The organism is Pseudomonas sp. 3A(2025) (genome assembly GCF_054589175.1).
Genome location: NZ_BAAILM010000012.1, coordinates 1 through 57103 on the forward strand (window position 1 = coordinate 1; position 57103 = coordinate 57103).

Annotated in this window: 53 protein-coding genes, 1 tRNA gene and 1 pseudogene (1 of these 55 cut by a window edge); 30 read left to right on the plus strand and 25 right to left on the minus strand. The window is 60.4% G+C overall.

Annotation, left to right across the window (positions count from 1 at the left end; translation table 11 throughout):
• Positions 1-431: 431 nt before the first annotated feature.
• Positions 432-1643 (minus strand): tyrosine--tRNA ligase, encoded by a 1212-nt coding sequence (tyrS, locus tag ACYP2A_RS04490; protein ID WP_459743134.1) that lies wholly within the window; start codon positions 1641-1643, stop codon positions 432-434.
• Between the two features lie 200 nt (positions 1644-1843).
• On the opposite strand from tyrS, the gene ACYP2A_RS04495 reads away from it, so the two are divergent.
• On the plus strand, positions 1844-3286 hold the full coding sequence (locus ACYP2A_RS04495; RefSeq protein ID WP_459743136.1) for a peptidoglycan DD-metalloendopeptidase family protein: 1443 nt from the start codon (positions 1844-1846) through the stop codon (positions 3284-3286).
• Between the two features lie 3 nt (positions 3287-3289).
• On the plus strand, positions 3290-4384 hold the full coding sequence (locus ACYP2A_RS04500; protein WP_459743138.1) for an anhydro-N-acetylmuramic acid kinase: 1095 nt from the start codon (positions 3290-3292) through the stop codon (positions 4382-4384).
• Positions 4385-4450: 66 nt separating this feature from the next.
• Here the strand turns inward: ACYP2A_RS04500 and erpA are convergent, their stop codons facing one another.
• Positions 4451-4801 carry an iron-sulfur cluster insertion protein ErpA gene (gene erpA / locus ACYP2A_RS04505; protein WP_045484197.1) on the minus strand — a complete coding sequence of 117 codons (351 nt, stop codon included), beginning with the start codon at positions 4799-4801 and terminating at the stop codon, positions 4451-4453.
• A gap of 126 nt (positions 4802-4927) precedes the next feature.
• Entirely contained in the window at positions 4928-5962 is a 1035-nt protein-coding gene (gene argC / locus ACYP2A_RS04510; protein ID WP_459743140.1) for an N-acetyl-gamma-glutamyl-phosphate reductase, read from the minus strand.
• 132 nt (positions 5963-6094) lie between these two features.
• On the opposite strand from argC, the gene hemJ reads away from it, so the two are divergent.
• The 5 genes from hemJ to coq7 all read left to right on the plus strand — a co-directional run bounded on the left by hemJ (position 6095) and on the right by coq7 (position 9423).
• A complete protein-coding gene (gene hemJ, locus ACYP2A_RS04515) occupies positions 6095-6520 on the plus strand; it encodes a protoporphyrinogen oxidase HemJ (protein ID WP_459743142.1) in 426 nt (141 codons plus the stop codon).
• A gap of 25 nt (positions 6521-6545) precedes the next feature.
• The gene (locus tag ACYP2A_RS04520; RefSeq protein WP_459743144.1) at positions 6546-7457 is read left to right on the plus strand and encodes a DUF805 domain-containing protein; all 912 of its coding nucleotides are present in this window, start codon (positions 6546-6548) and stop codon (positions 7455-7457) included.
• 11 nt (positions 7458-7468) lie between these two features.
• Positions 7469-8242 (plus strand): SDR family NAD(P)-dependent oxidoreductase, encoded by a 774-nt coding sequence (locus tag ACYP2A_RS04525; RefSeq protein WP_459743146.1) that lies wholly within the window; start codon positions 7469-7471, stop codon positions 8240-8242.
• 69 nt (positions 8243-8311) lie between these two features.
• Positions 8312-8650, plus strand: coding sequence for a histidine triad nucleotide-binding protein (locus ACYP2A_RS04530; RefSeq protein ID WP_459743148.1), 339 nt, complete (start codon positions 8312-8314; stop codon positions 8648-8650).
• 125 nt (positions 8651-8775) lie between these two features.
• The gene (gene coq7, locus ACYP2A_RS04535) at positions 8776-9423 is read left to right on the plus strand and encodes a 2-polyprenyl-3-methyl-6-methoxy-1,4-benzoquinone monooxygenase (RefSeq protein WP_459743150.1); all 648 of its coding nucleotides are present in this window, start codon (positions 8776-8778) and stop codon (positions 9421-9423) included.
• 56 nt (positions 9424-9479) lie between these two features.
• Here coq7 and ACYP2A_RS04540 read toward each other — a convergent pair whose 3' ends face one another.
• Complete coding sequence (locus ACYP2A_RS04540) at positions 9480-9905, minus strand: OsmC family protein (protein WP_459743152.1); 426 nt, start codon at positions 9903-9905, stop codon at positions 9480-9482.
• Between the two features lie 228 nt (positions 9906-10133).
• Between ACYP2A_RS04540 and crp the strand changes: the two genes are divergently transcribed.
• Positions 10134-10778: a cAMP-activated global transcriptional regulator CRP gene (crp, locus tag ACYP2A_RS04545; protein ID WP_459743153.1), complete on the plus strand. Its 645-nt coding sequence runs from the start codon at positions 10134-10136 to the stop codon at positions 10776-10778.
• 9 nt (positions 10779-10787) lie between these two features.
• Here crp and ACYP2A_RS04550 read toward each other — a convergent pair whose 3' ends face one another.
• From ACYP2A_RS04550 to ACYP2A_RS04565, 4 genes are read right to left on the minus strand one after another with little or no spacing between them, the layout of a single operon-like run.
• Positions 10788-11483 carry a lipoate--protein ligase family protein gene (locus ACYP2A_RS04550; protein ID WP_459743155.1) on the minus strand — a complete coding sequence of 232 codons (696 nt, stop codon included), beginning with the start codon at positions 11481-11483 and terminating at the stop codon, positions 10788-10790.
• Between the two features lie 8 nt (positions 11484-11491).
• Complete coding sequence (gene trpC, locus ACYP2A_RS04555; protein WP_459743156.1) at positions 11492-12331, minus strand: indole-3-glycerol phosphate synthase TrpC; 840 nt, start codon at positions 12329-12331, stop codon at positions 11492-11494.
• A complete protein-coding gene (trpD, locus tag ACYP2A_RS04560; RefSeq protein WP_459743238.1) occupies positions 12328-13377 on the minus strand; it encodes an anthranilate phosphoribosyltransferase in 1050 nt (349 codons plus the stop codon). The genes trpC and trpD overlap by 4 nt, the downstream gene beginning before the upstream one ends.
• A gap of 8 nt (positions 13378-13385) precedes the next feature.
• Positions 13386-14000: an aminodeoxychorismate/anthranilate synthase component II gene (locus ACYP2A_RS04565; RefSeq protein ID WP_459743158.1), complete on the minus strand. Its 615-nt coding sequence runs from the start codon at positions 13998-14000 to the stop codon at positions 13386-13388.
• Between the two features lie 465 nt (positions 14001-14465).
• Here ACYP2A_RS04565 and estP point away from each other — a divergent pair, with 465 nt between their 5' ends.
• A complete protein-coding gene (gene estP / locus ACYP2A_RS04570; RefSeq protein WP_459743160.1) occupies positions 14466-16412 on the plus strand; it encodes an esterase EstP in 1947 nt (648 codons plus the stop codon).
• A gap of 20 nt (positions 16413-16432) precedes the next feature.
• On the opposite strand, the gene trpE is transcribed toward estP, so the two are convergent.
• The 9 genes from trpE to ACYP2A_RS04615 form a co-directional block, all read right to left on the minus strand.
• Complete coding sequence (gene trpE / locus ACYP2A_RS04575; RefSeq protein WP_459743162.1) at positions 16433-17905, minus strand: anthranilate synthase component I; 1473 nt, start codon at positions 17903-17905, stop codon at positions 16433-16435.
• Between the two features lie 69 nt (positions 17906-17974).
• Positions 17975-18793 (minus strand): phosphoglycolate phosphatase, encoded by an 819-nt coding sequence (locus ACYP2A_RS04580; RefSeq protein WP_459743164.1) that lies wholly within the window; start codon positions 18791-18793, stop codon positions 17975-17977.
• On the minus strand, positions 18790-19464 hold the full coding sequence (rpe, locus tag ACYP2A_RS04585; RefSeq protein WP_459743166.1) for a ribulose-phosphate 3-epimerase: 675 nt from the start codon (positions 19462-19464) through the stop codon (positions 18790-18792). The genes ACYP2A_RS04580 and rpe overlap by 4 nt, the downstream gene beginning before the upstream one ends.
• Before the next feature lie 211 nt (positions 19465-19675).
• Positions 19676-20500 carry an ABC transporter permease gene (locus ACYP2A_RS04590; protein ID WP_459743168.1) on the minus strand — a complete coding sequence of 275 codons (825 nt, stop codon included), beginning with the start codon at positions 20498-20500 and terminating at the stop codon, positions 19676-19678.
• 11 nt (positions 20501-20511) lie between these two features.
• Positions 20512-21759, minus strand: coding sequence for an ABC transporter permease (locus tag ACYP2A_RS04595; RefSeq protein WP_459743170.1), 1248 nt, complete (start codon positions 21757-21759; stop codon positions 20512-20514).
• Between the two features lie 90 nt (positions 21760-21849).
• Complete coding sequence (locus ACYP2A_RS04600; RefSeq protein WP_459743172.1) at positions 21850-22884, minus strand: ABC transporter substrate-binding protein; 1035 nt, start codon at positions 22882-22884, stop codon at positions 21850-21852.
• Positions 22885-22962: 78 nt separating this feature from the next.
• Positions 22963-24087, minus strand: coding sequence for an ABC transporter ATP-binding protein (locus ACYP2A_RS04605; RefSeq protein WP_459743174.1), 1125 nt, complete (start codon positions 24085-24087; stop codon positions 22963-22965).
• A 249-nt stretch (positions 24088-24336) separates the two neighbouring features.
• Positions 24337-24966, minus strand: coding sequence for a response regulator (locus ACYP2A_RS04610; RefSeq protein ID WP_459743175.1), 630 nt, complete (start codon positions 24964-24966; stop codon positions 24337-24339).
• 5 nt (positions 24967-24971) lie between these two features.
• On the minus strand, positions 24972-26975 hold the full coding sequence (locus tag ACYP2A_RS04615) for a sensor histidine kinase (RefSeq protein WP_459743177.1): 2004 nt from the start codon (positions 26973-26975) through the stop codon (positions 24972-24974).
• Positions 26976-27057: 82 nt separating this feature from the next.
• On the opposite strand from ACYP2A_RS04615, the gene ACYP2A_RS04620 reads away from it, so the two are divergent.
• Complete coding sequence (locus tag ACYP2A_RS04620; RefSeq protein ID WP_459743179.1) at positions 27058-27999, plus strand: alpha/beta hydrolase family protein; 942 nt, start codon at positions 27058-27060, stop codon at positions 27997-27999.
• 13 nt (positions 28000-28012) lie between these two features.
• On the opposite strand, the gene ACYP2A_RS04625 is transcribed toward ACYP2A_RS04620, so the two are convergent.
• Genes ACYP2A_RS04625 through ACYP2A_RS04635 form a run of 3 tightly spaced genes read right to left on the minus strand, consistent with a single transcriptional unit; the run spans position 28013 to position 30452 of the window.
• Positions 28013-28780, minus strand: coding sequence for a TerB family tellurite resistance protein (locus tag ACYP2A_RS04625; RefSeq protein WP_459743181.1), 768 nt, complete (start codon positions 28778-28780; stop codon positions 28013-28015).
• Positions 28780-29451 (minus strand): N-acetylmuramate alpha-1-phosphate uridylyltransferase MurU, encoded by a 672-nt coding sequence (gene murU, locus ACYP2A_RS04630; protein ID WP_459743183.1) that lies wholly within the window; start codon positions 29449-29451, stop codon positions 28780-28782. The genes ACYP2A_RS04625 and murU overlap by 1 nt, the downstream gene beginning before the upstream one ends.
• Positions 29448-30452 (minus strand): aminoglycoside phosphotransferase family protein, encoded by a 1005-nt coding sequence (locus tag ACYP2A_RS04635; protein WP_459743185.1) that lies wholly within the window; start codon positions 30450-30452, stop codon positions 29448-29450. Before ACYP2A_RS04635 ends, murU begins: the two co-directional genes overlap by 4 nt.
• 129 nt (positions 30453-30581) lie before the next feature.
• Between ACYP2A_RS04635 and ACYP2A_RS04640 the strand changes: the two genes are divergently transcribed.
• From ACYP2A_RS04640 to ACYP2A_RS04690, 11 genes are all read left to right on the plus strand, one after another.
• A complete protein-coding gene (locus ACYP2A_RS04640; RefSeq protein WP_459743187.1) occupies positions 30582-33338 on the plus strand; it encodes an LPS-assembly protein LptD in 2757 nt (918 codons plus the stop codon).
• Positions 33319-34641, plus strand: coding sequence for a peptidylprolyl isomerase (locus ACYP2A_RS04645; protein ID WP_459743189.1), 1323 nt, complete (start codon positions 33319-33321; stop codon positions 34639-34641). Before ACYP2A_RS04640 ends, ACYP2A_RS04645 begins: the two co-directional genes overlap by 20 nt.
• Entirely contained in the window at positions 34638-35627 is a 990-nt protein-coding gene (pdxA, locus tag ACYP2A_RS04650) for a 4-hydroxythreonine-4-phosphate dehydrogenase PdxA (protein WP_459743191.1), read from the plus strand. Before ACYP2A_RS04645 ends, pdxA begins: the two co-directional genes overlap by 4 nt.
• Positions 35624-36430 carry a 16S rRNA (adenine(1518)-N(6)/adenine(1519)-N(6))-dimethyltransferase RsmA gene (gene rsmA, locus ACYP2A_RS04655; RefSeq protein ID WP_459743193.1) on the plus strand — a complete coding sequence of 269 codons (807 nt, stop codon included), beginning with the start codon at positions 35624-35626 and terminating at the stop codon, positions 36428-36430. The genes pdxA and rsmA overlap by 4 nt, the downstream gene beginning before the upstream one ends.
• A gap of 91 nt (positions 36431-36521) precedes the next feature.
• A complete protein-coding gene (gene apaG, locus ACYP2A_RS04660) occupies positions 36522-36902 on the plus strand; it encodes a Co2+/Mg2+ efflux protein ApaG (RefSeq protein WP_459743195.1) in 381 nt (126 codons plus the stop codon).
• Entirely contained in the window at positions 36902-37762 is an 861-nt protein-coding gene (locus ACYP2A_RS04665) for a symmetrical bis(5'-nucleosyl)-tetraphosphatase (RefSeq protein WP_459743197.1), read from the plus strand. Before apaG ends, ACYP2A_RS04665 begins: the two co-directional genes overlap by 1 nt.
• Before the next feature lie 26 nt (positions 37763-37788).
• Positions 37789-38109, plus strand: coding sequence for a thiosulfate sulfurtransferase GlpE (gene glpE / locus ACYP2A_RS04670; RefSeq protein WP_459743199.1), 321 nt, complete (start codon positions 37789-37791; stop codon positions 38107-38109).
• Between the two features lie 287 nt (positions 38110-38396).
• Positions 38397-40319 (plus strand): PrkA family serine protein kinase, encoded by a 1923-nt coding sequence (locus tag ACYP2A_RS04675; RefSeq protein ID WP_459743201.1) that lies wholly within the window; start codon positions 38397-38399, stop codon positions 40317-40319.
• Positions 40320-40475: 156 nt separating this feature from the next.
• On the plus strand, positions 40476-41744 hold the full coding sequence (locus ACYP2A_RS04680) for a YeaH/YhbH family protein (RefSeq protein WP_459743203.1): 1269 nt from the start codon (positions 40476-40478) through the stop codon (positions 41742-41744).
• A complete protein-coding gene (locus ACYP2A_RS04685) occupies positions 41744-43309 on the plus strand; it encodes a SpoVR family protein (protein WP_459743205.1) in 1566 nt (521 codons plus the stop codon). Before ACYP2A_RS04680 ends, ACYP2A_RS04685 begins: the two co-directional genes overlap by 1 nt.
• Positions 43310-43384: 75 nt before the next feature.
• Entirely contained in the window at positions 43385-44545 is a 1161-nt protein-coding gene (locus tag ACYP2A_RS04690) for a multifunctional CCA addition/repair protein (RefSeq protein ID WP_459743207.1), read from the plus strand.
• A gap of 7 nt (positions 44546-44552) precedes the next feature.
• On the opposite strand, the gene folK is transcribed toward ACYP2A_RS04690, so the two are convergent.
• Both folK and folB read right to left on the minus strand, forming a co-directional pair.
• Positions 44553-45071 carry a 2-amino-4-hydroxy-6-hydroxymethyldihydropteridine diphosphokinase gene (folK, locus tag ACYP2A_RS04695; protein WP_459743208.1) on the minus strand — a complete coding sequence of 173 codons (519 nt, stop codon included), beginning with the start codon at positions 45069-45071 and terminating at the stop codon, positions 44553-44555.
• A complete protein-coding gene (gene folB / locus ACYP2A_RS04700) occupies positions 45062-45415 on the minus strand; it encodes a dihydroneopterin aldolase (RefSeq protein ID WP_459743210.1) in 354 nt (117 codons plus the stop codon). The genes folK and folB overlap by 10 nt, the downstream gene beginning before the upstream one ends.
• A 74-nt stretch (positions 45416-45489) precedes the next feature.
• Here folB and plsY point away from each other — a divergent pair, with 74 nt between their 5' ends.
• On the plus strand, positions 45490-46059 hold the full coding sequence (gene plsY / locus ACYP2A_RS04705) for a glycerol-3-phosphate 1-O-acyltransferase PlsY (protein WP_459743212.1): 570 nt from the start codon (positions 45490-45492) through the stop codon (positions 46057-46059).
• A gap of 18 nt (positions 46060-46077) precedes the next feature.
• Here plsY and tsaD read toward each other — a convergent pair whose 3' ends face one another.
• Positions 46078-47103, minus strand: a complete 1026-nt coding sequence (tsaD, locus tag ACYP2A_RS04710) for a tRNA (adenosine(37)-N6)-threonylcarbamoyltransferase complex transferase subunit TsaD (protein ID WP_459743213.1) — start codon at positions 47101-47103, stop codon at positions 46078-46080.
• 197 nt (positions 47104-47300) lie between these two features.
• On the opposite strand from tsaD, the gene rpsU reads away from it, so the two are divergent.
• The 5 genes and pseudogenes from rpsU to ACYP2A_RS04735 all read left to right on the plus strand — a co-directional run bounded on the left by rpsU (position 47301) and on the right by ACYP2A_RS04735 (position 53748).
• Positions 47301-47516 (plus strand): 30S ribosomal protein S21, encoded by a 216-nt coding sequence (gene rpsU, locus ACYP2A_RS04715; protein ID WP_002551877.1) that lies wholly within the window; start codon positions 47301-47303, stop codon positions 47514-47516.
• A 327-nt stretch (positions 47517-47843) separates the two neighbouring features.
• Positions 47844-49817 carry a DNA primase gene (gene dnaG, locus ACYP2A_RS04720; RefSeq protein ID WP_459743215.1) on the plus strand — a complete coding sequence of 658 codons (1974 nt, stop codon included), beginning with the start codon at positions 47844-47846 and terminating at the stop codon, positions 49815-49817.
• 67 nt (positions 49818-49884) lie between these two features.
• Entirely contained in the window at positions 49885-51726 is a 1842-nt protein-coding gene (gene rpoD / locus ACYP2A_RS04725) for an RNA polymerase sigma factor RpoD (protein ID WP_459743217.1), read from the plus strand.
• 219 nt (positions 51727-51945) lie between these two features.
• Positions 51946-53655: pseudogene (locus tag ACYP2A_RS04730) on the plus strand (putative bifunctional diguanylate cyclase/phosphodiesterase); the annotation flags it as partial.
• A gap of 16 nt (positions 53656-53671) precedes the next feature.
• Positions 53672-53748, plus strand: a tRNA-Ile gene (locus ACYP2A_RS04735).
• Positions 53749-53879: 131 nt separating this feature from the next.
• Here the strand turns inward: ACYP2A_RS04735 and ACYP2A_RS04740 are convergent.
• Positions 53880-54458: a hypothetical protein gene (locus ACYP2A_RS04740; RefSeq protein WP_459743218.1), complete on the minus strand. Its 579-nt coding sequence runs from the start codon at positions 54456-54458 to the stop codon at positions 53880-53882.
• A 173-nt stretch (positions 54459-54631) separates the two neighbouring features.
• Here ACYP2A_RS04740 and ACYP2A_RS04745 point away from each other — a divergent pair, with 173 nt between their 5' ends.
• The 3 genes from ACYP2A_RS04745 to ACYP2A_RS04755 all read left to right on the plus strand — a co-directional run bounded on the left by ACYP2A_RS04745 (position 54632) and on the right by ACYP2A_RS04755 (position 57050).
• Entirely contained in the window at positions 54632-55657 is a 1026-nt protein-coding gene (locus tag ACYP2A_RS04745) for a hypothetical protein (protein ID WP_459743219.1), read from the plus strand.
• A 737-nt stretch (positions 55658-56394) separates the two neighbouring features.
• Positions 56395-56739 carry a toxin gene (locus ACYP2A_RS04750; RefSeq protein ID WP_459743221.1) on the plus strand — a complete coding sequence of 115 codons (345 nt, stop codon included), beginning with the start codon at positions 56395-56397 and terminating at the stop codon, positions 56737-56739.
• Positions 56736-57050 carry a helix-turn-helix domain-containing protein gene (locus ACYP2A_RS04755; RefSeq protein ID WP_459743223.1) on the plus strand — a complete coding sequence of 105 codons (315 nt, stop codon included), beginning with the start codon at positions 56736-56738 and terminating at the stop codon, positions 57048-57050. Before ACYP2A_RS04750 ends, ACYP2A_RS04755 begins: the two co-directional genes overlap by 4 nt.
• A gap of 52 nt (positions 57051-57102) precedes the next feature.
• Here ACYP2A_RS04755 and ACYP2A_RS04760 read toward each other — a convergent pair whose 3' ends face one another.
• Position 57103, minus strand: a 1-nt sliver of a protein-coding gene (locus ACYP2A_RS04760) for a helix-turn-helix domain-containing protein (protein WP_459743225.1). 248 nt of this gene lie beyond the right edge of the window; just 1 of its 249 coding nucleotides falls inside the window; the start codon falls outside the window, past its right edge; only part of the stop codon is in view: it crosses the right edge, with 1 base visible at position 57103.

The following is a 57103-nucleotide window of genomic DNA, read 5'->3' on the forward strand; positions in this document are numbered from 1 at the left end:
AAACCATGATTTCTCGTGGAGTAACTTGCGTTGCTGATAATCAGTTGACTCTCAGTCTGACACCGCAAGCACCCACACGAATTGCTTGATTCAATTGTTAAAGAGCGGTTGGTTGAGCCTTTCGCCTCAACCGAGGCGCGCATTCTACAGCGCCTCAGTAACTTGTCAAGTGATTATTTTCAGAAGTTTTCAACACATCCAAACTTCGATCACTTGCGTGCCGAGCGATCTTTCGATCAACTCGTCAGCGGGAGGCGAATAATACAGCAACCGAAGTTACTGTCAACTGCCTTTTTTCACCGCCGGGCCCGGAGGCCTGCGCCATTCCCTCGCCGTTTTCGCTTCTAACTCGTTGATCTTCAAGAAGTTTTCAGTTTCTTCCGCGGCGGGAATGGTGCGCATTATAGAGCGCTGAGACGGGGCGTCAACACTTAATTTGAACTTTCTTCTTTACGCAGGGTAATGCGCGCAAAAGCCTTCTTGCCGGCCTGGCAAACATGGGTCGCGCCCAGCTTGAATATAAAGCCGCGATCAACCACCTCACCATCTATACGCACACTGCCCGCCGCCAGAAGATCCCGTGCGCCAGCAGCATTCTTGACCAGGCCTGCCTTATTAAGGACAGCGCCCACTGGCAGATCCTCATCGGACGCCACTTCAATCTCTGGCAGATCTTCAGGCAGTTCGCCTTCCTTCATACGGTTACCCGCCGAACGATGCGCATTGGCTGCCGCTTCTTCACCATGGAAACGCGCCACGATCTCTTCAGCCAGCTTGATCTTGATATCGCGCGGATTGGCACCCGCCTCGCAATCCGCCCTCAGCGCATTGATCTCATCCATCGAGCGGAAGCTCAACAGCTCGAAGTAGCGCCACATCAGCGAATCGGGAATCGACACCAGCTTGTTATAGATGACGCCCGGCGCCTCTTGAATGCCGACGTAGTTGCCCAACGACTTGGACATCTTCTTCACGCCATCCAGACCTTCAAGCAGCGGCATGGTGAGAATGCACTGCGCTTCCTGGCCATAGGCACGTTGCAGCTCGCGCCCCATCAGCAGGTTGAACTTCTGATCGGTGCCGCCCAGCTCCACATCGGAACGCAACGCCACCGAGTCATAGCCCTGCACCAGCGGATACAGAAACTCATGAATGGCAATCGGCTGGTTGCTGGTGTAGCGCTTGTCGAAGTCGTCGCGCTCCAGCATCCGCGCCACAGTGTAGTTCGACGACAGACGAATGAAGTCAGCAGGACTGAGCTTGTCCATCCAGGTGGAGTTGAACGCCACCTCGGTCTTGGCCGGGTCCAGAATCTTGAACACCTGCTCTTTATAGGTCTCGGCATAAGCCAGCACCTGCTCACGAGTCAGCGGCGGACGCGTCGCGCTCTTGCCGCTCGGGTCACCGATCATGCCGGTGAAGTCACCAATCAGGAATATGACCTGATGCCCCAGATCCTGGAACTGGCGCAGCTTATTAATAAGCACCGTATGACCCAGGTGCAGATCGGGCGCCGTAGGGTCGAAACCGGCCTTGATTCGCAGCGGCTGACCGCGCTTGAGCTTTTCGACCAGCTCAGCCTCTACCAGAAGCTCATCCGCGCCGCGCTTGATCAGCGCCAACTGCTCTTCAACCGACTTCATATCACCCCCGATTCAAAGGGAACCAACCATACAAGATCAGCGCCCAATTACAAGTTTTTGCCCCGCGCGCAGCCATGACGCCTGACCGTCTCTCGGCCAGGGTTGCTTCGCGCTGGTTTTGGTTATATTTTATACAGTTATTTCATCTTCATCATGTCATTCATCTTTTCCTTTTCACCCTTTTCAAAGTCAAATTACCTATGATCGACACACCGCCTAAAGCGCCCCCGCTTTATCCGAAGAGCCACCTGCTGGCCGCCAGCGGCATTGCCGCCCTGCTCAGCCTGGCCCTTCTGGTCTTCCCTTCCAGTGAAGTGGAGGCCAAGCGCACCAATCTCAACCTTGATCTGGAAATGTCTGCCGAGCAGCACACTCATGATCAAGACGCTCAAAAGGCAGCCCAGGCCACACAGCAAGACGCGCCATCGCCTTTCGCCCAGATCGACGCACCTGAAGACAGCACTGAAGAAACTGCTGCCGTCGAACCCGAGCAAGAACCTGCCACGCCGGTTGCCGCAGCACCTGCCGCGAGCAAAAACCCGAATCACCGCGAAGTCGTCGTAGCCAAAGGCGACACCTTGTCGACCCTGTTCGAGAAAGTCGGCCTGCCTGCCACCGCCGTTCACGAAGTCATCGCCAGCGACAAACAGGCCAAGCAGTTCACCAAACTGCAAAATGGCCAGATCCTGCAGTTCGAACTGTCCCAGGACGGCCAGCTCAACAAACTGCACAGCAAGCTCAGCGAACTGGAATCCATCAGCCTGTCGAAAGGCAGCAACGGCTACACCTTCAACCGCGAAACAAGTACGCCAGACCTGCGCAATGCCTATGTGCATGGCGTGATCAACAGCTCGCTGTCGGTTTCGGCTCAACGTGCAGGCCTTGCTCACAGCATGACCATGGAAATGGCCGAGATCTTCGGCTACGACATCGACTTCGCCCAGGACCTGCGCAAGGGTGACGAATTCGATGTGGTCTATGAGCAGAAGGTCGCCAATGGCAAAACCATCGGCACCGGCAATATCCTCGCCGCCCGCTTCACCAACCGCGGCAAGACCTACACCGCCGTGCGTTACGTCAACAAGTCGGGTAATGCCAACTATTACACCGCCGAAGGCAACAGCATGCGCAAAGCCTTCATCCGTACGCCGGTCGACTTCGCGCGTATCAGCTCGGTGTTCTCGATGGGCCGCAAGCACCCGATCCTGAACAAGATCCGTGCGCACAAAGGTGTCGACTACGCGGCGCCACGTGGTACGCCAATCAAGGCCACCGGTGACGGCAAGGTGTTGCTGGCCGGGCGTCGCGGTGGTTACGGCAACACCGTGATCATCCAGCATGGCGACACCTACCGTACCCTTTACGGCCACATGCAAGGCTTCGCCAAAGGCGTACAAACCGGTGGCAGCGTCAAGCAAGGCCAGGTGATCGGCTATATTGGTACTACCGGGCTGTCGACCGGGCCGCACCTGCACTATGAATTCCAGGTCAACGGCGTGCACGTCGATCCACTCGGTCAGAAATTGCCGATGGCAGAACCCATCGCCAAAGCCGAAAAACAGCGATTCATGCAACAGAGCCAGCCATTGATGGCGCGTATGGATCAGGACAAGGCCACCAAGCTGGCCTCCAATAAAAGGTAATCCATGGCCTTCTTCTATATCGGCGTCATGTCCGGCAGCAGTCTCGACGGGATCGATATCGCCCTGCTGGAGCAGGATGAGCGTCCCAGACTGCTGGCGACGCACTACATCCCCATGCCGGAAGACCTCGGGGCCGAGCTGCTCGGCCTTTGCGCCAGCGGCGACGATGAGCTGGCACGCGCAGCGATTGCCGAGCAGAAGTGGGTCCGCCTGGTCGCGCAAGGCGTACTTGCCCTGCTGAAAGAGAAGAACATGGTTGCCGGTCAGATTCGCGCCATCGGCAGCCACGGCCAGACCATTCGCCATGAACCGGCCCGTGGTTTCAGCATCCAGATCGGTAACCCGGCACTGTTGGCCGAGCTGACTGAAATCACCGTGGTCACCGACTTCCGCCGCCGCGACATCGCTGCCGGCGGCCAGGGCGCGCCACTGGTGCCGGCATTCCACGAAGCATTGTTCGACGACAACAAGGACCGCCGTGCGGTGCTTAACGTCGGCGGCTTTACCAACCTGAGCCTGATCGAATCGGACCGCCCGGTTTCCGGCTTCGACTGCGGGCCCGGCAATGTCCTGCTCGATGCCTGGATTCAGTCACGGCGCAATCTGCCGTTCGACCGTGATGGTGAATGGGCTGCCAGTGGCCAGGTTCACGACGCACTGCTCAACGCCCTGCTCAGCGACCCGTTCTTTAATGCCCGCGGGCCGAAAAGCACCGGGCGCGAAGTCTTCAACCTGACCTGGCTGAATCAGCACCTGCAGCCGTTCCCGGAGCTGGCCGAGCAGAATGTTCAGGCTACCCTGCTGGAACTGACCGCGCTGAGCATCACCCAATCCCTGCAAGCCGCGCAGTCGAGCACGATCGAGCTACTGGTGTGTGGTGGTGGCGCCCACAACCTGACGCTGATGAATCGCCTGACCGCCCTGCTGCCGCAAACCCGAGTCAGCAGCACGGCAAAATTCGGCGTCGACCCGGACTGGGTAGAGGCCATGGCGTTTGCCTGGCTGGCGCATTGCTGCCTGGAAAGCGTACCGGCCAACCGGCCAACCGTGACCGGCGCACGTGGCTTGAGAGTACTGGGCGCGATCTACCCCGCCTGACCCGACGCTGCATACAATGCAAAACGCCGCGCATCAGCGCGGCGTTTTGCATTGAGGCAATGGCAATCAGATCGAGAACGACGAGCCGCAACCACAGGTGGTCGTCGCATTAGGGTTCTTGATCACGAAGCGCGAACCCTCCAGACCTTCCTGATAATCCACCTCGGCACCGGCCAGATACTGGAAGCTCATCGGGTCGACCACCAGGCTTACGCCTTCGCGCTCGACGATGGTGTCGTCGTCAGCCACATCTTCATCGAAAGTGAAGCCGTACTGGAAGCCCGAGCAACCGCCGCCGGTCACGAAGACGCGCAGCTTCAGACGATCATTGCCCTCTTCATCGACCAGGGTTTTCACCTTGTGCGCAGCACCAGGGGTGAATTCCAGAGCCACTGGAGTGAAGGATTCAACGCTCATGTCAGATATCTCCCGGCGTCAGCCGTCGTAATGCGTAATGACGGGCATTATCCGCTTGTCCGAGAAAACAGGTCAACTATAGGTACAGCCGTGACCGGGCTCATTCAGGCCCGGTCGTCGCAAGCATTACGGCATCATGCCGGCATGCGACAGGCCCAGACGCTCGTCCAGGCCAAACATGATGTTCAGGTTCTGGATAGCCTGGCCCGACGCGCCCTTGACCAGGTTGTCGATCACCGACAACACCACCACCAGATCGCCGCCCTGTGGACGGTGTACCGCGATGCGGCAGACGTTGGCGCCGCGCACGCTGCGGGTTTCAGGGTGGCTGCCGGCAGGCAATACATCGACGAACGGCTCGTCGGCATAACGCTTTTCGAACAGCGCCTGCAGGTCAATGGACTTATCCACAACCGTCGCATACAGGGTCGCGTGAATGCCACGGATCATCGGTGTCAGATGCGGTACGAACGTCAGGCCGACATCGCCACCGGCTGCGCGACGCAAGCCCTGGCTGATTTCCGGCAAATGCCGGTGGCCCTTGACGGCATAAGCCTTGAAGCTTTCAGTCGCCTCGGAGAACAACGAACCGACACTCAGGCCGCGACCGGCACCGCTGACGCCCGACTTACAGTCGGCAATCAGGCGGCTGTTGTCGGCAAGGCCGGCTTCCAGCAACGGCAGGAAACCCAACTGAGTGGCGGTCGGATAGCAACCTGGCACCGCGATCAGGCGGGCGGTCTTGATTTGCTCGCGATTGACTTCCGGCAAGCCGTAGACAGCATCCTTGAGCAGTTCCGGCGCGCCATGCGGCTGGCCGTACCATTTCGCCCACTCCTCGGAATCCTGCAAACGGAAATCGGCAGACAGGTCGATGACCCGCGTGCCCGCCGCCAGCAGTTCGCCGGCCAGCGCATGGGCAACACCGTGCGGGGTGGCGAAGAACACCACATCGCAGGCACCCAGAGTCTTGATGTCCGGCACGCTGAACGCCAGGCCGTCGTAATGACCGCGCAGGTTCGGGTACATGTCGGCAACGGCCACGCCGGCCTCGGAGCGAGAAGTGATGACCTCAACCTGCGCCTGCGGGTGCTGCGCCAACAAGCGCAGCAGCTCAACTCCGGTGTAACCCGTGCCGCCGACGATACCGACCTTGACCATAACCTGTCCTCAACGAAACAACTGGAAAGCCCACGATGATAGGGCGGCAAGACCGCTGCGACAACCGACAACGTGACGTATGGCCCCCTGCCCCCTACTATTCGGCGACCGTGAACCTGAAGGAACCTACCTATGCTCTATCTCTGGATCAAAGCGCTGCACATTGTCGCCCTCGTCTGCTGGTTTGCCGGGCTGTTCTACCTGCCGCGCCTGTTCGTCTACCACGCCATGAGCGAAGACACCGCCAGCCGTGAACGCTTCAGCCTGATGGAACGCAAGCTGTACCGCGGCATCATGGGCCCGGCGATGATCGCCACCCTGTTGTTCGGTGGCTGGCTGGCCTGGCTCAACCCCGCCTGGTTCACCCAGGGCTGGATGCATGCCAAGCTCACCCTGGTGTTCCTGCTGATTGGCTACCATCATGTCTGCGGCGCGCAGATCAAACGTTTTGCTCGTGGCGAAAAGGGTCGCAGCCATGTGTTTTATCGCTGGTTCAATGAAATTCCTGTAGTGATCCTGCTGTCCATCGTCATTCTAGTAGTGGTCAAGCCGTTCTAGATCGCCCCCGACAAGGAAGCCCTGCATGCCCGACACCCACTTCAAGATTGTGTTCGAAGGACAATTGCGCGATGGCGTGAGCCTCGAAACGGCCAAGCGCAACCTGGCACAGCTGTTCAAGAGCGAGGTGTCGGCCATTGACCGCCTGTTCAATGGTCAAGCCGTTGCCCTCAAGCTCGGGCTGATCCACAGCGAGGCCGAACGCTACCTCAAGGCGCTGCACGACGCCGGTATCGATGCGCGTATCGAGTCCGACCCGGCCATCAGCCTGACCCTTGAAGAAGTATCGCCGCCTTCGCCCTATCGCACACCTGTCGACCCACCCGAAGCTTCGCCCTATGCACCGCCCAAGGCGCAGGTCGACACACCCGTGATGCGCAGTGAACTCAAAGTTTTCAGTATCCATGGCCGCATCGGCCGCCTGCGGTATCTGGCCTGGTCGATGGTATTGATCGCTGTGGGCGCGCTGGTCGCCTCGACCTGTGCAGCCATCATGAGCGTTTCACTGGTGGCCGGTGGACTGCTGGGCACGATCGCGGTGATTGCCCTGGCAGTGGTCAGCATCCAGATGGGCGTGCAACGCTTGCATGACATTGGCTGGTCCGGCTGGTTTCTGCTGCTCAATCTGGTGCCCTTCCTGGGCAGCTTCTTTCCGTTCGTCATGCTCTTGATGCCCGGTAACGCAACCGCCAACGCCTATGGTGCACCGCCGCCGCCCAATACCCGCGCCGTAAAAGTGCTATGTGGCCTGTGGCTGGTGGTCATCGTCCTCTTTATCGCATTGACCGCCTTCACCGGCATCGCGTCGATGACCAAAGAACTGCAAGGCACCGTCGATCTCTACGAACAGTCATTGCCTTATGACGACGACAGCGGACAGAGCGATAATGCCCGCCCCGCACCTGGCACGTTTTTCAAAGGCGAACGAAGCCTGTAATGGAGACCCGCATGACCCGTTACGCCCTGATCACTGGCGCATCCAGCGGCATTGGCCTGGCCATGGCCGAAGCACTCGCGCGTCGTGGTCGCAACCTGATTCTGGTGGCCCGCCAACGCGAACCGCTCGAAGCCATCGCCCTGGAGTTGACCCAGCGTTTCGGCGTCGAAGTCCTGTTTCGTGCCTGTGATCTGGGCGAGCCGTTGCGCCTGTCAGGGTTTCTGCTGGAGCTTGAAGACGGCGATCATCAGATCGACCTGCTGGTCAACAGTGCCGGCATCGGCACTTGCGGGCCGTTTCTGGGCCAGGAATGGGCCGCCGAACAAGACCTGATCGACCTCAACATTCTGGCCTTGACCCGTCTGTGCCATACCGTGGGCAACCTGATGGCCCTGCAAGGCGGCGGGCAGATTCTCAATATCGCCTCCGTCGCGGCCTTCAAGCCCGGCCCGTGGATGAGCACCTACTCGGCCAGCAAGGCCTACGTGCTGCATTTCTCCGAAGCGCTGCGCGAAGAAGGCCGCAAAAACGGCGTCAAGGTTTCCGTGCTGTGTCCCGGCCCGACCCGCACGCCGTTCTGGCGCACCGCGCAGATCGACATCGATACCCGCAAGATGATGAGTCCCGAAGAACTGGCGCTGCACACCGTGCGTGCACTGGCCCGCAACCGCGCGGTCATCGTGCCGGGCTGGCGCAACACATGGCGCACCCTCAGCCCACGCCTGGGTTCGCGCTGGCTGACGCGACGCATCAGCGGCCTGATCAACAAACGGCGCTGCCACTGACTAACAGAATACGGTTCAGTACACTGCTGCCCGTCGCACTTCAAGTCCCACCTCAAGGAGCAAATGGCTGTGGATACTTTGTTCACCAAGATCATCAACCGGGAAATCCCGGCGAATATCATTTACGAAGACGACCAGGTCCTGGCCTTCCACGATATCGCCCCACAGGCGCCCGTGCATTTTCTGGTCATCCCGAAAAAGCCCATCGCGACCCTCAACGACCTGACCGAAGAAGACAAGGCGCTGGCCGGCCATATTCTCTTCACCGCCCAACGCCTGGCACTGGAGCAAGGTTGTGAAGAAGGTTTTCGCGTGGTCATGAACTGCAATGAACTGGGTGGGCAGACCGTCTATCACATTCATATGCACGTGCTTGGCAAGCGCCAACTGAACTGGCCGCCGGGCTGATCTGCACGTTCAACGACTTACCGCTCTACCCCCTGCCGCTCAGCGGATCGGCAGGGTGATCTATCTCAAGCCTCAGATACGCGATTGCATTAGACTGGGGCCAATGGATATCACCGGAGGTGCCCATGGCAACCGAACGTCACTACTCGGTCATCGACAAGCTGTTGTTGCAGGCCGATAGCGCAATGCGCACATTGCTGCCTTCCAGCGGCCACTCCCAGCGCCCGTCGCCGGCTATCGTGCGCCCCGAGCACACGATGGACGAAACCGAAACACGCCACATCGCGGGCCTGATGCGCATCAATCATACCGGCGAAGTCTGTGCCCAGGCGCTGTACCAGGGTCAGTCGCTGACCGCCAAGCTGCCGCAGGTGCGAAAGGCCATGGAGCACGCCGCCGATGAAGAAATTGATCATCTGGTCTGGTGCGAACAACGCCTGCACCAGCTCGGTAGCCATACCAGCGTGTTCAATCCGCTGTTCTATGGGCTGTCGTTCGGCATCGGCGCCGCTGCCGGCCTGATCAGCGACAAGGTCAGCCTGGGTTTTGTCGCCGCGACCGAGGACCAGGTCTGCAAACACCTGGACGAACATCTGGAGCAGATCCCCGCCGCCGACGAGAAATCCCGGGCAATCCTTGAACAGATGCGCATCGACGAAGCGCACCACGCCGAGTCCGCGCTGGACGCTGGCGGTTTCCGCTTCCCGGCGCCGATCAAGTTCGGCATGAGCCTCGTGGCCAAGGTCATGACCAAGACCACTTACCGCTTCTAAACACACGACAAACAAAAAAGGCGCCTTTCAAAGGCGCCTTTTCTGTTTAAGACGGATCACTCACCCAGTTCGACGATTTCATAGTCATGAGTGATCTTCACGCCGGCATTGCCCAGCATGATCGATGCCGAGCAGTACTTCTCGGCCGACAGCTCGATGGCGCGCTTGACCTGGGCTTCTTTCAAACCCCGGCCCTTGACCACGAAATGCAGGTGGATGCTGGTGAACACCTTAGGGTCTTCTGTAGCACGCTCGGCTTCCAGAAACGCCTCGCAGCTTTCGACCGGCTGGCGGGACTTCTTGAGAATGCTCACCACATCGAAGTTGCTGCAGCCGCCCAGGCCAATCAGCACCATCTCCATGGGCCGCACGCCCAGGTTACGACCACCGCTCTCGGGCGGGCCATCCATGACCACAACATGACCGCTGCCCGACTCGCCGAGGAACATGGCTTCGCCAGCCCATTGAATGCGTGCTTTCATCGCCAGACTCCACTGCTGAAAAAAGGGTCGCCAGATTAGAGCGTCTTGGCATGGCCGTGCAAGCCGCGATGCAGGGCTGTCGAACAATGAATTAAACATCCTGCTTTCAGAAGTTTTGTAGGAAAATTCTTAAATGACGTCAAAGTTTCGTCAAAAGCTGGCGAGAACTGTTCATCAGCCGATACCTTAAGCAAGCCATTTGGCGCAAGACTTCTTCGGGATGCCCGCATGTTCGCTTTAGCCCCCAATTCAAGAATAAAGAGCATCGACAAGCTTCTCATCCATGCGCAACGCCGCCGTTACCCGGTCCGAGGCAACATCATCTGCGCGGGCGATACCGCGCACTCGCTGTTTTTCATCATCAAAGGCTCGGTGACCATTGCCATTGAGGACAGCGACGGTCGCGAGATGATTGTCGCCTACCTCAACAGCGGCGATTTCTTTGGTGAGCTGGGACTGTTTGAACAACCGGGCCACGAATCACTGCGCAGCGCCTGGGTGCGCACCAAAAGTGAGTGTGAAGTTGCAGAAATTTCCTACGAGAAATTTCGCGAACTTACTCTTCAGGAACCGGACATTCTTTACACCCTCAGCACCCAGATGGCCGAGCGGCTGCGCAATACCACGCGCAAGGTCGGCGACCTGGCGTTTCTCGACGTCACCGGCCGCGTCGCCCGCACCCTGCTCGACCTGTGCAAACAGCCCGACGCCATGACCCATCCGGACGGCATGCAAATCAAGATCACCCGTCAGGAAATCGGTCGTATCGTCGGCTGCTCGCGAGAAATGGTCGGCCGTGTCCTCAAGTCGCTGGAGGAACAAAACCTGGTGCACGTCAAAGGCAAGACCATGGTGGTGTTCGGCACCCGCTGAACGGGCCGTTCAAAGCCCGGCCAGCAGCTGCCGATACGCCTCATGCAGGCGTTCAGGCACGCCGGGGTCCGGGAACACTTCATGCAGCGCAATATGGCTGCTGGCCCGCACCCGTGACGGCAGATCGCAACACGCATAGAAACGATTGACCGCGGCCACCATCTCGTCGCGCTGGTTATCCAGCAGCAACGCGCCATGGGCAAGCACCACCGGCCGCGCACCACCCTGTCCATCTCGTGCCTGGCGCCAGCGTTGCGCGGTACCGACCAGTTTGCGCCCGTCGATGTTGACGTTGTAGCGACCATCACAGAACGCGCCGTCGACCTCGCCCAGAGACGCCTGGGCGCCGAGCGAAGTCAGCACATCCAGTAACGGCTGGCATAAACGCAGATAAGCCGTTTCGATCCGGTCGCGATCAACATCACTGCGCGGCTGCGCATACACCAATGCAATGTTCACCGTCGCGGGCGACTGCGGCACCGGCTCGCCACCGCTTTCACGCAGCAACACCGGCCAGCCGCTGTCGGCCAGCAGCTGACACGCCTGATCGAAGCCCGCCAGCCGGTTCATGCGCCGAGGCATGACCAACGCTTGCTCGTTGGGCCGCCAGAACAGCAGCCCATGCTCGAATTGGCCTGCAGCCACCGATGCCAGCAAATCCTGCTCGGCCTGCAAGCCCTGCTCTACGCCGATATCGACGATCACACGCAGGCTCAGTCGATCGCTGGCGCGCTGATGATGGGCGCGCCACGCTCAGGAAAGAACAGGCGCTGCAACTCAGCGCCCGGCTGTTCGGCGCGCATGAACGCCTCACCTACCAGAAAAGAGTACACGTCGTTGATTTCCATCAGCTCGACATCGGCCCGGTTGAGGATGCCGCTTTCGGTGATCACCAGACGGTCGCGCGGAATACGAGGCAGCAGGTCCAGTGTGGTTTCCAGGCTCACCTCGAAGGTGTGCAGGTTGCGATTGTTGACGCCCACCAACGGTGTATCGAGGGTCTTGAGGGCACGTTCCAGCTCGTCGCCATCATGGACCTCGACCAGCACATCCAGGCCGACACCCTTGGCAGTCGCCGCCAGTTCGGCCATGAGCCCGTCGTCGAGTGCCGAAACGATCAGCAAAATGCAGTCGGCGCCCAGTGCACGGGCTTCGATCACCTGATACGGGTCGATCAGGAAGTCCTTGCGGATCACCGGCAGCTTGCAGGCCGCCCGCGCTTGTTGCAGATAGGCATCGGCGCCCTGGAAGAAGTCGATATCGGTCAGCACCGACAGGCAGGTCGCGCCGCCCTTTTCATAACTGACAGCGATCTCGGCCGGGTTGAAGTCTTCGCGAATCACGCCTTTGCTCGGCGAGGCCTTCTTGATCTCGGCAATCACCGCCGGCTGCTTGCGCTTGGCCTGCTCCAGCAGGGCCGTGGCGAAACCACGCGGTGCATCGGCCAGCGCGGCCAGACGCTCTACCTCGGCCAGGCTCACCAGAGCGCGGCGAGCCGCGACTTCCTCGACCTTGCGGGCCAGGATTTTTTCCAGAACCGTTGGCACGCTCATCCTTCATTCTCCTGCTTGAATACGGCGGTAAAGGCACCCAGTTCTTCGAGCTTTTCACGGGCCAGGCCGGTGTGCAAGGCATCATGCGCCAGCTCGACGCCTTCTTTAAGACTGTAGGCATGATCGGCAGCATAGAGCGCGGCGCCGGCATTGAGCACGATCATTTCAGCGGCTTTTTGCCCGCTTTCGGTCTTGCGCTTGCCCAAGGCATCACGAATCAGGGTCAGCGAGGCTTGCGGGCTGTCGACCACCAGGCCGTAAAGGCTCTGGCTCTTCATGCCCAGGTCTTCCGGCTGGACCCAGTATTCGCGGATCTCGCCCTTGTTCAGTTCGGCGACATAGGTCGGCGCAGCGAGGCTGAATTCATCCAGGCCGTCCTGGGAATGCACCACCAGCACATGCTGGCTGCCCAGTCGCTGCAATACTTCGGCCAGAGGGCGGCACAGGGCCTGGTTGAACACACCCACGACCTGATGACGCACGCCCGCCGGGTTGGTCAGCGGGCCCAGCATGTTGAACAGGGTCCGCAAGCTCAGGTCGCGGCGCGGGGCGGCGGCATATTTCATGGCGCCGTGATGCACCTGGGCAAACATGAAACCGATGCCCACGCTGTCAATGCAGCGCGCGACCTGCACAGGGGTCAGGTTCAGGTAGACACCGGCCGCCTCCAGCAGATCGGCACTGCCGCTCTTGCCCGAAACCGCACGGTTACCGTGCTTGGCCACCGTGCAACCGGCCGCCGAAATCACCAGCGATGCGGCCGTCGACACGTTGAAGATGTTCGCGCCGTCACCGCCGGTGCCGACAATGTCGACCACCCGGTCCAGCGTCTGCAGTTCGACCTTGCCGGCCAGTTCGCGCATCACCGACACCGCGCCGACGATTTCGTCGATGCTTTCGCTTTTCATGCGCATGCCCATCATGAACGCGCCAATCTGCGCCTCAGTGCACTGCCCGGTCATGATGTCGCGCATGACCTGGCTCATTTCTTCAGTGCTCAGGTCCAGATGATTGACCACCCGTTCCAGGGCGGTTTTGATCGTGATCGGGGTGCTCATGAAGAAAGTCCTTGTGCCTGACGCGTGCCGCCGGTCTGTTTGAGGAAGTTGGCGAACAACTCGTGACCCTGTTCGGTCAGGATCGACTCGGGGTGAAACTGCACACCCTCGATATTCAGCGTCTTGTGGCGCAGGCCCATGATCTCGTCCACCGAGCCATCGGCGTGGGTCGTCCATGCGGTGACTTCCAGGCATTCGGGCAAGGTCTCGCGCTTGACCACCAGCGAGTGGTAACGGGTGACGACCAACGGCTGGTTCAAATCGGCGAATACGCCCTGGTCTTCATGGGCCACCGGGCTGGTCTTGCCGTGCATCACCTGGCGGGCACGGACGACATCGCCACCAAACGCCTGGCCAATCGACTGATGCCCCAGGCAGACGCCCAGAATCGGCAACTTACCGGCGAAGTGACGAATCACCTCCAGCGAGACGCCCGCTTCATTGGGCGTGCAAGGGCCAGGGGAAACCACAATGCGCTCGGGGTTGAGCGCTTCGATTTCGGCAATGGTCAATTCGTCGTTGCGAATCACCTTGACGTCGGCACCCAGCTCCCCCAGGTACTGCACGACGTTATAGGTAAAAGAATCATAGTTATCGATCATCAGCAGCATGGGCTCACCTCTTGAATCGCTGACTTTGAAATTAGTCCCCACGCAGGCTGAGCACTCGCCAGTCTCCCGCTACCGGGCACGAACGGCATCCGGTGGGGGCATGGCAGAGGTTTGCGGGGCACATCGTTACGACACCGGCAGGGCCGGCAGGAGAAAGAGTCAGGCGCGCCAACGCCAACGGGCGTGAGCCTTGATAACGCGCATCAAGAGTTTGCTGACAGTTGTCACGGAAGGAGTCTCATCTGAACGTTTCGGGACATTAGCGTACCGGGTCAAACGGCGCAATGATTCTAAACGATAAAACCGACGCAAACCCCGATCAGAAAGCGACAGATACAGCGCATCAGCGCATTACGGCAACACAGACCGTTGCAATCGCGCCGGACTGTAAGGGAAACAGGCCAGCCACTGGCGCAGCAGCGGATGCTTGCTAAGGTCAGAGGCAAATAACAAGAGTGCGTTCTTATGCCAATCTCCACTGCCTCGCCTTTCACTTACCTGCGGACACCGCTGGCCGCTTGTCTGCTGTCCTTGTTTTGCGCAGCACCGCCAGCCGTGGCCGCGCCCTACTCGACCCTGTTCGTGTTCGGCGACAGCCTGCTCGACGCCGGCCAGTTTCCCGATGCCGGCGGCCCGAACGGCGCGACCTTGCGCTTCACCAACCGCACCGGCCCCACTTACCAGGCGGGTAGCGGCGAACTGACCGGGCTGACCTCCTCCTCGCTGCTGGGCCAATTGCTCGGTGTATCACCGGCCGACCTCGCCGCCTCGACTTCACCGGTGAATGCCGCGCTCGGTCAGGTGGATGGTAATAACTGGGCGGTGGGCGGCTACCGCACCGATCAGATTCTCGATTCGATCACCTCGCAATCGCAGGTGACCCTGCCCGACACCGACATTGTGCTGCGCAACCGACTTGGCTATTTGCCCGGCAATAGCGGGCGCGCCGATCCGAACGCACTGTATTACCTGTCCGGCGGCGGCAATGACTTCCTGCAAGGACGAGTTCTGAGCGCGGGGGATGCGCAACTCGCCGCCGGACGTCTGGCCGACAGCGCGCTGGCGCTGCAACAGGCGGGGGCGCGCTACATCGTGGTCTGGTTGCTACCGGATATCGGCAATACACCAGCCTTCAATGGCAGCCCGTTGCAATCGACCGTTTCAGGCCTGAGTGCAGCGTTCAATGCGCAACTGGTCGAGCGCCTGGCGCAGATCGATGCCGAAATCATTCCACTGAACATTCCACTGCTGATCAACGAAGCCCTGAGCGACCCGGCGCGCTTCGGCTTTGCCACCAACACCAACCTGACCGGCACCTGTTTCAGCGGCGACGGCTGTGTGGCCAACCCGATCTACGGTATCAACGGCACGACGCCGAACCCTGACCTGCTGTTTTTCAACGACCGCGTGCACCCGACCACCGCCGCCCAGCGTTTGCTCGCCGACTACACCTACTCGATACTCGCCGCGCCATGGGAGCTGACGCTGTTGCCGGAAATGGCCCACACCACCCTGCGCGCCCAGCAAGACCAACTGCGCAGCCAATGGCTGGCGGACCTCGGTCACTGGCAGCCAATCGGGCAATGGCGCAGCATCCTCGATGTCGGTGGCCAGCACGTCGACATCGACGCCCAGAGCAGCGGCGCCAAAGCCGACGGGCGTGGCTACAACCTGACCGTGGGCGGCAGCTACCGCTTTGCCGAACACTGGCGCACCGGTCTGGTTGCCGGCGCCTACCGGCAGAGCCTGGATGCCGGCCAGCACGATTCGCATTACCGCCTCAACAGCTACATCGCCAGCGCTTTCATGCAATACCAGAGCAACCATGTGTGGAGCGATCTGGCCGCGTCTGCCGGGCAACTGGACTATGACAAGGCCGAACGCCAGTTCGCACTGGGCGCCAGCGAAGGTCAGGAAAAAGGTGATACCGACGGCCACCTGTGGGCGTTCAGCGCACGACTCGGCTACGACCTGGCCGGTGGTAACCGCGCCTGGAACCTGTCGCCGTTCATCAGCGCCGATTATGCAAAAGTGACGGTCGATGGCTACCGCGAACGAGGCCAGACGTCGACCGCACTGGGCGTCGACGATCAGAAGCGCACCTCACGCCGGCTGGGCGCCGGCATTCTCGGCAAATGGCAGATCGCGCCCGCCACTCAGGTGTTTGGTGAATTTGCCCATGAGCGTGAATTCGAGACCGACCCACAGCAACTGCGCCTGTCGCTCAACAGCCTCTCGGCCATCGACTTTGAGCTGCAAGGCTATGCCCCACAGCGCAACCTCAACCGCGCCAGCCTTGGTCTGAGTCAGCAACTGACCCGCGACCTGAGCCTGCGCGCCGGCTACAACTGGCGCAAGAACGACGCACTGACCCAGCAAGGGGTCAGTGTCGGCGTGAGTCTGGATTTTTGAGGTTGGCGTGATTATCGGTTTTACGACTGTTCCGCCAATGCTACGGCGCGGAACATGGCGCGGCGCTTGTTGATGGTTTCTTCCCACTCAAGCGCCGGCACCGAGTCGGCAACGATGCCGCCGCCGGCCTGGACGTGCAGCTCGCCGTCCTTGATCACCGCCGTGCGGATGGCAATCGCGGTGTCCATATTGCCGTTCCAGGCCATATAGCCCACGGCGCCGCCATACACGCCGCGCTTGACCGGCTCCAGCTCGTCGATGATTTCCATCGCCCGAATCTTCGGCGCGCCCGACAAGGTGCCGGCCGGCAGGATCGCGCGCAAGGCATCCATGGCGGTCAGGCCGCTTTTCAACTGGCCGGTGACGTTGGAGACGATGTGCATGACGTTGGAATAACGCTCGATGATCATCTTTTCGGTGAGTTTCACCGAACCGATTTCCGACACCCGGCCAGTGTCATTGCGCCCCAGGTCGATGAGCATCAGGTGCTCGGCGATTTCCTTGTCGTCCGACAGCAGGTCTTCTTCCAGTGCCCGATCGGCCTCTTCGGTGGCACCGCGTGGGCGGGTGCCGGCAATCGGCCGTACCGTCACCAGATTGTCTTCGACGCGCACCAGCACTTCCGGCGAACTGCCGACCACATGGAAGTCGCCGAAGTTGAAAAAGTACATGTACGGCGTCGGGTTGAAGCAACGCAGCGCGCGGTACAGGTCGATCGGCGCGGCCTTGAAGTCGATGGACATCCGTTGCGACGGCACCACCTGCATCACATCACCGGCCAGGATGTACTGCTTGACGGTATCGACCGCGCGCTCGTAATCATCCTGAGTGAAGCTGGAACGGAAAGCCGGCTCGGCCGCCGGTGGACGCGACAGGTCCAGGCCACGGCGCGGGGTAATCGGCTGGCGCAGCTTTTCCATCAGTTCGTCGAGCTGCGCCAGGCCTTGCTCGTAGCCCTGCGGCTGCGCCGGGTCGGCGAGGACGATGGCGTGCATCTTGCCGGCCAGGTTGTCGAACACCACCACGGCATCGGAGACCATCAGCAGAATGTCCGGCACGCCCAGCGGGTCCGGGTTCGGGCAGTTGGCCAGGCGCTTCTCGACATAACGCACGCAGTCATAGCCGAAGTACCCCACCAGGCCGCCATTGAAGCGCGGCAGGCCAGGCAAGGTCGGCACGTTATAGCGGGCCTTGAAGGTTTCGACGAACGCCAGCGGGTCTTCTACCTGCAAGGCTTCGATCTCGACGCCATCGCAGGTCACGCTGACGTTGTAGCCGTGCACACGCAGCACGGTGCGGCATGGCAGGCCGATGATCGAATAACGCCCCCATTTCTCGCCGCCCTGCACCGACTCCAGCAGATAGGAGTTGGGCTGGTCAGCCAGTTTCAGGTAGATCGACAGCGGGGTATCGAAGTCGGCCAGGGTATCGATGGCCAGGGGAATGCGGTTGTAGCCTTCAGCGGCCAAACGCAGGAATTCTTCGCGATTCATACAGCACCTCGTGGTGTGAGGATAAAAACGGTCGGTTGGGCAAACAGGCCGCGAGCGGCCGGATTCAAGTCAGGCGCGCCAGCGCCAGCGGGCCAGGGCCTTGATGACTTTCATCCAGAGTTTGCGAGTGACCACCACGATGGAATCTCTATGAGAGGGACGTTCGATGTGCGGCAACAGTATCTCAGCGCCCTGATCCAGGCAACCGGGAATCAGCTTGCGCAAATCATCGATGACCAGCGCAGGAGACTCTTCGGCAATCGGCCGGCCATGGTTGTAGCCATAGGTCAGGCCCACGCAGGCGACACCGGCGGCCCTGGCCGCCTGCACATCGCTGCGCGAGTCGCCGATGAACAGCGCCTGGGCGGCCGGCACACCGGCCATCTTCATCACGAACAGCAAAGCGGCAGGGTCGGGCTTTTTCTGCGGCAGGGTGTCGCCACCGATGATCAGCCGAAAAAACCGCCCCAGCTTCATGTCATCCAGCAGCGGCGCGACAAAGCGCTCCGGCTTGTTGGTGATCAGGGCCATTTCCACGCCCTTCTTCTGCAGCCACTTGAGGGTTTCGCGTACGCCGGGGTAGACCACGGTGAACTCGTGCTTCTCGGCATACGCCTGCATGAACAGCTCAAGGCCCTGCGCGGCCAGGGCGTCGTCGACGCCACTGTGCTCAAGACTCCCGGCCAGCGCCCGGCGCACCAGAATCGGTGCACCGTTGCCGACCCAGGCACGCACCGCCTCAAGACCTGCGGCGGGCCGGCCCAAAGCCTGCAGCATCTTGTCGATTGCCACCGCCAGGTCAGGCACCGAGTCGACCAGTGTGCCGTCCAGATCGAACATGATCAGTTTCGGTAGCTGGTCGCCAAAGAGCTGTTCAAGGCCGCTCATGAGCGGGCGGCCGCTAACTCGCTGCGCATTTTCTCGATGACTTGCTGGTAGTCCGGCGCGTTGAAAATCGCCGAGCCGGCGACGAAGGTGTCAGCACCGGCTGCGGCGATTTCGCGGATGTTCTGCACATTCACGCCGCCGTCGATTTCCAGGCGAATATCGCGCCCCGATGCATCGATCAGCGCACGTGCCTCACGCAGCTTGTTCAGCGTACCGGGGATGAACTTCTGCCCGCCAAAGCCCGGGTTGACGCTCATGAGCAGGATCATGTCGACCTTGTCCATCACGTATTCGAGCAGGTTCAGCGGGGTCGCCGGGTTGAACACCAGACCGGCCTTGCAGCCGCCCTCGCGAATCAGTTGCAGCGAGCGGTCGATGTGCTGGGTGGCTTCAGGGTGAAAGGTGATGTAGGTGGCACCGGCTTCGATGAAGTCGCCGATGATGCGATCCACCGGACTGACCATCAGGTGCACATCGATCGGCGCGGTCACGCCGTACTTGCGCAGCGCGCTACAGACCATCGGGCCGATGGTCAGGTTCGGGACATAGTGGTTGTCCATGACATCGAAGTGGACAAAGTCCGCGCCGGCGGCGAGTACGTTGTCAACTTCCTGGCCCAGACGGGCGAAGTCGGCGGAAAGAATCGATGGAGCAATAACGAAGGGCTGCATGGCGCACCTGTCTGGACTGAATCACGGTGGCGCGCATTGTACTCCTCTACGAGCTGCAAGCTGCAAGCTGCAAGCTGCAAGCTGCAAGCTGCAAGCTGCAAGCTGCAAGCTGCAAGCTGCAAGCTGCAAGCTGCAAGCTGCAAGCTGCAAGCTGCAAGCCAAACACTAACCGCGTTGACTTGCAGCTTGCAGCTAATAACTTGCCGCTGCTTTAGTCCGGCTGCACTCGCAGCTTTTCGCTGCGCCCGCGCAGCCATTCCAGCACCAGCAACAGCACCACCGAGAAGGCGATCAGCAGGGTCGCCGCCGCCGCGATGGTCGGGCTGAGGTTTTCGCGGATGCCGCTGAACATCTGCCGTGGCAAGGTCGCTTGCTCGGGGCCGGCCAGGAACAGGGTTACCACCACTTCGTCGAACGAGGTGGCGAAAGCAAACAACGCACCGCTGATCACCCCCGGTGCGATCAAGGGCAGGGTCACCCGGCGAAACGCCGTCAGTGGCGAAGCGCCCAGGCTGGCAGCGGCTCGCACCAAGTTGTAGTTGAAGCCTTGCAAGGTGGCCGACACGGTGATGATCACGAACGGCACACCCAGCACCGCGTGCACCAGAATCAGCGAGGTGTAGCTGTTGCCCAGGCCCAGCGGGGCGAAGAACAGGTAGCTGGCGACACCGACGATCACCACCGGCACCACCATCGGCGAGATCACCAGGGCCATGACCAGCGCCTTGCCGGGAAAGTCGCCACGGGTCAGGCCAATCGAAGCCAGGGTGCCGAACACCATGGCCAGGAAGGTCGCAGCGGGTGCGACGATCATGCTGTTCTTCAAGGCGCGCATCCACTCGGCCGAATTGAAGAAGTTCTCGTACCACTGCATCGAAAAGCCTTGCAGCGGATAGACCAGAAAGCTGCCCGAGTTGAACGACAACGGCACGATCACCAGTACCGGCAACACCAGAAACAGCAGTACCAGCGCGCAGATGATGCGCAAGGCGTAGTACCAGATTCGCTCGATCGGCGAGGTGTAAGGGGTCAGCATGATGATTCTCCTCAGCTCAGGCGCAGGCGGCTGGCGCCGACCAGCCAGCTATAGATCAGGTACAGCACGATGGTCGCCAACAGCAGCAGGCCGCCCAGTGCCGTGGCCATGCCCCAGTTGATGCTGGTGTTGGTGTAGAAGGCCACGAAATAGCTGACCATCTGATCGTTCGGGCTGCCCAGCAATGCCGGGGTGATGTAGTAGCCGATCGACAGGATGAACACCAGCAGGCAACCCGCGCCGATGCCGGCATAGGTCTGCGGGAAATACACCCGCCAGAAGCTGGCGAACGGGTGGCAGCCAAGCGAAATCGCGGCGCGCATGTAGCTGGGCGAGATGTTCTTCATCACGCTGTAGATCGGCAGGATCATGAACGGCAGCATGATGTGCACCATCGAGATGTACACGCCGACCCGGTTGAAAACCAGCTCCAGCGGCTTGTCGATAATACCCATGGCCAGCAACGCGCTATTGATCAGCCCGCTCGATTGCAGCAATACGATCCAGGCCGCAACGCGCACCAGAATCGAGGTCCAGAACGGCAGCAGCACCAGAATCATCAGCAGGTTGCTCTGCCGCGACGGCAGGCTGGCCAACAGGTAAGCCAGCGGGTACGCCAGCACCAGGCAGATGGCGGTAATCACCAGGCCCATCCAGAAGGTACGGGCAAAGATGTCCAGGTAGATCGCCTGATCGGGCGAAGCCGCCGCCACTTCACCGACATCGTCGATGCGATGGTCGACAGCGGCCAGCAGGTAATACGGGGTCACGCTGCTGGTGTTGCGGCGGATCGCCTGCCAATAGGCAGGATCGCCCCAACGCTCATCCAGCGCTTCCAGGGCATCCTTGTAGGATGCGGGTTCAGCCGGCAGCGGCAAGGCGCGCGCGGTCTTGGTCAGCAGGCTGCGATAGCCGGCCAGTTCCATGTTCAGACGCTTGGACAGATCGCCCAGGGTCGAATTCTTGCGGGCATCGGCCAGGTCGCGGCTCAGGGCCACATAAGCCGATTCGGGCGGCAGGCCCTTGCCATCCCACTTTTTCACCTCGACGATGGTCGTCGGCAAGGCGTTCACCACTTCCGGGTTGCCCACACTTTTGAACAAAAGCGCGGCGATCGGCACCAGAAAGACCAACAGCAGAAAAATAACCAGCGGCGCGATCAGTGCCTGAGCCTTGAAACGGTTGAACCGCTCGGCGCGAGCCAGACGTTGCTTGAGGTTGGGGCTGGCGCCTTCAGACAGGGGCACGGCGGTGGCCATAGCGAACTCCGAAAATCTTTGAACAAGGCTTTTGAACAAGAGGGCGCCCCCTTGCGGGAGCGCGCCTCAGGCTAACGCGGGGTCAGACGCTTACTTGGCAGCCCAAGCAGTGAAACGCTGCTCCAGGGATTCGCCGTTGTCGGTCCAGAACGAGACGTTCATCTGTACCTGGTCCTTGATATTTTCCGGCGTAGTCGGCATGTCGCTCAGGATGTTCTTGTCCAGCAACGGTACAGCCTGGGTGTTGGCCGGGCCGTAAGCGATGTTTTCCGAGTAGATCTTCTGCTGTTCAGGCTTGAGGGTGTAGGCGATGAATTTTTTCGCCGCTTCAGCGTTCTTCGAGCCCTTCGGAATGGCCCAGGCGTCGAAGTCATACACGCCGCCGTTCCAGACCACTTTCAGGTTGCTCTCTTTCTGCACAGCCGCGATACGGCCGTTGTAGGCCGAGCTCATGACCACGTCGCCCGAGGCCAGGTACTGTGGCGGCTGAGCGCCAGCTTCCCACCACTGGATGTTCGGCTTGAGCTCGTCGAGCTTCTTGAAGGCGCGGTCCTGACCGTCTTTGCTGGCCAGTACCTTGTAGACGTCGGCAGGCTTGACGCCGTCGGCCATCAGGGCGAATTCCAGGGTGTATTTGGCGCCCTTGCGCAGGCCGCGCTTGCCCGGAAATTTCTTGGTGTCCCAGAAATCGGCCCAGCTGGTCGGTGCGGTGGTGACCTTGTCGGCGTTGTAGGCCAGCACCGTGGACCAGACGAAGAAGCCCGCGCCACAGGTGCTCAGCGCGCCCGGCACGTAGTCTTCTTTCTTGCCGAACAGCGCAGGGTCCAGTTCTTCGAACATGTCTTCGTCACAACCGCGCGACAGCTCGGGCGACTCGACTTCTACCAGGTCCCAGGACACGCTTTTGGTGTCGACCATGGTTTTGACCTTGGCCATTTCACCGTTGTACTCACCGGCGATGATCTTGCCGTTGCCCGCTTTTTCCCACGGTGCATAGAAGGCTTTTTCCTGAGCGGCCTTGTTGGCGCCGCCAAAGGAAATGACCGTCAGATCGGTTGCCGCCATGGCGTGCGCTGCACACATCATCCCCAGCGTAATAGCGGTGAACTTCAATGGTTTGAGCATTTATTCTTCTCTCCACGGGCAGTGTTGGTTTAGCAATTGGGTAGGACGATTGTTCCGTCTCTAAGGTTAAGCGATGCCTTATTGCACTTGCTGCAGCGGGTCGAGCGCGCGGGCGTGCTCGGTTTGCCAGCCGATCGGCACGACATCGCCCACGCGCATGGCGGGGTCGAGTTCGGCAATCGGTTGTTTGACGAAGAAATCGGTCTTGCCGGCGACTTCCATGCGCACCCGCACGTGGTCGCCCAGGTAGATGAATTCAGCGACGCGGCCCGAGAAACGGTTGGCGCAATGCTCGCTGTGGCCGTTGAGGCTGATGCGCTCCGGGCGAATCGACAGGGTCACCGGGTCACCGCTCTGGCCGACATTGACCGCCAGCGCCTGCACGCGCTCGCCACGGCTCAGCTCGACCACGCAGCGCTCGCCTTCCTGACTGACCAGCCGGCCATTGAGGCGGTTGTTTTCGCCGATGAAGTTGGCCACGAAGGTATTTTTCGGGGCTTCGTAAAGGGTGCGCGGGGCGTCGATCTGCTGAATCTCGCCCTGATGGAACACCGCCACCCGGTCCGACATGGTCAAGGCTTCGCCCTGGTCGTGGGTCACGTAGACCACGGTCACGCCGAGGCGCTGGTGCAGGTGCTTGATTTCCATCTGCATGTGTTCGCGCAGTTGCTTGTCGAGCGCGCCCAGCGGCTCGTCCATCAGCACCAGTTGCGGCTCGAACACCAGGGCGCGGGCCAGGGCCACACGCTGCTGCTGACCGCCGGACATCTGCGCCGGGTAACGATGAGCAAAGGCGTCGAGCTGGACCATGCCCAGGGCACGCTTGACCTTCTCGCCGACGTCGGTCTTGCTCAGGCCACGCACCGTCAGCGGAAACGCCAGGTTCTCGGCGACCGTCATGTGCGGGAACAAGGCGTAGTTCTGAAACACCATGCCGATGTCGCGCTTGTGCGGCGGCACGTGGTTGATGGCCCGGCCACCGAGCAGAATCTGCCCGGCCGTCGGCGTTTCAAAGCCGGCCAGCATCATCAGACTGGTGGTCTTGCCGGAGCCGGAAGGCCCGAGCAGGGTGAGGAACTCGCCTTTGCGAATGTCCAGGTTCAGGTCTTTGACGATCAGTGATTCGCCGTCGTAGCTCTTTTGCACACCACGAAAGCTGACCAGAACGTCATTGGCCCCAGCGCTTGAATCGACGTCGCTCATTACCCACACCTTTGTTATGTCTGCGTGAGTTCAAGACTAGTGCAGGCCACAGGCCACGCAAATCGGGAGCTGTGAGAGATTGTCCTAGGCGCGATGGAAGGTCGCGTGTAGGGATTGCCCTACACGGATGGCGCGATCAGGCATATGAAAAATCAACACAACCCGTAGGAGCGGCTTCAGCCGCGAAGCAAACAACCCGTTCGCGGTTAAAAGCGCTCCTGCGAGGTCGCAATCAGATACGTCGCCCTGTCAGAGCAACTTGTGCTCCATGGCATATTTCACCAGGTCCGCCAGCGAATGCACATTCAGCTTCTGCATCAGGCGCGCCTTGTGGGTGCTGATGGTCTTGCTGCTCAAGGCCAGTTGCTGGGCAATGTCGTTGACGTTGGCGCCTTGGGCCAAACGCTCGAACACTGAAAACTCGCGCTCCGACAGCAGTGCATGCAGCGGCCGGTTATCGGTCAGGCCGACTTCGAAGACCATGCGGTCGGCCAGGTCCGGATCGATATAACGCCCGCCCGCCGCCACCCGGCGAATTGCCGTCAGCAACAACGCAGGATCACTGTCCTTGGTCGCATAACCGGCCGCGCCGACCTTCAGCGCCCGCGCGGCCATTTGCGCCTCGTCGTGCATAGACAGCACCAGAATCGCGGGCGGGTTGTTCAGCGCCCGAATCCGCGGGATGGCCTCCAGGCCATTGACGCCCGGCATCGAGATGTCCAGCAACACCACCTCGCACGGCACCTGGCGGAGGATTTCCAGCAGTTGTTCGCCGTTGCCGGCCTCGCCGACCACTTGCAGGTCCTTGGCCAGGCCGATGAGCTGCTTGATGCCCTCGCGCACGATGGTGTGATCTTCAGCTACCAGTACACGAATCACGTGGCTCACTCCTGCTCGACCGGATCAAGGGGGATATAAACATACAAGGCTGTGCCCTCACCCGGCTCGCTGTCCAGCTCCAGCCGGCCGCCGAGCATCAAGACCCGCTCGCGCATGCCCACCAGGCCGAACGAGGACGGTCGACCGGCCAGCGGGTCAAACCCCTGGCCGTCATCGGCAATGTTCAGGCACAGCAGGTTATCGGCCAGGGTCAGGCTGATCTGAACCGAATGCGCCTGCGCATGGCGCATCACATTGGTCAGCGCTTCCTGCAGAATGCGGAACATGCCAATCGCCCGCGCATCGCTGAGCGCCGGCAGGTTATCGGGTACCAACACCAGGCAAGGAATGTGCGTGCGCTCTTCGAAGCGCCGGGCCTGCCATTCGATGGCCGAGGCAATCCCGGCATCCAGAATCGGCGGGCGCAGGGCCGTGGCCACATCGCGCACCAGCTGGAATAACTGTGCGATCAAGCGCTTCATGCTGTTGAGCCGGTCGCTCAGGCCGGGGTCAAGATCGGCATAGGCCAGCTCGCACATCGAGGTTTCCAGCTTGAGCACGGTGAGCATCTGCCCCAGTTCGTCATGCACCTCGCGGGCAATGCGTGCCTTTTCTTCTTCGCGCACGCTTTCAAGGTGCGCCGACAATTCGCGCAGTTGTTCATGAGCACGGCGGCGTTCACTGACATCGCTGAGAAACACCACCAGGTATTCGGCCTCGCGAAAGCGCAAGAAGCTCAACGACACATCGGTGGGCAGCACGCTGCCGTCGGCGCGAATGCAGTTGGTCTCGAACACCTGCGGGCCGTCCTCGCTAGAGCGGGCGTTGCGCCACAGGTTCAGCCAGCGGTCCATGTGCAGGCCCGGCTCGAAGTCGATCAACGGCCGGTCGACCACCGCGCCCGCCGGGTAACCCAGCATGGTTTCGGCGGCCTGGTTGGCATAACGCACGCGGCTGTCCCAGTTGACCCAAAGAATGCCGACCGTGCTCTGGTCGATGGAAAACTGCGCCAGGCGCAGCGCCTCTTCACCGGCCAGGCGCCGGGCAATGTCCTCACGCGCATCCAGCAGTTGCTGCTCCAGCGTCTGCTGCATGCGCCGCTGCCAGATGACGATGGCCAGGCACGCCAGCAGCATGACCAGCAACAACAGGCACAGGTTTTTCCACAGGGCCGTCGACTCACTGAAACGTGACGAGGTCAGCGGCATCCAGCGCGCATGCAACTGGTCCAGCTCCTTGGCCGGGATCGCCAGCAACGCGTCACTCACGATGGCCGCCAGCTCCGGTGCATCACGCCGTGAAGCGACGCGCAGCAACTGCGGCAGGCCGATGTCGCCAACGATGGTCAGCCCGGCGAACTCCGGCTCGCGAAACAGCCGGCTGAGCTGTGCTTCGTCGACCACGGCATAACGCGCCTGCTGGCTGAGCAGCAGTTGCAAGGCCTGACGCTCCAGCGGCACGCCTTGCAAATTCAGGTGCGGGTAGTTGGCACGCAGGTAATCGGCGGTCGCCGAGGGCATGCGCACGACCACCCGCGACAAGGTATCGAGATTCTCCAGGTCGACGGTGCCACTGCCGTCTCGCTCGCCGATCAACAATTGCGAGACGCGCAGATAGGGATCGGAAAACAGCCACAGACGCAGCCCGGTCGGGGTTTGCATCAGGCCGGGGGCCAGATCCAGATCGCCGGCCGCCAGGGCTTTTTCCATCGCGCTCTGGTCCGGGTAGGTGCGCCATGACAACTCGACGCGCAAGGCCGCCGCCAGCGCATTCATCAGGTCGACATTGGCCCCGGACAACTGCTGCAAACGCTGATCGAATTGCGCATAAGGCGCACGCAGTACCACACCGACGCGCAAGGGCCCATGCTGTTCCAGCCAGGCACGCTGCTCGCCGTTCAGGTTCGCCTGAACCGAAGCCGGCGGCTCATCGGCACGCGCCACCGCACTAGCCAGCATCAAGAGCACAGCCAGGCTGCCGATAAAAAACCCACGTACAACCGCTATCATCAAGGCATGCTTCTCGTCTGTTGCACTGCTTATCTGCACTGCCAAGCACAGTGCCCGCATGGATTCTGATCTGGAATATCCGATGTCCCATACCCTTCGCGCAATGTTTCCTGCATTACTGCTGTCATTGAGCCTGATCCAGGTCATGCCGGCGGTGGCGGCCGACCCGGCACCTGCGCCTGCCGCAGCGCCCACGACAGCCCCTACCGATGCCCCCATTGAACGCCCGCCGCTATTGTCCCGCGAGCAGGAAGAAGCGCAGGCATTGGAGCAACGCCTGCCCGCCCAGGAGCTGCAACAACTGCAAGCCGGCGACACGCCGTTTCTGGCGCTGTGGAAGCCGGCCAACAGTGACGACCCGCAAGGCGCGGTGGTCATTGTTTCCGGTGCCGGCGAGTCGGTGGACTGGCCCAATGTGGTCGGCCCGTTGCGACGCAAGTTTCCCGACATCGGCTGGGCGACCCTGAGCCTGCCGCTGCCCGATACCCAAGACCCGGCCTTGCAAGCCCGCGAGGCCGAGCCTGCCGCCGATGCTGCACCTCAAGCACCGGCCACTGAAACGCCAGCGGCTGAAGCTGCCAGCCCACCGGCCGATGACACTGCCACCAAGGCCGCCGAAGCCGAGCAGATCTTTGCCCGCATCGACAGCGCGATTGCCTTTGCCGTCCAGAACAAGGCACGCAGTATTGCCCTGCTCGGCCACAGCAGTGGTGCTTACTGGGCCACGCGCTACGCCAACGAACGCGCGTCGTCACAGGTGCAGAAGCTGATACTGGTAGGCGCACGCGAACCCGTTGGCGCCACACCGTCACTGCTGGCGCTGATCCCGGACCTTAAAGTCAAAACCGCCGACTTCATCTACAAGAACCGCCCCAACGGCAGCGCCGAACAACGCCTGCAAACCAGCAAACGCACCAAGGGCCCGGGCTTTACCCAGATCGGCCTGGTCGATATCGCCGGCAACTCCGAGGCCGAACAGGAACAGATTTTCCGCCGGGTTCGCGGCTGGGTAGAAGCGCAGTAACACCCCGTAAGCCCTAACGGAACCCGCGCCGTGTCTTGATCAACGCATAGGCGCTGTGCAAATCTCGGGTTCTTTCGGTGGCTTCGCGCACTTGTGCGGCGCTGGCGCCTGCGCCGGTCAGCTTGTCCGGGTGATGACGGCTGAGCAGACGCCGGTAGGCGCGCTTGATCGCCTGAGGGTCGGCATCGGCCTTTACCCCCAGCAGCGACAAGGCGCCGGGGTAATCCTCGACGCTGCCGAGCGGCGTGCGCTTGAGCGGGTCATGCTCGGCCGCCAGTGCATCGACTCTCGCAGGCGACCAGCCCAGCCACTGCCCCCAGACACCGATCAGCTCTCGCTCGACAGGCGTCACCTTGCCGTCGGCCCAGGCCATGCGCCAGCAGGCCCGCAGCAAGGCTTCGCCGGTGACCGGATCGCTGCGCAGATAACGCAGATAACCGCGCAACCCTTCGCGTTCGTCGCGGCCACGGTTAAACGCTGCAACGGCACGCAAGCGTGCTGCGCTGTCCAGCCCCTGGCCGCTCATTTGCGCACGCGCCTGATGAATATGCGCTGGCATCACCCGCCCATTGCTTTTGGCCAGCCGGCCCAGCAATACAAACAACAGCTCGTCGTCGCGGATCGCTGCCGGCCCGCCCAGCCGTTCGCGCAGGGTCTGCCAGTTGCGCAACTGCAGGCGCCGGTCGACCACCTGGCCCAGCACCGTGCCGAGCAAGGCGCCTGGAATACTGGCCAGTGCATAGCCGATTCCCGCCCCGATCAGGGTGCCCGGCCACAACATCAGTGCTTATCCGCCAGCAGCCGCTCGACCTCGGCCAGACGCTCATGGGTCCCGACATCCACCCAGCGTCCCTCGAAATGCTCGCCGCTGACCTGCCCCTCGGCCATCGCCTTGCGCAATACCTGCACCAGCTTGAAGGCACCGGGCTCGTAGCCTGCAAACAAGGCCGGATCGAGAATCGAAATGCCGCTGTAGGTCAGGCGCCGCGAGGCCGAGTCGTCATCGCGCACCTGACCGCTCACCAGCGAAAAATCGCCCGCCGGATGGTGCGCCGGGTTGTCGATCATCACCAGATGCGCCTGGCTCGCCAGACGCACATCCAGGTTGGCAAAGTCGTAGTCGGTCCAGACATCGGCGTTGATCACTGCAAACGGCTCATCGCCCAGCAACGGCAGCGCACGCAGGATGCCGCCACCGGTTTCCAGTGGCTCGCCCTCGGGCGAATAACGAATGCTCAGGCCGTAGCGCCGGCCGTCGCCCAGATAGTCTTCGATCTGCTGGCCCAGCCAGGCATGGTTGATCACCACCTCATCGAAGCCTGCAGCGCGCAGGGCCTTGAGGTGATAATCGATCAACGGTACGCCAGCCACCGGCACCAGTGGCTTGGGCGTGGTCAGCGTCAATGGACGCATGCGTTCGCCTTTGCCGGCGGCGAGAATCATCGCTTTCATGCAAGCCTCGCCAACAGTTGCCCCAGCGCCGCCAGTTCCGGACGTCGGGCCAGCACCGCGTCTATATAAGAGAAGAAGCGTGGCACATCGGCCAGGTAACGTGGCTTGCCATCGCGGTGGCAGATGCGCGCAAAAATACCGATGACCTTGAGGTGGCGCTGCACGCCCATCAGATCGCTGGCGCGCTGGAATTCGGCAAAATCGGACTGCACGGCAATACCCGCTTCACGCGCCTGATCCCAATACTGCTGCTGCCAGGCCGCGACCCGCTCTTCAGGCCAGCTCAGGAATGCATCCTTGAACAGGCAGGTGATGTCGTAAGTCACCGGGCCATAGACCGCATCCTGAAAATCCAGCACGCCAGGGTTGGGTTCACTGCGCATCAGGTTGCGCGGCATAAAGTCGCGGTGCACCAGCACCTTGGGCTGGGCCAGCGCGCTGTCGATCAACAGGCTGCTGGCCTGCTGCCAGAGCGCCTGCTGTTCAGCATCCAGCTCGATGCCCAGATGACGTTGCACATACCATTCAGGGAACAGCTCCAGCTCGCGGCGCAGCAACGCGACATCGTAGCTGGGCAACGGCGCGTCCATCGGCAGGCGCTGGAAAGCGATCAAGGCATCGATGGCGTCGCTGAACAGCGCGTCGGCATTGTCGGCATCGATCACGTCAAGGTACGTCTGGTGCCCGAGATCATTGAGCAACAGAAACCCCTGTTCCAGGTCCTGGGCATGAATCACCGGCACATTGATGCCGCTGCTGGCCAGCAAATGCGCGATATCCACGAAGGGCCGGCAGTTTTCCTGAGGCGGCGGCGCATCCATGACGATCAGCGTGCGGCCGGCGCCCTGCCAGCGAAAATAACGGCGAAAACTGGCGTCGCTGCTGGCGGCGGTCAAGCTCGCCTGGGGCACGGCGCCCCACTGGTTGGCCTGAAACAGCGCAGGCAATTGCTCATCCAGCCAAACCTGGAGCTTTTGCAGGCGTATATCGTGGTCTTGCATTACAAGGGTCTCCGACGGCGCTAGCCGTCAAGCGGGTCATGCTTTATTATCCGGGATCTTTTTCAGCCCATCGAAAGGCGTGCGGCCCCCCCGCGGGCAGATGGCGCGCAGGAAGCCCGGACTAATAAGATGGCATTGAAATCCCCCGCGTTTCGTAAAAAATTTCCGTTGCTGGTAACCGGCAGTCTGCTGGCGATGCAACCCCTGGCCATTCCGTTCGCGGTTGCCGCCGAACAGTATGACTGTTCAGTGTCTGCTTCGGGAGCCTGGAACTGCGCGCCGAAATCCAGCGAAGCGCAGTTGCCTGCCCGTCCGGTGCATAGCACCACGGCCGGTACCGAAGGCTCGCAGGACGCCGGTCGCTCATCGAGCGAGCCTGGCGCCAAGGCCACGCTGGTCACCGAAGCCAAGGGTCGAGCCCTCAAGTCGCGCAGCGCCGATTACAGTCACCTCGACTGGGTACCGCGTGAAAACCTGAGTGCCGCGCAACTGGCCGAAACCGCCCCTTACTGCTCCGGTGCCTATGTCGAGCCACTGCGCCCTGGCATGGATGACACCACGCCAATGGACGAGTCGCCGATGTTCATCGGTGCCAAGGCCTCGCGCTATCAGCAGGAAGAGCAGATTGCCACGCTGGCCGGTGACGTCGTCATCCGCCAGGGCAGCATGCAGGTTCAGGCACAAGAAGCCTCTTTGCATCAGGCCGAGAACCGTGGCGAACTCGTCGGTGACGTGCGTCTGCGCGACAAGGGCGCCCTGATCGTCGGCGACCGCGCCGAGGTGCAACTCGACACCGGCGAGGCGCAGGTCGACAACGCCGAGTACGTGCTGCACAAGTCCAACATTCGCGGTAACGCGCTGTACGCCAAGCGTGCAGAGAACGCGATCATCCGCCTCAAGGACGGTACCTACACCTCCTGCGAGCCGGGCAACAACGCCTGGACGCTCAAGGGCAACAACGTCACGCTGAACCCGGCCACCGGCTTCGGTACCGCGACCAACGTGACCCTGCGCGTCAAGGACATACCGGTCCTGTACACACCGTATATCTATTTCCCGATCGACGACCGTCGCCAGTCGGGTTTCCTGCCGCCGACCATCGCCAGCGGCAGCGACACCGGCTTCATGCTGGTGACCCCGTACTACTTCAACCTGGCGCCCAACTACGACGCCACGCTCTATCCGCGCTACATGACCAAGCGCGGCCTGTTGATGGAAGGCGAATTCCGCTACCTGACCAAGAGCAGCGAAGGCCAGATCGGTGGTGCGTACCTCAACGACGAGGATGATGATCGCAAGGATCTACCCGACTACGACAAGACACGCTGGATGATCAACGCGCAGCACAAGGGCGGCCTGGATTCGCGCCTGCTGACTACGGTGGACTACACCGACATCAGCGACCCGTACTACTTCCAGGACCTGCAGACCGACCAGATCGGCGTGTCCAAGACCGACTTCCTCAACCAGCAAGGCACTGTGAGCTGGCGTGGCGACAGTTACACCGCTCGACTCAATGTCCAAGCCTACAAGCTGGCGACCATCGCCAATATCACGCCGTATAACCGCCTGCCGCAGCTCACTCTGGACGGCACCCTGCCTTATAACCCGGGCGGCCTGAAGTTCGATTATCAGACCGAGGTTGTACGTTTTGATCGTGATCTGCGTACTGGTGATTTCTCACCCGGTAATCCTCGTCTGGACAACAACGTGTCCGGTCTGGCGCGCGCCAACGGCGACCGCCTGAACCTGGCGCCAGCAATCAGCTTGCCGCTAAGTTCGACCTACGGCTTCATCACGCCGAAGCTCAAGTATGTTTACACCCAGTACGATCTGGATCTGGACAGCAAAGGCAAGGAAAGCCTGCTCGCCGATGAAGAGTTCAGCAGCAGCCAGAACCGTAGCGTGCCGATTTTCAGTGTCGACAGCGGCCTGTACTTCGACCGCGACACCCAGTGGTTCGGCAAGGACTACCGCCAGACTCTGGAACCGCGCCTGTTCTATCTCTATGTACCGGAGAAGGATCAGACCGACATTCCGGTCTTCGACACCTCGGAAACCACGTTCAACTACGCCTCGCTGTTCCGCGACAACCGTTTCGTCGGCTCCGACCGTATCGGCGACGAGAACAAGCTGTCGCTGGGCGTGACCAACCGCTGGATCGAAGACAACGGCTTCGAGCGTCAACGCTTCAGCATTGGCCAGGCGCTGTACTTCGAAGACCGCAAAGTGCAACTGCCTGGCGTGGTCTTTGCCGACCGCGACGACGCCAAGGCCAATGTCTCGCCCATCGCGATGGAATACGATTTCCGCTTCAACCGCGACTGGCGCCTCAATGCCGACTTCAACTGGGACCCGGACAGCCACAGCACCCGTTCCGGCAGCGCGATGTTCCACTATCAGCCTGAGGACAACCCGGGCAAGATCGTCAACGTCGGCTACCGCTACCGCAATGACCTGGTCCGTTATGACCAGAGCACCGGCAAATGGAGTGTTGGCGGTGGTGACTACGGCACCCCTGGTACGCCGGGTTACGTGAAGGACTACTACAAGATCCAGCAGCACGACTTCTCGGTGATCTGGCCGATCGTGCCGCAGTGGAGCCTGATCAGCCGCTGGCAGTATGACTACAACCGCGCTCGGACCCTGGAAGCTTTCGGTGGTTTCGAATACGACAGTTGCTGCTGGAAGCTGCGCCTGGTCAGCCGTTACTGGGTCGACTACGACGAATACAGCCAGGAAGCGCCTCAGAACGAAAAAGGCGACCGCGGCGTATTCCTACAAATTGTGTTGAAGGGCCTCGGTGGCGTGACTGGCGCCAAGGTAGAGAGTTTCCTCGACAACGGCATTCAAGGTTATCGTGAACGTGAAGACAAAGCTTTGTAACGGCCTGCGCCCGCTGATGCTGGGCGCGCTTCTTCTGAGCGGTGCGGTCCATGCGGCCGTCCAGCCGCTGGACAGCGTAGTGGCCATCGTCGACAACGATGTCATTATGAAAAGCCAGATGGACCAGCGCGTGCGTGAAGTCCAGCAGACCATCGCCAAGCGCGGCGGCGGCACTCCGCCTGCCGAAGCACTGCAAAGCCAGGTACTGGATCGTCTGATCCTGGAAAACCTGCAACTGCAGATGGGCGATCGCTCCGGCATCCGCATTGGCGACGAAGAACTCAATCAGGCCCTTGAAACCATTGCCCAGCGCAATGGCATGAGCCTGGCGCAGTTCCGCGCCGCCCTGGCGCATGACGGCCTGTCGTACAACGATGCCCGTGAGCAGGTTCGTCGCGAGATGATCATCAGCCGCGTGCGTCAGCGTCGTGTGGCCGAGCGTATTCAGGTCACCGAACAGGAAGTGAAAAACTTCCTGGCCTCCGACCTGGGCAAGGCGCAATTGTCCGAAGAGTTTCACCTGGCCAACATTCTGATCCCGACCTCGGACAGCGCATCGTCCAGCGAGATCCAGAAAGCCGCCAGCCAGGCTCAGGACATCTACAACCAGCTGAAAAAAGGCGCTGACTTCGCCCAGCTCGCCGTGGCCCGTTCGGCCAGCGAAAGCGCGCTGGACGGCGGCGACATGGGCTGGCGTAAAGCGGCCCAGCTGCCACCGCCGTTCGGTGACCTGCTCGGCTCCATGCCGGTGGGCGATGTAACCCCACCGGCGCGCACGCCGGGTGGCTTCATCATCCTCAAGCTGCTCGAAAAACGCGGTGGCGAAGGTCAGGCGCAAATGCGCGACGAAGTGCATGTACGGCACATCCTGATCAAGCCAAGCGAAATCCGCAGCGAAGCCGAAACAAAGCGTCTGGCGACCAAGCTTTACGAGCGTATCGAGAACGGCGACAACTTCGCCGATCTGGCGAAGAGCTTCTCCGAAGACCCGGGTTCGGCACTCAATGGCGGCGACCTGAACTGGGTTGACCCCAACTCGCTGGTACCCGAGTTCCGTGAAGCCATGAACGAGACGCCACAAGGCGTGCTGTCCAAACCGTTCAAGACCAACTATGGCTGGCACATCCTTGAAGTGCTGGGCCGTCGCGCAACCGACACCACCACTCAGGCTCGCGACCAGCAAGCCCTGACCGTGCTGCGCAACCGCAAATACGATGAAGAGCTGCAGACCTGGCTGCGTCAGATCCGTGACGAAGCCTATGTCGAAATCAAACTGCCTGGCGCCGCCCAGGCCAGTCAGTGAAGCCCAGGCGCTTCGCACTGACGCCCGGCGAGCCGGCCGGCATAGGTCCTGACCTGTGCCTGTTGCTCGCCGCGCAGCCCCAGCCTTACCCCCTGATCGCCATTACCAGCCACGACCTGCTCATCGAGCGGGCCGTACGGCTGGGCGTGGCCGTCAAGGTGCTGCCCGTCAGTCCCGACGCCTTCCCCGACACGCCAGCACCTGCCGGCAGCCTGTATGTCTGGGACACCCCGTTACAAGCGCCGGTGGTAGCCGGCACGCTGGACAAGGCCAACGCCGCCTTCGTGCTGGAAACCCTGACGCGCGCAGGGCATGGCTGCCTGAACGGGCAGTTCGCCGGCATGATCACCGCCCCGGTGCACAAGGGCGTGATCAACGAAGGCGGCATTGCCTTTTCCGGGCACACTGAATTTCTGGCCGAACTGACCGAAACCGAACAGGTGGTCATGATGCTTGCCACCGGCGACCTGCGCGTCGCACTGGTGACCACGCACCTGCCGCTGCGCGAGGTGGCCGACGCCATCACCGCCGAGCGCCTGGAACGCGTTACGCGCATCCTGCACGCCGATCTGGTCGGCAAGTTCGGCATTGCCCGTCCGCGCATCCTGGTCTGTGGCCTCAACCCCCACGCCGGAGAAAGCGGGCACTTGGGCCGCGAAGAAATCGACATCATCGAACCCACTCTGGAGCGTCTGCGCGGCGAAGGCCTGGACCTGCGCGGCCCGTTGCCCGCCGACACTCTGTTTACCCCCAAATATCTGGAGCACTGCGACGCGGTGCTGGCGATGTATCACGACCAGGGCCTGCCGGTACTCAAGTACAAAGGCTTTGGCGCCGCGGTCAATGTGACCCTGGGCCTGCCGATCGTCCGCACCTCGGTCGATCATGGCACCGCACTGGACCTTGCCGGCACCGGCAAGGTCGACACCGGCAGCCTGCAGGTCGCCCTGCAAACCGCCTACCAGATGGCCGAGACCCCTTCATGACCGAGCAATACCAACACCGGGCGCGCAAGCGTTTCGGCCAGAACTTCCTGCACGACGCCGGCGTTATCGACAAGATCCTGCGCGCCATCCGTGCCAGGCCCGAAGACCGTCTGCTGGAAATCGGTCCGGGCCAGGGCGCATTGACCGAAGGCCTGCTGGGCAGCGGCGCGCACCTGGACGTGGTCGAACTGGACAAGGACCTGATCCCGATCCTCAACAGCCAGTTCGCCGGCAAGCCGAACTTCAACCTGCACCAGGGCGACGCCCTGAAGTTCGACTTCAACAGCCTTGGCGCTGCGCCCAACAGCCTGCGCGTGGTCGGCAACCTGCCGTACAACATCTCGACACCGCTGATCTTTCACCTGCTGAGCAATGCCGCGCTGATCCGCGACATGCACTTCATGCTGCAAAAGGAAGTGGTCGAGCGTCTGGCGGCCGGCCCTGGCGGCGGTGACTGGGGCCGCTTGTCGATCATGGTTCAGTATCACTGCCGCGTAGAACACCTGTTCAACGTCGGCCCCGGCGCGTTCAATCCGCCGCCAAAAGTCGACTCGGCCATCGTGCGCCTGGTGCCCCATGAAACCCTGCCGCACCCGGCCAAGGACCACCGCCTGCTAGAGCGCGTCGTACGTGAAGCGTTCAACCAGCGCCGTAAGACCCTGCGCAACACCCTCAAACTGCTGCTCACCAGCGACGAGATCGAAGCGGCCGGTGTAGACGGCAGCCTGCGCCCCGAACAGCTCGACCTTGCTGCGTTTGTCCGTCTGGCGGACCAGCTCAGCGACAAGCCCCTCGCCCAATGACTGGCCAGGGCCATATACAGGCTTGCCTGTATATGGCCTAGACTGAGCCGGTGCTTGCGCTCTTTCCGCTCTCGATTTCAAGGCCCACCGCATGTCCGATTCCCGTTATCAGGTTGATGTCAGCGTTGTTACCCGCTACCTCGCCGACCAGTCGAACCCCGAGCATGAACGCTTTGCGTTCGCTTACACCATCACCGTACACAACAGGGGCACGCTGGCCGCCAGGCTGCTGTCGCGCCACTGGGTGATCACCGACGGCAACGGCCAGGTCGAAGAAGTGCGTGGCGAGGGCGTGGTCGGCCAGCAACCGCTGATCGAGCCGGGGCAAAGCTACACTTACAGCAGCGGCACAGTGATGCCTACCAAGGTTGGCAACATGCAAGGCAGCTACCAGATGCAGGCTGAAGACAAGAAGCGCTTCGATGCGGTCATTGCGCCCTTCCGGCTGGCCGTGCCGGGTGCCCTGCACTGATGGCAGTGTATGCCGTCGGCGACCTGCAAGGTTGCCTCGAACCGCTCAAGTGTCTGCTGGACGATGTGCGTTTTACCCCAGGCACCGACCGCTTATGGCTGGTCGGCGACCTGATCAACCGGGGTCCGCAATCACTGGAAACCCTGCGTTTTCTGTACAGCATTCGCGACTCGCTGACCTGTGTGCTGGGTAATCACGACCTGCACCTGCTGGCCGCCTCGCGCCACGGCGAACGCCTGAAAAAATCCGACACCCTGCGCGAAATCCTCGACGCCCCCGACTGCCACGAACTGCTCGACTGGCTGCGCCGGCAAAAACTGATGCACTACGATGCCGAGCGCAATGTGGCGATGACCCATGCCGGCATCCCGCCGCAGTGGTCGCTGAAAAAAGCCCTCAGGCTGGCCGGCGAAGTCGAACAGGCACTCCAGGACGACCTGCAGTACGCGCAGTTTCTGGCCAACATGTATGGCAACGAACCGGCCAAATGGAACAACGACCTTGAAGGCGTCACCCGCTTGCGGGTGATTACCAACTATTTCACCCGTATGCGTTTCTGCACCGCCGATGGCAAGCTCGACCTCAAGGGCAAGGAAGGCGTCGAGACCGCCATGCCCGGCTACGCGCCCTGGTTCAGCCACAAGCAACGCAAGACCCGCAACGTGAAGATCATCTTCGGCCATTGGGCAGCCCTCGAAGGCCGCTGCGACGAGCCTGGGGTCTTTGCCCTGGACAGCGGTTGCGTGTGGGGCGGCAGCATGACCCTGCTCAACGTCGACACCTTGCAACGTCACCACTGCGATTGCACTCACGATGGCCAGGCCTCGCGCCTGCATCCGCCCGGCGTGAACCACGCCTGACCCTATTCAGCCCAGGAGCTTCCAGCATGACCGACTTCAAACGCATTCCGCCCCAACAGGCCCACGCCCTGCGCGAAGAGGGCGCGGTACTGGTCGACATTCGCGACCCGCAGACTTTCGCCAGCAACCACATCAGCGGCTCGCTGCACCTGGATAATCACTCCATCGCTGACTTCATCGCCAAGGCCGACCTGGACAAACCCCTGGTCGTGGTCTGCTACCACGGCAACTCCAGCCAGAGCGCTGCAGCCTATCTGGTGGGTCAGGGTTTCTCGGATGTCTACAGCCTCGATGGCGGTTTCGAACTGTGGCGCGCCACTTACCCGGGCGACACCGAGCAAGGCTGATTACAAAAAAATTTCATCCGGGCTCAAGCCACGTACTGCGCGGGTTTGAGCCTGAATCCGATGAACGGTTGCGCAGACTATTTTCATATCCCTTCTTTCTCTTCCCGAAAGCCATCTATTCTTACCCACAGGCCATCCGTAATCAGGGGAGAGCCGGTACACCGGCGCGTGGGTCATCGGTAGTTACTTTCATGGTGTTTGGGGGGTAACGGCATCTGGATACTCAGTTGCTGCCAGCATCGACTGACGATCCGCCGCCGGCTCAACGTATCGAGCGAGGTGACGTCATGAGTATTTTTAGCCACTTCCAACAACGCTTCGAAACCACACGCCAGGAAGAGCTCTCATTACAGGAGTACCTTGAGCTCTGCAAACGTGACCGAAGCGCCTATGCATCGGCAGCAGAACGCCTGCTACTGGCCATAGGAGAGCCCGAGTTGGTGGACACGTCCGTCAACCCGCGGTTGTCGCGAATCTTTTCCAACAAGGTGATCCGCCGCTATCCGGCTTTTGCGGATTTTCATGGTATGGAAGAGTGCATCGAGCAGATCGTTTCGTATTTCCGCCATGCCGCCCAAGGCCTGGAAGAAAAGAAACAGATCCTCTATCTGCTCGGCCCGGTAGGGGGCGGTAAATCCTCCCTGGCTGAAAAACTCAAACAACTGATTCAAAAAGTCCCGTTCTACGCGATCAAGGGCTCACCGGTCTTCGAATCGCCACTGGGTCTGTTCAATGCCGCCGAAGATGGCGACATCCTTGAAGAAGACTTCGGTATTTCGCGGCGCTACCTCAGCACCATCATGTCGCCATGGGCCACCAAGCGCCTGGCCGAATTTGGCGGTGACATCAGCCAGTTCAAGGTGGTGAAACTCTACCCTTCGATCCTTAACCAGATCGCTGTCGCCAAGACAGAACCCGGAGATGAGAACAACCAGGATATTTCGGCGCTTGTAGGTAAGGTCGATATCCGCAAACTCGAAGAATTTCCGCAGAACGACGCGGACGCCTACAGCTACTCGGGCGCACTGTGCCGGGCCAACCAGGGCCTGATGGAATTCGTCGAGATGTTCAAGGCCCCGATCAAGGTCCTGCACCCGCTGCTCACCGCCACCCAGGAAGGTAACTACAACAGTACCGAAGGCCTGGGCGCGATTCCTTTCACTGGTATTCTGCTGGCCCACTCCAACGAATCGGAGTGGCACACCTTCCGCAACAACAAGAACAACGAGGCGTTCATCGACCGGATCTACATCGTCAAGGTGCCGTACTGCCTGCGCGTCAACGATGAGATCAAGATCTATGAAAAGCTGCTGATCAACAGCTCGCTGGCCAAGGCGCACTGCGCGCCCGACACCCTGAAAATGCTCGCGCAGTTCACCACCCTGTCGCGCCTCAAAGAGCCGGACAACTCCAACATCTACTCCAAGATGCGCGTGTACGACGGCGAGAACCTCAAGGACACCGACCCCAAGGCCAAGTCGATCCAGGAATACCGCGACGGTGCCGGTGTCGACGAGGGCATGAACGGCCTTTCAACCCGGTTTGCGTTCAAGATCCTTTCCAAGGTCTTCAACTTCGACCCGCATGAAATCGCCGCCAACCCGGTGCACCTGCTGTATGTGCTGGAGCAACAGATCGAACAGGAACAGTTCCCGGCCGAAACCCGCGAACGCTACCTGCGCTTTATCAAAGAGTACCTGGCACCGCGCTACATCGAGTTCATCGGCAAGGAAATCCAGACCGCCTACCTCGAGTCCTACAGCGAATACGGGCAGAACATCTTTGACCGCTACGTGCTGTACGCCGATTTCTGGATTCAGGACCAGGAATACCGCGACCCGGAAACCGGAGAAATCCTCAACCGGGTGGCCCTGAACGAAGAACTCGAAAAAATCGAAAAACCGGCCGGCATCAGCAATCCGAAGGATTTCCGCAACGAAATCGTCAACTTCGTACTGCGCGCCCGGGCCAACAACAACGGCAAGAATCCAACCTGGCTCAGCTACGAAAAACTGCGGGTGGTGATCGAGAAGAAAATGTTCTCCAACACCGAAGACCTGCTGCCGGTCATCAGCTTCAACGCCAAGGCCAGCAAAGAGGACCAGCAGAAACACAACGACTTCGTCACCAGGATGGTCGAACGAGGCTACACCGACAAACAGGTGCGTCTACTCTCCGAATGGTACCTGCGCGTACGCAAATCGCAGTAAGGCAGCGGCAAGCAGCAAGCTTCAAGCGGCAAGTCGATCAGCGTGTTGTCCTGTATCGAGGGCAACACGATGACCGATGCGCGCATGGAGCCGGCGTTTCGATAGTCAAACTTGCAGCTTGTAGCTTGGAGCTAGCAGCTCCCCGAAGGGGCCCTTATGAGCTATGTGATCGACCGACGCCTAAATGGCAAGAACAAGAGCACGGTGAATCGCCAGCGTTTCCTGCGGCGCTACCGTGATCACATCAAGAAGGCGGTGGAAGAAGCCGTCGGCCGCCGTTCCATCACCGACATGGAACATGGCGAACAGATCAGCATTCCCGGCCGCGACATCGACGAGCCGGTGCTTCACCATGGTCGCGGCGGCAAGCAGACCGTGGTTCACCCAGGCAACAAAGAGTTCACCACCGGTGAACGCATCCCTCGCCCGCAAGGCGGCGGTGGCGGCAAAGGGCCTGGCAAGGCGAGCAATTCCGGCGAAGGCATGGATGAGTTCGTGTTCCAGATCACCCAGGAAGAGTTTCTCGAATTCATGTTCGAAGACCTCGAACTGCCCAATCTGGTCAAGCGCAATCTGGTCGGCACCGAGACCTTCAAGACCGTGCGTGCCGGTATCAGCAACGAGGGTAATCCCTCACGCATCAACATCATTCGTACCCTGCGCTCCGCTCATGCGCGGCGCATCGCGCTGTCGGGCAGCAGCCGTGCCAAGTTGCGCGAAGCGATGGCAGAACTTGAGCGCATCAAGCGCGAAGAGCCAGACAACTTCGGCGATATCCAGGAGCTGGAAGGCGAAGTCGAACGCCTCAAGGCACGCATTCGCCGCGTCCCTTACCTCGACACCTTCGACCTCAAATACAACCTGCTGGTCAAACAACCCAACCCCAGCAGCAAGGCAGTGATGTTCTGCCTGATGGACGTTTCCGGTTCCATGACCCAGGCCACCAAAGACGTTGCCAAACGCTTCTTCATCCTGCTGTACCTGTTTCTCAAGCGTAACTACGACAAGATCGAAGTCGTGTTCATTCGCCACCACACCAGTGCCCGCGAAGTGGACGAAGAAGAGTTTTTCTATTCACGTGAAACCGGCGGCACCATCGTTTCCAGTGCGCTGAAACTGATGCAGGAAATCATGGCCGAGCGTTATCAGGCCAGCGAGTGGAACATCTACGCCGCCCAGGCCTCCGATGGCGACAACTGGAACGACGACTCGCCGATCTGCCGCGAGATCCTGACCAAACAGATCATGCCGTTCGTGCAGTACTACACCTACGTAGAAATCACCCCGCGCGAACATCAGGCGCTGTGGTTCGAATACGAGCGTATCGGTGAAGAATTCGCCGACACCTTTGCCCAGCAGCAACTGGTATCTGCCGGTGATATCTATCCGGTCTTCCGTGAACTCTTTCAGCGCAGGTTAGCGTAATGACGGCCAGAGACCAGAAACGCCAGCCCCTGTCCACCGGGTCAGAGTGGACCTTTGAACTGATCCAGGCCTACGACCGCGAAATCGGCCGTATCGCCGAGCGCTATGCCCTGGACACCTACCCCAACCAGATCGAAGTCATTACCGCCGAACAGATGATGGACGCCTATGCCTCAGTGGGCATGCCGCTGGGCTACCACCACTGGTCGTACGGCAAGCAGTTTCTGAGCACCGAAAAATCCTACTCGCGCGGGCAGATGGGCCTGGCCTACGAAATCGTCATCAACTCCGACCCGTGCATTGCCTACCTCATGGAAGAAAACACCATGTGCATGCAGGCACTGGTGGTGGCGCACGCCTGCTACGGGCACAACAGTTTCTTCAAGGGCAACTACCTGTTCCGCACCTGGACCGACGCCAGCTCGATCATCGACTATCTGGTGTTCGCCAAGCAGTACATTACCCAGTGTGAAGAGCGCCACGGCATCGACGCAGTCGAAGACCTGATCGACTCCTGCCACGCGCTGATGAACTACGGCGTAGACCGCTACAAGCGCCCCTACCCCATTTCCGCCGAAGAAGAACGCCGTCGGCAGAAGGACCGCGAAGAGCACCTGCAACGACAGATCAACGACCTGTGGCGCACCATCCCGAAAAGTGCCGGCAAGGGCAGCAAGGAAGACAACGCACGCTTCCCGGCCGAGCCTCAGGAAAACATTCTCTATTTCATCGAAAAACACGCACCGCTGCTGGAACCCTGGCAGCGTGAAGTGGTGCGCATCGTGCGCAAGATTGCCCAGTATTTCTACCCGCAGCGCCAGACCCAGGTGATGAACGAAGGCTGGGCGACCTTCTGGCACTACACGCTGATGAACGACCTCTACGACGAGGGACTGGTGACCGACGGCTTCATGTTCGAGTTCATCCAGTCGCACACCAGCGTGATCTATCAGCCAGGCTTCGACAGCCCCTATTACAGCGGTATAAACCCCTACACCCTGGGCTTCTCGATGTTCCAGGACATCCGCCGCATGTGCGAAAACCCCACCGACGAAGACCGTCACTGGTTCCCCGACATTGCCGGCAGCGACTGGCTGAGCACCATCAAGTTCGCCATGAGCAGCTTCAAGGACGAGAGCTTCATCCTCCAGTACCTGTCGCCCAAGGTCATTCGTGACCTCAAGCTGTTCAGCATCATGGACGACGACCAGAAAGACGAACTGCTGGTGCCCGCCATCCACAACGAAGACGGCTACCGCACTGTTCGCGAAACCCTGTCGGCCCAGTACAACCTGGGCAACCGTGAACCCAACGTGCAGATCTACAGCATCGACCGCCGCGGCGACCGCTCGCTGACCCTGCGCCACCAGCAACACAACCGCAAACCACTGGGCGAATCCACCGAGGAGGTTCTCAAGCACCTGCATCGCCTGTGGGGCTTCGATGTCCACCTTGAGAGCCTGCAAGGCGATCAACTGGTCAAGACTCACCACGTTCCACCGCGAGGCGAACACGCCGACGGTGACTATCCACGGCTCGACATGGCGGTGGTTCACCACCTCTGACCGCGATTCGTCATGCACTTTTAACCTCCGTCGGCACAGCACAAGGTTTATCCTGTCGTGCTTACGGAGGTTCTTATGCAGATTTATAAAGTTGGCGGTGCTGTACGCGATCGCCTGCTGGGGCAACCCGTTACCGATATCGACTGGGTGGTGGTGGGCGCCACCGGCGATGAAATGCTGATCAAGGGCTATCGCCCGGTGGGCACCGATTTTCCGGTCTTTCTTCATCCGCTGACCGGCGAGGAATACGCCCTGGCGCGCACCGAGCGCAAAAGCGGTGTCGGCTATGGCGGCTTCGTTTTTCATGCCAGCCCCGAGGTCACGCTGGAGCAGGACCTGATCCGCCGCGACCTGACCATCAATGCCATTGCCGAAGACAAAGACGGTCATCTGACCGATCCCTACGGCGGCCAGCACGATCTTGAAGCCCGCATTCTACGTCACGTATCACCGGCATTCGCCGAAGATCCGCTCAGAGTCCTGCGCGTTGCACGTTTCGCTGCACGTTACGCTTCACGCGGTTTCAGCGTCGCCCCCGAGACCCTGGGGCTGATGCGCCAGCTCAGCGAATCCGGTGAACTCAAGGCCCTGACGCCCGAGCGCAGCTGGAAAGAAATCTCCCGTGCGCTCATGGAAGAACACCCTGAAGTGTTCATTCGCGTGCTTCACGACTGCGGCGCCCTTAAGGAGCTGATGCCGGAAGTCGAAGCGCTGTTTGGCCTGTCGCAGCCTGACGCTTGTTTCCCTGAAACCGATACCGGCGAGCACGTGCTCAAGGCCTTGCAACTGTGTGCCCGGCACAAGCAACCGCTCAGTGTGCGCTGGGCCTGCCTGCTGCACGACCTGAACAGGATCAAGGCAATCAGCGAACGCTTCCGGGCGCCTCGGGAATGCCAGGAACTGGCGCTGCTGGTCGGCCAGCACCTTGCCCACGGCCATCGCGCGCTGGGACTCAAACCATCAACCTTGCTGGAGCTGCTGCAGAGCTTCGACGTCTACCGTCGCCCCCAGCGCTTTGAGGAGTTTGTCGCCGCCTGCGAAATGGACGCCCGCGCGCGCGAGGGCTTCGAGCAACAACCTTATCCACAGGCCGCCTACCTGCACGGCGCCGCACAGGCAGCCCGTGCCGTGTCCGTGCAGCCGCTACTGGAAAAAGGCCTGAAAGGTCAGGATCTGGGCAACGCCCTCAAGGATGCGCGCCTGGACGCCTTGATCATCTACAAGGCCAGCGCTTAGAACCGGCCTACAACATCTCGGCCGGGGTCAATGCCGTGCTTCGCCACTGGAACGCCACCGGCCATAACTGCTGATCGATCTGTGCATTGGCCCACAGGTCGGCGAAGGTCTCGCCCACCCCCGGATGCAACGTGTCCGGCGCGATCAGCGACAAGGGCCGCAGCACAAAGGCATTTTTGAGAATTTCTGCACGTGGCAGCACCAGACCATCGAAATTGCCCACGTGTTGGCCGTACAACAACACGTCGATATCCAGCGGCAGCCCCTTGCGATCAGGCGCATAACGACCGTTATCGGCTTCGATGAATTTCAGGCGCCGATCCAGTTCCATCAGCGGCAGGTCGGTCAGTGCCGACACCACCAGATTGAAGAACGGACCGCTCTTGATGCCCACCGGATGGCTCTCGAACACCGGCGAGCATTGCAAATCGAGCAACAGGCCATCGAGTGCTTCAAGCCCTGCCTGCAGGTGCTTTTCACGCTCGATATTACTGCCCAGGCCCAGGAAAATCCGGGTTAGCGACATCCGCGCTCGATCTCCACACCCACGCCTTTGGCGGCAGCGACTGCGCCGGGCTTGGTCAATTTGATGTGCAGCCAGGGAATGTGGAATTCACTCATCAACACCTCGGCCAGTCGCTCGGCAAAGGTTTCCACCAACTGAAACTGCGTTTGTGCCGCAAAGGCCTGGATTCGCTCGCTGACACTGGCGTAGTCCAGCGCCTTGCTCAGGTCGTCATCCGCCGCTGCCGGGCGGTTATCCCAGGCAAAGCTCAGGTCCAGACGCAGGCATTGGCGAATGCCCCGCTCCCAGTCATAGGCGCCGATGACGGTGTCGACTTCCAGCCCCTCGATGAACACTCTGTCCAAGCACTACTCTCCACTGCACGACAAGGGCGCGATGCGCCGTTAGAATCAGGGCATCCTAGCCCGGAATGGTCAGCATGTTTTGGTTACTGGCGATTTTCGCCTACCTGCTCGGCTCACTGTCCTTTGCCATCCTGCTCAGCCGCTTCAGCGGCTCGCCAGACCCGCGTGCCGGCGGTTCGGGCAATGCCGGCGCCACCAACATGCTGCGCCTGGCCGGGCGCAAACTTGCCGTCCTGACCCTGGCAGGCGACCTTTGCAAAGGCCTGATTCCGGTGTTGATCGCCGCGCATTGCGGCCTCAGCACCAACGAACAGGCCTGGATCGGCCTGTGCGCCGTCATCGGCCACATGTTGCCGCTGTACTTCAATTTCAAGGGTGGCAAAGGCGTAGCAACGGCGGCCGGCATGCTGCTGGGGCTTTACCCTCCGGCAGCCGCGCTGGCGGTGATTCTCTGGGTGCTGACGTTCTACCTGACCCGCACCAGCTCGCTTGCCGCACTGATCGCCACTCCGCTGACCCTGCCACTGCTGGCCTGGCAGGAACCCCGTGCCTTATTGCCCGTGAGCGTCCTGACCCTGCTGATTGTCTGGCGTCATCGCGGCAATCTACGCGACCTGCTTGCCGGACGCGAACGACATTTTTGATGCGGTTCGCGTCGTTTCTCAGAGCGCCGGCAACTGCTCCATCGGCCAGCGGGCCTGGACACTGATCGCCAACCCTTCCTTCTGCCCCGCCAGCAGCCGCTGACAGCCCGCATAGGCAATCATCGCGCCGTTATCGGTACAGAATTCGGGGCGTGCGTAGTACACCTGACCGCGCAACTGACCCAGCATGGCTTCAAGCGAAACCCGCAGCGCCTTGTTGGCACTCACGCCGCCGGCAATCACCAGGCTGTTGAGGCCGGTCTGCTTGAGCGCACGCTTGCACTTGATGGTCAGAGTCTCCACCACGGCATGCTGGAAGGCCAGCGAGATGTCGCAACGGGTTTGTTCACTGTCGTCGTCAGACGCCTGGCACTGCTGCCAGGCGTTAAGGGCCGCGGTTTTAAGCCCGCTGAAGCTGAAGTCCAGGCCCGGACGGTCAGTCATCGGCTTGGGAAAGACAAAGCGACCCGGCACACCATTGACGGCCAGGCGCGAAATTTCCGGCCCGCCGGGATAGCGCAGACCCATCATCTTGGCGGTCTTGTCGAACGCCTCGCCGGCGGCGTCATCCAAGGTCTCGCCCAGCACCTGGTACTGACCGATGCCATCGACCCGTACCAGTTGGGTATGACCACCGGAAACCAACAAAGCGACGAACGGAAAGGCCGGCGGCTGCGATTCGAGCATCGGCGCCAGTAAATGCCCTTCCATGTGGTGCACGCCGAGTGCCGGAATATCCCAGGCAAAGGCCAGCGCCTGGGCGCAGGAAGCCCCGACCAGCAAGGCGCCGACAAGACCCGGGCCTGCCGTATAGGCGATGGCGTCGATGTCGGTGGCGACACGATCAGCCTCGGCCAGTGTCTGGCGGATCAACGGCAGCATGCGCTTGACGTGATCGCGTGAAGCCAGCTCGGGAACCACACCACCGTAAGCCCGGTGCAGGTCGATCTGACTGAACAGCGCATCGGCCAAAAGACCGTCTTCACTGTCGTAAAGCGCGACGCCGGTTTCGTCGCAAGAGGTTTCCAGTCCCAGTACTAGCATGGGGTGCGCCTTTTCAGGGGGGCGGATTCGAAGGCGCGCATCATAGTCGCCGCTCATGACGTGGGCCAACCCTTTTCGATCAGAGGCTTTGCATTCCTGCCCGCGAAGGGGTAACATCCGCAACCCTTAAAAACCGACGTATTTCTGTGCGTTTTGCACGAAACGTTGACCCCGGTAATGAATGAAGGTAGCTCTGGATGCCAGCCGTCAAAGTTAAAGAGAACGAACCCTTCGACGTAGCTCTGCGTCGTTTCAAGCGCTCCTGCGAAAAAGCCGGTGTTCTGGCTGAAGTTCGTAGCCGCGAATTCTATGAAAAACCAACTTCTGAGCGTAAGCGCAAGGCAGCAGCCGCTGTTAAGCGTCACGCCAAGAAAGTTCAGCGCGAACAGCGCCGTGCCGTTCGTCTGTACTAATACAGACTGACGTCGCAAGCGAATGCCTTGCCCGGCCCAAAGCCGGGCTGTCGGCATTTGCAGTTTCAGATTCACGTTACACGCTTCATTGACAGAGACCGCCCGAAGCGCATGCTCGCCCAGGGCGCTCCGTCAAACTACCCTGCCTGCTTCCAGGCCATATTGCTCGCCTCTATTTCAGAACGCGAACAAGGTGCACAGCACCGTTCAAGCTGCACGCCATTGCGCTGCCAGACCCATTCAACATGGGAGCTGCACACACAGACGCCACGGTTGCACGACTAATGACCCATACTGACTCATCGCATTGCGCCTGACGAGAATGCCATGGCCGGGCTGATCCCCCAGAGTTTCATCGACGACCTTCTTAACCGCACCGACATCGTCGACGTGGTGAGTTCGCGCGTGCAACTCAAGAAAGCCGGCAAGAACCATGTTGCCTGCTGCCCGTTCCACAAGGAAAAGACCCCGTCGTTCAGCGTCAGCCCCGACAAGCAGTTCTACTACTGCTTTGGTTGTGGCGCCGGCGGCAACGCACTGGGCTTTATCATGGACCACGACAACCTGGACTTTCCCCAGGCGGTCGAGGAACTGGCCAAGGCGGCGGGCATGGAAGTGCCACGCGAGCAAGGCGGCAGGGGGCAGAAGCCGCGCCAGCCGACCGACTCGCCGCTGTATCCATTGCTGGAAGCCGCTGCCGAGTTTTATCGCCAGGCGCTCAAGGGCCATCCGGCACGCAAGGCGGCAGTGGAATACCTCAAGGGTCGCGGCCTGTCCGGCGAAATCGCCCGTGACTTCGGGCTGGGGTTTGCGCCACCGGGCTGGGACAACCTGTACAAGCACCTGAGCAGCGACACGCTGCAACAGAAAGTGATGATCGACGCAGGCTTGCTGATCGAGAACAACGAAACCGGCAAGCGTTACGACCGCTTTCGCGACCGGGTGATGTTTCCGATCCGCGACGCCCGCGGCCGGGTCATCGCGTTTGGCGGCCGGGTACTGGGCGACGACAAGCCCAAATACCTGAACTCCCCGGAAACCCCGGTGTTTCACAAAGGCCAGGAGCTGTACGGCCTGTTCGAGGCGCGCAAATTCAATCGCAACCTTGACGAGATCATCGTTGTCGAAGGTTACATGGACGTCATTGCCCTGGCTCAGCAAGGCCTGCGCAATGCCGTCGCGACACTGGGCACCGCGACCAGCGAAGAGCACCTCAAGCGCCTGTTTCGCGTAGTGCCCAGCGTATTGTTTTGTTTTGACGGCGACCAGGCTGGCCGCAACGCCGCCTGGCGCGCCCTGGAAGCCGCCCTGTCGAGCCTGCAGGACGGGCGCCGCGCGCGGTTTCTGTTTTTGCCCGAGGGCGAAGACCCGGACACGCTGGTGCGCTCCGAAGGCACCGATGCCTTCAAGGCGCGCATCAACCAGCACGCGCAACCGCTGGCCGATTATTTTTTTGAACAACTGTCCCAGGAAGCAGACCCGCGCTCACTGGAGGGCAAGGCCCACCTGGCAACGCTGGCGGCACCGCTGATCGAAAAGGTCCCGGGCGTCAATTTGCGCACCCTGATGCGCCAGCGCCTGAGCGAAATCACCGGCCTGACCGGCGAGGCCATGAGCCAGCTTGCACAAAGCGCTCCGGCACCCGCCAGCCAGGACAGTTATGCCGGTTACGACGGCATGCCCGACTTTGCCGATTACCCGCCATCGGTGGGTGATTATCAGGGTTACGACGAGCAGCCGCAGTGGACTGCGCCGAAAAGCGCAGGCGCGACCGGCCGTCAGGGCAAACAGAAATGGGAAGGCAAGCCCTGGGACAAAAAAGGCCAGCGCCGCGATTTCGAACCGCGACAGCCGCGCGTGCCAGCCACTGTAGAGCCGACCATGCAGTCAGCCCTGCGGACACTTTTGCATCACCCGGAGCTTGCCGAAAAAGTCGACAACGCCAGCCATTTCGCAGCTGAAGACAACCTTCAGGCGCAATTGCTGGTGGCATTGATCGAAGCCAGGCAAAAGAATCCCGGCTTGCGGTCGTTACAGTTGATAGCACGCTGGCATGGAACCGATCAGGGCCGCTTGTTACGTGCTCTGGCAGAAAAGGAATGGCTGATCGAGGCCGATAACCTTGAACAACAGTTTTTCGACACTATAACTAGCTTAACCGCCCGCCAACGCGAGCGCAGCCTGGAACATCTGATTAGCAAGGCACGGCAGACCGAGCTCAGTACTGAGGAGAAAACTCAGCTTCGGGACCTGCTCAATCGCAATGTGCCGACACAAAACCCGACCTCAACTGGCGCGTGAGGTCCTAGCTCGGGTATAATCCTCGGCTTGTTTTTTGCCCGCCAAGACCTTCAGTGGATAGGGTGTTATGTCCGGAAAAGCGCAACAGCAGTCTCGTATCAAAGAGTTGATCACCCTGGGTCGTGAGCAGAAGTATCTGACTTACGCAGAGGTCAACGACCATTTGCCTGAGGATATTTCAGATCCCGAGCAGGTGGAAGACATCATCCGCATGATCAACGACATGGGGATCCCGGTCCACGAGAGTGCTCCGGATGCCGACGCCCTGATGTTGGCCGACACCGACACCGACGAGGCAGCCGCTGAAGAAGCGGCCGCAGCGCTGGCGGCGGTCGAAACCGACATCGGTCGTACCACGGACCCGGTGCGCATGTACATGCGTGAAATGGGCACGGTCGAACTTCTGACCCGCGAAGGCGAAATTGAAATCGCCAAGCGTATCGAAGAAGGCATCCGTGAAGTAATGGGCGCCATCTCCCATTTCCCTGGCACCGTCGACTACATCCTGTCCGAATACAACCGTGTGGTCACCGAAGGCGGCCGTCTGTCGGACGTCCTCAGCGGCTATATCGACCCGGACGACGGAATCGCGCCGCCAGCCGAAGTCCCGCCGCCGATCGACGAAAAAGCCGCCAAGGCAGCCGGTGACGACGACGAAGAAGAGTCCGACGACAGCGACGACGAAGACGAAGTCGAAAGCGGTCCGGACCCGGTTATCGCCGCACAACGCTTCGGCGCTGTGGCCGATCAACTGGCCATCGCCCTCAAGGCGCTGAAAAAAGGCCGTAACGACAAGGACGCGATTGCCCAGATGCTTGCACTGGCCGATCTGTTCATGCCGATCAAGCTGGTGCCAAAGCAGTTCGAATCGCTGGTTGAGCGTGTTCGTAGCTCGCTGGAGCGTCTGCGCGCTCAAGAACGCGCCATCATGCAGTTGTGCGTGCGTGATGCCCGCATGCCGCGTGCCGAGTTCCTGCGCCAGTTCCCGGGCAACGAAGTCGACCTGACCTGGACCGACTCGCTGGCCAAGGGCAAGAGCAAGCACGCCGAAGCCATCGTGCGCTTCCAGCCGGACATCCAGCGTTGCCAGCAAAAACTGCGCGATCTGGAAGAAGAAACCGGCCTGACCATCGCCGAAATCAAGGACATCAACCGTCGCATGTCCATCGGTGAGGCCAAGGCCCGCCGCGCCAAGAAAGAAATGGTCGAGGCGAACCTGCGTCTGGTGATTTCCATCGCCAAGAAGTACACCAACCGTGGCCTGCAATTCCTCGATCTGATCCAGGAAGGCAACATTGGTCTGATGAAAGCGGTAGACAAGTTCGAATACCGTCGTGGCTACAAGTTCTCGACCTACGCCACCTGGTGGATCCGTCAGGCCATCACCCGGTCGATTGCCGACCAGGCGCGCACCATTCGTATTCCGGTGCACATGATCGAGACGATCAACAAGCTCAACCGTATTTCCCGGCAGATGCTGCAGGAAATGGGTCGCGAACCGACCCCGGAAGAGCTGGGTGAGCGCATGGAAATGCCTGAGGACAAGATCCGCAAGGTATTGAAGATCGCCAAAGAGCCGATCTCCATGGAAACCCCGATCGGCGACGACGAAGATTCGCACCTGGGCGACTTCATCGAGGACTCCACCATGCAGTCGCCGATTGACGTCGCGACGGTCGAGAGCCTCAAGGAAGCCACTCGCGAAGTGCTGTCGGGCCTTACCGCCCGCGAAGCCAAGGTCCTGCGCATGCGCTTCGGTATCGACATGAATACCGACCATACGCTGGAAGAAGTCGGCAAGCAGTTCGACGTGACCCGTGAGCGTATCCGTCAGATCGAAGCCAAGGCGCTGCGCAAGCTGCGTCACCCGACCCGTAGCGAGCACCTGCGCTCGTTCCTGGACGAATAAGCTGCATAGCGTCATCAAAACCCCCGGCTTGCCGGGGGTTTTGCATTTCAGGGCAGGCAAAACCGTTAAATCTGTCCTACAACTGTGTACATCAAGGTGTAACGAATTCGCCTGCCCCGCTCCGGTTTCCTGTTGTAGCCGGCCCGCTGATGCCACCCGTCAGCCCGCGCCAACATGAAAGTGAGCCTCATGCATGAACCATTGCCCGACGCCCTGCTGCAAAAGCATCACTGGGCCGCCATGGCCGTCGACCACACCGTCGAAGGCGTGATGATCACCGACGCCCGGCAGCGCATTCGCGCCATCAACCGTGCATTCAGCCAGATCACAGGTTACAGCGAACCGGAAGCCATCGGCCGCACCCCCCGCCTGTTGGCCTCCGATCAGCACGACAGCACCTTCTATGCCGCCCTGTGGCACCGTCTGAACGCCGAAGGCCATTGGCAAGGCGAGGTGTGCAACCGACGCAAGAACGGTGATATCTGGCCCTGCTGGCTGACCATCAGCGTGGTGCGCGACCCGGCCGGTGCAACCACCCATTTTGTCGCCATCTTCGCCGACATCTCCAGCCTCAAGCACACTCAGACACGCCTGGACCACCAGGCCTACCACGACCCGCTGACCGGCCTGCCCAACCGTCTGCTGTTTGAAACACGCCTGCACAAAGCCCTGCAACACAGCCAGGAAACCGGCAGCCTGGGCGCCGTGCTGTTTCTTGACCTCGACCGCTTCAAACACATCAACGACAGCCTCGGCCACACCACCGGCGACCTGTTGCTCAAGGCCATCGCCCAACGGCTCAAGGACCACCTGCGCGACATCGACACCGTGGCGCGCCTGGGCGGTGATGAATTCGTCGTCCTGCTGCCCGGCCTGCTGCAAGCCAGCGACGCGCACAGCATCGCCCGCAAACTGCTAGCCAGTTTCAGCACCCCGCTGCAAGCCGGCGACCACCAGCTGATGGTCAGCACCAGCATCGGCAGTTGCCTGTTCCCATCCGACGGCACAGACGCCGTTACCCTGATCAAACACGCCGACACCGCCATGTACCGCTCCAAGGCCAAGGGCCGCAACCGCGTCGAAGCCTACACCCGCGACCTGAGCACCGGGCTGCACGAGCGCATCAACCTTGAACACCAACTGCGCCACGCCATCGAGCGCAATGAACTGACCCTGCATTACCAACCCATCATCGGCCTGCCCCACCAGCAAATGGTCGGCGCCGAAGCCCTGTTGCGCTGGCACCACCCGCAACTCGGCGAAATACCGCCCAAACGCTTCATTACCCTGGCCGAAGAAAGCGGCAGCATCCTGACCATCGGCAACTGGGTACTGGAAAACGCCTGCCGCCAACTCCAGCAATGGCGCAGGCACCACCCTACGTTCGGCCCCCTGTCGATCAACATCACCGGCACCCAACTGCGCCAGCCCTGCCTCATCGAACGCATCCGCTACCTGCTGACCAGGTACCAGTTGACGCCCGGCAGCCTGCAACTGGAAATCGCCGAACACGGCATCATGGGCCAGGCCGAACACACCCTGAGCGCCCTCGAGGACCTCAAGCAACTGGGCATTCAACTGGCCATCGACAACTTCGGCACCGGCTACTCCTCACTGGGCTACCTCAAGCGCCTGCCGCTGGACACGCTGAAAATCGCCCGCTCATTCACCCGCGGCCTGCCCGACGCCCAGCACGAAACCGCCATCGTCCACGCAATCATCGCCCTGGGCCGCAGCCTGCAACTGACCGTCGTCGCCAAAGGCGTCGAAACCCCGGAACAACAGCAATGGCTGATCGACGCCGGCTGCCAGCACCTGCAAGGCCACCTCATCAGCCCGGCCCTGTCGGCGAGCGAATTTGAGGAAACGTACCTTCCTACGAGGCTTTCGGATTATTCAGATAGCACAGCAGGGAAAGCCCCGTTATAATCCGCGACCTGTAAAAGGGCCTATAGCTCAGTTGGTTAGAGCAGAGGACTCATAATCCTTTGGTCCACGGTTCGAGTCCGTGTGGGCCCACCAAAGATTGAAAAGCCGCGCATTGCGCGGCTTTTTTGTGTCTGGCGGAGCCGTCGTGAATACACCTCCTATGGTCCAAAGGCATCAATCAACTGCGTCAAAAAACGGATTAAACGCACGCGGTGCGAACACGTTCAGGGATGGCTCGTTGCGGCCTCTTCGACTCGGCGACAGAATTGTGGATAGAACGCCTGGGCGTTCATGCCCCGGCAAGCATCATTGATCTGCGCCCGGGCGGCCGTACTGAGTGACAGGCTGCGCGGCATGTTGGCGAAGTTGAAGTAACCATCCTGCTGGGTCTTGATGGCATCGAACCCCGGCATGTCGTACACCAATACCACATCATCATCGGCGAGCATTCGCGCTCTGACGGTCACTTGGGTGTACGCCTTTCCTCCTGGCGCGCCGTTCAGCGCCGCCAGTCCGTGGCCGACGATGCGCAGCATGTCCGGGGCCCAATCGTCGGCCTCCTTGGCGGGCGTGGTTGGACGGTAGAAAACAGTCAGCGCCTGCTGGTCTCGCGTGACCTGCGTCAGTGCCGGATCATAACGTTTGATGCGGTGCTCGATGGTCAGCCAGGTCTTTTGCGCGTCGCTGGCGTCGTCGGCAAGTTTCGGGGTCAACGGACCACGCTGGCACTCGCTGACGCCGAAAACCATGAGCATGCCCGTCAGAATGACCGCAAGGGCGCCTCCACCGATTTGTACGTTCATCCAGATTGCTCCGAGAAATTCTGGTGGGCGCTCTTCTGACGTCGCATCCTACAAAAACATCAGATCAATCCCACAAAGCGCATGATTATCACCATTTCATCAAATTAGTTTCAGCTTGACTGAAACCGGAAACGCTTCAAAATCCGCCGCCCTTCCCCCGGCCAAGGACGCGCATGCAGACCATCATCGTTCGATATCTCGAATCAGTCGTCGATGGGAAAGGGGAGGTTTCTCATGCCCTGATTGGGACAGAAACCTACGTGGGGATCAGAGAAGCTTTGATTCCAGCGATGCCGTACCCAAAGCCTGGCAAAGAACCCCATCCGGTCTTTTTGACTAAATGTTTCGTTGGCATTGAGCACCATATTTGGCGCTTGGAAAATATTAGAGTCGCGTTGACGGAAGGTCGGCTGCCTGCCATTTACACGATCTACATAAAACGTCATGACACCTCGAAAGAAGAGTTTCTACACCAGACGCTGAAGAAGAACCCGGCAACGACGATCGCCAAGCTTTTGAGACAAGGTACGCTGGTTGAAGTTGATTACGGATTTGTTCAGCAAACCGCGCGCTTCAATGCCGATCTGAAAACCAATAAGCGCTACATGGACACTCTTCTGAATGCAGAGATGCACAAACAGCGGCTTGCGGTCGTGGTGAAGGTGATCTCTAAAAACCTGATCCAGGTTGCCCCTGTCACCTCTCAGTCAACACCTGATGGTGATCGCACAATTTTCAGGCTTGAGCAAAGCACCCTGGACAAGATGCCAAGGTATAAACACAGCGGCAAAGACAGTCACGTCATCTGCAGCATGCTGGAGAGCGTTTCAATACAACGGGTGCTCCCCCCGATGAGTTACTTCAAAAATACTACCGGTCGTAACCCGAACTATGGCATCACCCTCAGCCGTGGTGAGATCCGGGCACTCAAAGAGTCTCTAATTCATGCAGTAGGTGCCTCAGACTACGTCCCCTTCCACGAGTTGCTGCTTGAACGCAAGACCATCCATGAGCGTGACGTGAGCCTTGCTCAACTGACTGAATTGCTGGCGGTAAGCCAGGCGAGGGTAGATGAGCTCCTGGCTATCGAGCGAATGGCTAAACGTTGGACGGACGAAATGGGTCGAAATTTTGCTCAAGAGGTTGAGTTCCAGCACGAACTTGATCGCGAGAACAACATCGATTCGCGAATCATATAGCTCGGTCCAACTCCGCACGCGGGCTTGAAAGGCCTCAGCACCCTAGACATAAACCGTTTTCGATTGACATAGTCATTGCCCTATGTAGAATTCCCAGCACATGGTCGAGCAAAGAGAGCAGGACTCTACCTCGGCGACACGGCTAAAACCGTTTCCTGTGAAAGTAAAATGTCAATGAAACCGCCCCCCTGAAGGCGGTTTTTTTGTATCCCGAATTTGGCTGTACTCGAAATGCAGCGCTGCATTACCGTGAGCAACCGGGAGCAGGTCGCGCTCCCCCGCTTACAAAATGAGGCATGTAGTCATCGTGGCTGAAGTGGACTCACGGGTGGTCGCACGCATGCCTGATCACTTTGCTTGAAAACAGGCCCGTGCCTCAACTAACAACCCGGTGCAAGTCATCATGAAAAATACAAAAAGGCGCACTGACGCCAACAGCACCGGCTTGCCCGAGAAAAGCTAACGCCCTTACCCCATAAAGCGTGCAACCCATCATCCACGCGGCCTTGAAAACCGAGATGCGTTCTTCTGAGATCACATCCTACGCACACATCAGACAGGCCTCACAAGGCACATGGCTCGCCCCTGCTACACCAAGAACGCGAATGAACGTACCGTCCTGATCAGCCAGTGAGTCCAGTCAGCGCTCCCTTTCCAGAGACTACCCAGCGTAAGCAGGCTCCCACTTGACGATGCGAGAGACGCATCACAAACTATACGCAGGTAACGTATAAAAAATGAAAGCACTATTTGTTGAGCTTCCACAGTTCCAGCGATACCGGGTGGACTATCTGGACGATGAGGCTTTCCGTGCTTTCCAGACGGTTCTGATGAAAAACCCCGAAGCCGGTGATGTGATCCAGGGGACAGGCGGTCTGCGCAAAATCCGATTTGCCGACGAGAAGCGCCAGAAAGGCACACGCAGCGGTATTCGAATCATTTACTACTGGTGGCTAGGCGGCACCCAGTTCTGGTTATTCACCGTCTACGGTAAAGACATTCAGGACGATTTGAGCGAGTCACAGAAAAAGGTGCTCAAGAAACTGTTGGATAACGAAATCGAGGCGAGGAGCAAATCATGAAACGTGACATTTTTGCCGAGTTGATCGATGGCTTTGAAGCCTTGGCGGACGAGCGTCAGGGAAAGGTCACCCTGCGCTCGCACAAAGCAAGACTGAATGAACTGCCTGCCATCACTGCTGGCGAGCTGGTTGATATTCGCCACCAACTCAATATGTCCCGCCCGGTCTTCGCCATGTACCTGCGCACCAACACTCGCACTCTGGAGAACTGGGAGCAGGGTCGCGCCAAGCCAAATGCCCAGGCAGTCACCCTGATTCGCCTCGTGCAAAAGTTTCCAGAGACTGTAGAGCATCTGGCGTCACTGGCTTGATTGATCAACGATGCGAGGCCGTTGAGGCGTGCCTCACTCATGTGAGCCCTCCT

Excerpts from the sequence above, each read along its gene's own strand:
- tyrS (WP_459743134.1), bottom strand. The coding sequence starts at position 1,643 with ATGAAGTCGGTTGAAGAGCAGTTGGCGCTGATCAAGCGCGGCGCGGAT.
- dnaG (WP_459743215.1), top strand. The coding sequence starts at position 47,844 with ATGGCCGGGCTGATCCCCCAGAGTTTCATCGACGACCTTCTTAACCGC.
- rpsU (WP_002551877.1), top strand. The coding sequence starts at position 47,301 with ATGCCAGCCGTCAAAGTTAAAGAGAACGAACCCTTCGACGTAGCTCTG.
- folK (WP_459743208.1), bottom strand. The coding sequence starts at position 45,071 with ATGTCGCTAACCCGGATTTTCCTGGGCCTGGGCAGTAATATCGAGCGT.
- murU (WP_459743183.1), bottom strand. The coding sequence starts at position 29,451 with ATGAAAGCGATGATTCTCGCCGCCGGCAAAGGCGAACGCATGCGTCCA.
- ACYP2A_RS04755 (WP_459743223.1), top strand. The coding sequence starts at position 56,736 with ATGAAACGTGACATTTTTGCCGAGTTGATCGATGGCTTTGAAGCCTTG.
- trpC (WP_459743156.1), bottom strand. The coding sequence starts at position 12,331 with ATGAGCGTGCCAACGGTTCTGGAAAAAATCCTGGCCCGCAAGGTCGAG.
- glpE (WP_459743199.1), top strand. The coding sequence starts at position 37,789 with ATGACCGACTTCAAACGCATTCCGCCCCAACAGGCCCACGCCCTGCGC.
- trpE (WP_459743162.1), bottom strand. The coding sequence starts at position 17,905 with ATGAATCGCGAAGAATTCCTGCGTTTGGCCGCTGAAGGCTACAACCGC.
- ACYP2A_RS04500 (WP_459743138.1), top strand. The coding sequence starts at position 3,290 with ATGGCCTTCTTCTATATCGGCGTCATGTCCGGCAGCAGTCTCGACGGG.
- ACYP2A_RS04590 (WP_459743168.1), bottom strand. The coding sequence starts at position 20,500 with ATGCTGACCCCTTACACCTCGCCGATCGAGCGAATCTGGTACTACGCC.
- argC (WP_459743140.1), bottom strand. The coding sequence starts at position 5,962 with ATGGTCAAGGTCGGTATCGTCGGCGGCACGGGTTACACCGGAGTTGAG.
- ACYP2A_RS04495 (WP_459743136.1), top strand. The coding sequence starts at position 1,844 with ATGATCGACACACCGCCTAAAGCGCCCCCGCTTTATCCGAAGAGCCAC.
- ACYP2A_RS04635 (WP_459743185.1), bottom strand. The coding sequence starts at position 30,452 with ATGCAAGACCACGATATACGCCTGCAAAAGCTCCAGGTTTGGCTGGAT.
- ACYP2A_RS04620 (WP_459743179.1), top strand. The coding sequence starts at position 27,058 with ATGTCCCATACCCTTCGCGCAATGTTTCCTGCATTACTGCTGTCATTG.
- ACYP2A_RS04745 (WP_459743219.1), top strand. The coding sequence starts at position 54,632 with ATGCAGACCATCATCGTTCGATATCTCGAATCAGTCGTCGATGGGAAA.
- plsY (WP_459743212.1), top strand. The coding sequence starts at position 45,490 with ATGTTTTGGTTACTGGCGATTTTCGCCTACCTGCTCGGCTCACTGTCC.
- ACYP2A_RS04750 (WP_459743221.1), top strand. The coding sequence starts at position 56,395 with ATGAAAGCACTATTTGTTGAGCTTCCACAGTTCCAGCGATACCGGGTG.
- erpA (WP_045484197.1), bottom strand. The coding sequence starts at position 4,801 with ATGAGCGTTGAATCCTTCACTCCAGTGGCTCTGGAATTCACCCCTGGT.
- ACYP2A_RS04625 (WP_459743181.1), bottom strand. The coding sequence starts at position 28,780 with ATGTTGTGGCCGGGCACCCTGATCGGGGCGGGAATCGGCTATGCACTG.
- ACYP2A_RS04605 (WP_459743174.1), bottom strand. The coding sequence starts at position 24,087 with ATGAGCGACGTCGATTCAAGCGCTGGGGCCAATGACGTTCTGGTCAGC.
- hemJ (WP_459743142.1), top strand. The coding sequence starts at position 6,095 with ATGCTCTATCTCTGGATCAAAGCGCTGCACATTGTCGCCCTCGTCTGC.
- crp (WP_459743153.1), top strand. The coding sequence starts at position 10,134 with ATGTTCGCTTTAGCCCCCAATTCAAGAATAAAGAGCATCGACAAGCTT.
- ACYP2A_RS04600 (WP_459743172.1), bottom strand. The coding sequence starts at position 22,884 with ATGCTCAAACCATTGAAGTTCACCGCTATTACGCTGGGGATGATGTGT.
- rsmA (WP_459743193.1), top strand. The coding sequence starts at position 35,624 with ATGACCGAGCAATACCAACACCGGGCGCGCAAGCGTTTCGGCCAGAAC.
- ACYP2A_RS04690 (WP_459743207.1), top strand. The coding sequence starts at position 43,385 with ATGCAGATTTATAAAGTTGGCGGTGCTGTACGCGATCGCCTGCTGGGG.
- ACYP2A_RS04540 (WP_459743152.1), bottom strand. The coding sequence starts at position 9,905 with ATGAAAGCACGCATTCAATGGGCTGGCGAAGCCATGTTCCTCGGCGAG.
- ACYP2A_RS04680 (WP_459743203.1), top strand. The coding sequence starts at position 40,476 with ATGAGCTATGTGATCGACCGACGCCTAAATGGCAAGAACAAGAGCACG.
- ACYP2A_RS04520 (WP_459743144.1), top strand. The coding sequence starts at position 6,546 with ATGCCCGACACCCACTTCAAGATTGTGTTCGAAGGACAATTGCGCGAT.
- ACYP2A_RS04565 (WP_459743158.1), bottom strand. The coding sequence starts at position 14,000 with ATGCTGCTGATGATCGATAACTATGATTCTTTTACCTATAACGTCGTG.
- ACYP2A_RS04640 (WP_459743187.1), top strand. The coding sequence starts at position 30,582 with ATGGCATTGAAATCCCCCGCGTTTCGTAAAAAATTTCCGTTGCTGGTA.
- estP (WP_459743160.1), top strand. The coding sequence starts at position 14,466 with ATGCCAATCTCCACTGCCTCGCCTTTCACTTACCTGCGGACACCGCTG.
- ACYP2A_RS04615 (WP_459743177.1), bottom strand. The coding sequence starts at position 26,975 with ATGATAGCGGTTGTACGTGGGTTTTTTATCGGCAGCCTGGCTGTGCTC.
- ACYP2A_RS04665 (WP_459743197.1), top strand. The coding sequence starts at position 36,902 with ATGGCAGTGTATGCCGTCGGCGACCTGCAAGGTTGCCTCGAACCGCTC.
- rpoD (WP_459743217.1), top strand. The coding sequence starts at position 49,885 with ATGTCCGGAAAAGCGCAACAGCAGTCTCGTATCAAAGAGTTGATCACC.
- apaG (WP_459743195.1), top strand. The coding sequence starts at position 36,522 with ATGTCCGATTCCCGTTATCAGGTTGATGTCAGCGTTGTTACCCGCTAC.
- ACYP2A_RS04685 (WP_459743205.1), top strand. The coding sequence starts at position 41,744 with ATGACGGCCAGAGACCAGAAACGCCAGCCCCTGTCCACCGGGTCAGAG.
- rpe (WP_459743166.1), bottom strand. The coding sequence starts at position 19,464 with ATGCAGCCCTTCGTTATTGCTCCATCGATTCTTTCCGCCGACTTCGCC.
- coq7 (WP_459743150.1), top strand. The coding sequence starts at position 8,776 with ATGGCAACCGAACGTCACTACTCGGTCATCGACAAGCTGTTGTTGCAG.
- ACYP2A_RS04525 (WP_459743146.1), top strand. The coding sequence starts at position 7,469 with ATGACCCGTTACGCCCTGATCACTGGCGCATCCAGCGGCATTGGCCTG.
- tsaD (WP_459743213.1), bottom strand. The coding sequence starts at position 47,103 with ATGCTAGTACTGGGACTGGAAACCTCTTGCGACGAAACCGGCGTCGCG.
- ACYP2A_RS04595 (WP_459743170.1), bottom strand. The coding sequence starts at position 21,759 with ATGGCCACCGCCGTGCCCCTGTCTGAAGGCGCCAGCCCCAACCTCAAG.
- ACYP2A_RS04675 (WP_459743201.1), top strand. The coding sequence starts at position 38,397 with ATGAGTATTTTTAGCCACTTCCAACAACGCTTCGAAACCACACGCCAG.
- ACYP2A_RS04580 (WP_459743164.1), bottom strand. The coding sequence starts at position 18,793 with ATGAGCGGCCTTGAACAGCTCTTTGGCGACCAGCTACCGAAACTGATC.
- ACYP2A_RS04740 (WP_459743218.1), bottom strand. The coding sequence starts at position 54,458 with ATGAACGTACAAATCGGTGGAGGCGCCCTTGCGGTCATTCTGACGGGC.